Annotated in this window: 50 protein-coding genes and 6 tRNA genes (2 of these 56 cut by a window edge); 28 read left to right on the top strand and 28 right to left on the bottom strand. The window is 54.5% G+C overall.

All coding sequences use genetic code 11. The annotated features are described in order from the left end of the window. The 11 genes from JW885_16230 to JW885_16180 form a co-directional block, all read left to right on the top strand. Window positions 1–244, top strand: partial view of a hypothetical protein gene (locus JW885_16230; protein ID MBN1883711.1) — the 3' portion only. 158 nt of this gene lie to the left of the window's left edge; 244 of the gene's 402 nt are visible here — the last part of the coding sequence; its start codon lies off the left edge, out of view; its stop codon occupies window positions 242–244. A 294-nt stretch (window positions 245–538) separates the two neighbouring features. After that, window positions 539–1,075, top strand: a complete 537-nt coding sequence (locus tag JW885_16225; GenBank protein ID MBN1883710.1) for a hypothetical protein — start codon at window positions 539–541, stop codon at window positions 1,073–1,075. Window positions 1,076–1,130: 55 nt separating this feature from the next. After that, complete coding sequence (locus JW885_16220; GenBank protein ID MBN1883709.1) at window positions 1,131–2,309, top strand: SPFH domain-containing protein; 1,179 nt, start codon at window positions 1,131–1,133, stop codon at window positions 2,307–2,309. Between the two features lie 54 nt (window positions 2,310–2,363). After that, entirely contained in the window at window positions 2,364–3,110 is a 747-nt protein-coding gene (locus tag JW885_16215) for a hypothetical protein (GenBank protein MBN1883708.1), read from the top strand. A 63-nt stretch (window positions 3,111–3,173) separates the two neighbouring features. Further along, window positions 3,174–4,187 carry a hypothetical protein gene (locus tag JW885_16210; GenBank protein MBN1883707.1) on the top strand — a complete coding sequence of 338 codons (1,014 nt, stop codon included), beginning with the start codon at window positions 3,174–3,176 and terminating at the stop codon, window positions 4,185–4,187. Then, the gene (locus JW885_16205) at window positions 4,180–4,857 is read left to right on the top strand and encodes a hypothetical protein (protein MBN1883706.1); all 678 of its coding nucleotides are present in this window, start codon (window positions 4,180–4,182) and stop codon (window positions 4,855–4,857) included. The genes JW885_16210 and JW885_16205 overlap by 8 nt, the downstream gene beginning before the upstream one ends. Before the next feature lie 49 nt (window positions 4,858–4,906). Beyond that, window positions 4,907–5,764, top strand: a complete 858-nt coding sequence (gene lpxC, locus JW885_16200) for a UDP-3-O-[3-hydroxymyristoyl] N-acetylglucosamine deacetylase (GenBank protein MBN1883705.1) — start codon at window positions 4,907–4,909, stop codon at window positions 5,762–5,764. 56 nt (window positions 5,765–5,820) lie between these two features. Further along, window positions 5,821–6,333 carry a DUF4390 domain-containing protein gene (locus JW885_16195; protein ID MBN1883704.1) on the top strand — a complete coding sequence of 171 codons (513 nt, stop codon included), beginning with the start codon at window positions 5,821–5,823 and terminating at the stop codon, window positions 6,331–6,333. Between the two features lie 17 nt (window positions 6,334–6,350). After that, window positions 6,351–8,573, top strand: coding sequence for a HAMP domain-containing protein (locus tag JW885_16190; protein ID MBN1883703.1), 2,223 nt, complete (start codon window positions 6,351–6,353; stop codon window positions 8,571–8,573). After that, window positions 8,570–9,931 (top strand): sigma-54-dependent Fis family transcriptional regulator, encoded by a 1,362-nt coding sequence (locus JW885_16185; GenBank protein ID MBN1883702.1) that lies wholly within the window; start codon window positions 8,570–8,572, stop codon window positions 9,929–9,931. Before JW885_16190 ends, JW885_16185 begins: the two co-directional genes overlap by 4 nt. A 298-nt stretch (window positions 9,932–10,229) precedes the next feature. Next, on the top strand, window positions 10,230–10,586 hold the full coding sequence (locus JW885_16180) for a tetratricopeptide repeat protein (GenBank protein MBN1883701.1): 357 nt from the start codon (window positions 10,230–10,232) through the stop codon (window positions 10,584–10,586). 65 nt (window positions 10,587–10,651) lie between these two features. Here JW885_16180 and JW885_16175 read toward each other — a convergent pair whose 3' ends face one another. Continuing rightward, complete coding sequence (locus JW885_16175; protein ID MBN1883700.1) at window positions 10,652–11,950, bottom strand: DEAD/DEAH box helicase; 1,299 nt, start codon at window positions 11,948–11,950, stop codon at window positions 10,652–10,654. Window positions 11,951–12,402: 452 nt separating this feature from the next. Between JW885_16175 and JW885_16170 the strand changes: the two genes are divergently transcribed. The 6 genes from JW885_16170 (at window position 12,403) to JW885_16145 (ending at window position 17,574) form a co-directional block, all read left to right on the top strand. Then, a complete protein-coding gene (locus JW885_16170) occupies window positions 12,403–13,755 on the top strand; it encodes a replication-associated recombination protein A (GenBank protein MBN1883699.1) in 1,353 nt (450 codons plus the stop codon). A gap of 42 nt (window positions 13,756–13,797) precedes the next feature. Then, entirely contained in the window at window positions 13,798–14,412 is a 615-nt protein-coding gene (locus JW885_16165; protein ID MBN1883698.1) for a hypothetical protein, read from the top strand. Window positions 14,413–14,734: 322 nt separating this feature from the next. Beyond that, window positions 14,735–14,944 (top strand): hypothetical protein, encoded by a 210-nt coding sequence (locus JW885_16160; GenBank protein ID MBN1883697.1) that lies wholly within the window; start codon window positions 14,735–14,737, stop codon window positions 14,942–14,944. Window positions 14,945–15,013: 69 nt separating this feature from the next. After that, window positions 15,014–16,189: a hypothetical protein gene (locus JW885_16155; protein ID MBN1883696.1), complete on the top strand. Its 1,176-nt coding sequence runs from the start codon at window positions 15,014–15,016 to the stop codon at window positions 16,187–16,189. Between the two features lie 75 nt (window positions 16,190–16,264). Then, on the top strand, window positions 16,265–17,008 hold the full coding sequence (locus tag JW885_16150; GenBank protein MBN1883695.1) for a thermonuclease family protein: 744 nt from the start codon (window positions 16,265–16,267) through the stop codon (window positions 17,006–17,008). Between the two features lie 203 nt (window positions 17,009–17,211). Next, a complete protein-coding gene (locus tag JW885_16145) occupies window positions 17,212–17,574 on the top strand; it encodes a tRNA-binding protein (GenBank protein ID MBN1883694.1) in 363 nt (120 codons plus the stop codon). A 421-nt stretch (window positions 17,575–17,995) separates the two neighbouring features. Here JW885_16145 and JW885_16140 read toward each other — a convergent pair. The 10 genes from JW885_16140 to JW885_16095 all read right to left on the bottom strand — a co-directional run bounded on the left by JW885_16140 (window position 17,996) and on the right by JW885_16095 (window position 28,493). After that, a tRNA-Asp gene (locus tag JW885_16140) sits at window positions 17,996–18,073 on the bottom strand. 111 nt (window positions 18,074–18,184) lie between these two features. Further along, window positions 18,185–18,260: transfer RNA gene (locus tag JW885_16135), tRNA-Val, on the bottom strand. Between the two features lie 116 nt (window positions 18,261–18,376). Further along, the gene (locus tag JW885_16130; GenBank protein MBN1883693.1) at window positions 18,377–18,526 is read right to left on the bottom strand and encodes a hypothetical protein; all 150 of its coding nucleotides are present in this window, start codon (window positions 18,524–18,526) and stop codon (window positions 18,377–18,379) included. A 55-nt stretch (window positions 18,527–18,581) separates the two neighbouring features. Then, window positions 18,582–21,035 carry an endopeptidase La gene (gene lon, locus JW885_16125; protein ID MBN1883692.1) on the bottom strand — a complete coding sequence of 818 codons (2,454 nt, stop codon included), beginning with the start codon at window positions 21,033–21,035 and terminating at the stop codon, window positions 18,582–18,584. A 42-nt stretch (window positions 21,036–21,077) separates the two neighbouring features. Continuing rightward, the gene (gene clpX / locus JW885_16120; protein MBN1883691.1) at window positions 21,078–22,319 is read right to left on the bottom strand and encodes an ATP-dependent Clp protease ATP-binding subunit ClpX; all 1,242 of its coding nucleotides are present in this window, start codon (window positions 22,317–22,319) and stop codon (window positions 21,078–21,080) included. A 66-nt stretch (window positions 22,320–22,385) separates the two neighbouring features. After that, window positions 22,386–22,970 carry an ATP-dependent Clp endopeptidase proteolytic subunit ClpP gene (clpP, locus tag JW885_16115; GenBank protein MBN1883690.1) on the bottom strand — a complete coding sequence of 195 codons (585 nt, stop codon included), beginning with the start codon at window positions 22,968–22,970 and terminating at the stop codon, window positions 22,386–22,388. Between the two features lie 117 nt (window positions 22,971–23,087). Next, complete coding sequence (tig, locus tag JW885_16110; GenBank protein MBN1883689.1) at window positions 23,088–24,440, bottom strand: trigger factor; 1,353 nt, start codon at window positions 24,438–24,440, stop codon at window positions 23,088–23,090. Between the two features lie 134 nt (window positions 24,441–24,574). Further along, window positions 24,575–24,660, bottom strand: a tRNA-Leu gene (locus JW885_16105). Window positions 24,661–25,005: 345 nt separating this feature from the next. Continuing rightward, complete coding sequence (locus JW885_16100; protein MBN1883688.1) at window positions 25,006–26,562, bottom strand: response regulator; 1,557 nt, start codon at window positions 26,560–26,562, stop codon at window positions 25,006–25,008. A 266-nt stretch (window positions 26,563–26,828) separates the two neighbouring features. Continuing rightward, window positions 26,829–28,493: a bifunctional metallophosphatase/5'-nucleotidase gene (locus JW885_16095; protein MBN1883687.1), complete on the bottom strand. Its 1,665-nt coding sequence runs from the start codon at window positions 28,491–28,493 to the stop codon at window positions 26,829–26,831. A gap of 647 nt (window positions 28,494–29,140) precedes the next feature. On the opposite strand from JW885_16095, the gene JW885_16090 reads away from it, so the two are divergent. The 4 genes from JW885_16090 to JW885_16075 all read left to right on the top strand — a co-directional run bounded on the left by JW885_16090 (window position 29,141) and on the right by JW885_16075 (window position 34,875). Beyond that, entirely contained in the window at window positions 29,141–30,688 is a 1,548-nt protein-coding gene (locus JW885_16090) for a hypothetical protein (GenBank protein MBN1883686.1), read from the top strand. A 221-nt stretch (window positions 30,689–30,909) separates the two neighbouring features. Next, window positions 30,910–32,625 carry a hypothetical protein gene (locus JW885_16085; protein ID MBN1883685.1) on the top strand — a complete coding sequence of 572 codons (1,716 nt, stop codon included), beginning with the start codon at window positions 30,910–30,912 and terminating at the stop codon, window positions 32,623–32,625. Window positions 32,626–33,201: 576 nt separating this feature from the next. Then, a complete protein-coding gene (locus tag JW885_16080; GenBank protein ID MBN1883684.1) occupies window positions 33,202–33,894 on the top strand; it encodes a hypothetical protein in 693 nt (230 codons plus the stop codon). Between the two features lie 369 nt (window positions 33,895–34,263). Further along, complete coding sequence (locus JW885_16075; protein MBN1883683.1) at window positions 34,264–34,875, top strand: hypothetical protein; 612 nt, start codon at window positions 34,264–34,266, stop codon at window positions 34,873–34,875. A 213-nt stretch (window positions 34,876–35,088) separates the two neighbouring features. Here the strand turns inward: JW885_16075 and JW885_16070 are convergent. From JW885_16070 to JW885_16025, 10 genes are all read right to left on the bottom strand, one after another. Then, window positions 35,089–35,165: transfer RNA gene (locus JW885_16070), tRNA-Lys, on the bottom strand. A 127-nt stretch (window positions 35,166–35,292) separates the two neighbouring features. Beyond that, a tRNA-Glu gene (locus JW885_16065) sits at window positions 35,293–35,370 on the bottom strand. 44 nt (window positions 35,371–35,414) lie between these two features. Then, window positions 35,415–35,490, bottom strand: a tRNA-Lys gene (locus JW885_16060). A 122-nt stretch (window positions 35,491–35,612) separates the two neighbouring features. Continuing rightward, on the bottom strand, window positions 35,613–36,983 hold the full coding sequence (gene dnaB, locus JW885_16055; protein MBN1883682.1) for a replicative DNA helicase: 1,371 nt from the start codon (window positions 36,981–36,983) through the stop codon (window positions 35,613–35,615). Between the two features lie 108 nt (window positions 36,984–37,091). After that, window positions 37,092–37,544 carry a 50S ribosomal protein L9 gene (locus JW885_16050; GenBank protein MBN1883681.1) on the bottom strand — a complete coding sequence of 151 codons (453 nt, stop codon included), beginning with the start codon at window positions 37,542–37,544 and terminating at the stop codon, window positions 37,092–37,094. An 85-nt stretch (window positions 37,545–37,629) separates the two neighbouring features. Further along, window positions 37,630–37,875 carry a 30S ribosomal protein S18 gene (locus JW885_16045; GenBank protein MBN1883680.1) on the bottom strand — a complete coding sequence of 82 codons (246 nt, stop codon included), beginning with the start codon at window positions 37,873–37,875 and terminating at the stop codon, window positions 37,630–37,632. Window positions 37,876–37,979: 104 nt separating this feature from the next. After that, complete coding sequence (gene rpsF / locus JW885_16040) at window positions 37,980–38,477, bottom strand: 30S ribosomal protein S6 (GenBank protein MBN1883679.1); 498 nt, start codon at window positions 38,475–38,477, stop codon at window positions 37,980–37,982. A 444-nt stretch (window positions 38,478–38,921) separates the two neighbouring features. Next, the gene (gene ychF, locus JW885_16035; protein MBN1883678.1) at window positions 38,922–40,016 is read right to left on the bottom strand and encodes a redox-regulated ATPase YchF; all 1,095 of its coding nucleotides are present in this window, start codon (window positions 40,014–40,016) and stop codon (window positions 38,922–38,924) included. A 216-nt stretch (window positions 40,017–40,232) separates the two neighbouring features. Then, window positions 40,233–40,883: an HD-GYP domain-containing protein gene (locus JW885_16030; protein MBN1883677.1), complete on the bottom strand. Its 651-nt coding sequence runs from the start codon at window positions 40,881–40,883 to the stop codon at window positions 40,233–40,235. A 143-nt stretch (window positions 40,884–41,026) separates the two neighbouring features. Next, window positions 41,027–42,319 (bottom strand): DUF362 domain-containing protein, encoded by a 1,293-nt coding sequence (locus tag JW885_16025; GenBank protein ID MBN1883676.1) that lies wholly within the window; start codon window positions 42,317–42,319, stop codon window positions 41,027–41,029. A 230-nt stretch (window positions 42,320–42,549) separates the two neighbouring features. Between JW885_16025 and JW885_16020 the strand changes: the two genes are divergently transcribed. Further along, window positions 42,550–43,074, top strand: coding sequence for an O-acetyl-ADP-ribose deacetylase (locus tag JW885_16020; GenBank protein MBN1883675.1), 525 nt, complete (start codon window positions 42,550–42,552; stop codon window positions 43,072–43,074). Between the two features lie 52 nt (window positions 43,075–43,126). Further along, entirely contained in the window at window positions 43,127–44,422 is a 1,296-nt protein-coding gene (locus JW885_16015; GenBank protein ID MBN1883674.1) for a (Fe-S)-binding protein, read from the top strand. 18 nt (window positions 44,423–44,440) lie between these two features. On the opposite strand, the gene JW885_16010 is transcribed toward JW885_16015, so the two are convergent. The 5 genes from JW885_16010 to JW885_15990 all read right to left on the bottom strand — a co-directional run bounded on the left by JW885_16010 (window position 44,441) and on the right by JW885_15990 (window position 49,637). Further along, window positions 44,441–45,436 carry a hypothetical protein gene (locus JW885_16010; protein ID MBN1883673.1) on the bottom strand — a complete coding sequence of 332 codons (996 nt, stop codon included), beginning with the start codon at window positions 45,434–45,436 and terminating at the stop codon, window positions 44,441–44,443. Between the two features lie 66 nt (window positions 45,437–45,502). Beyond that, complete coding sequence (locus JW885_16005) at window positions 45,503–46,132, bottom strand: hypothetical protein (GenBank protein MBN1883672.1); 630 nt, start codon at window positions 46,130–46,132, stop codon at window positions 45,503–45,505. Window positions 46,133–46,243: 111 nt separating this feature from the next. Beyond that, window positions 46,244–47,755 (bottom strand): 1-acyl-sn-glycerol-3-phosphate acyltransferase, encoded by a 1,512-nt coding sequence (locus JW885_16000; GenBank protein MBN1883671.1) that lies wholly within the window; start codon window positions 47,753–47,755, stop codon window positions 46,244–46,246. A gap of 348 nt (window positions 47,756–48,103) precedes the next feature. Continuing rightward, window positions 48,104–48,301, bottom strand: a complete 198-nt coding sequence (locus tag JW885_15995) for a 30S ribosomal protein S21 (GenBank protein ID MBN1883670.1) — start codon at window positions 48,299–48,301, stop codon at window positions 48,104–48,106. A gap of 316 nt (window positions 48,302–48,617) precedes the next feature. Further along, on the bottom strand, window positions 48,618–49,637 hold the full coding sequence (locus JW885_15990; protein ID MBN1883669.1) for a tetratricopeptide repeat protein: 1,020 nt from the start codon (window positions 49,635–49,637) through the stop codon (window positions 48,618–48,620). 521 nt (window positions 49,638–50,158) lie between these two features. On the opposite strand from JW885_15990, the gene JW885_15985 reads away from it, so the two are divergent. Beyond that, window positions 50,159–50,593 carry a prepilin-type N-terminal cleavage/methylation domain-containing protein gene (locus JW885_15985; GenBank protein MBN1883668.1) on the top strand — a complete coding sequence of 145 codons (435 nt, stop codon included), beginning with the start codon at window positions 50,159–50,161 and terminating at the stop codon, window positions 50,591–50,593. A gap of 205 nt (window positions 50,594–50,798) precedes the next feature. On the opposite strand, the gene JW885_15980 is transcribed toward JW885_15985, so the two are convergent. Beyond that, the gene (locus JW885_15980; GenBank protein ID MBN1883667.1) at window positions 50,799–52,250 is read right to left on the bottom strand and encodes a hypothetical protein; all 1,452 of its coding nucleotides are present in this window, start codon (window positions 52,248–52,250) and stop codon (window positions 50,799–50,801) included. 222 nt (window positions 52,251–52,472) lie between these two features. Between JW885_15980 and JW885_15975 the strand changes: the two genes are divergently transcribed. Further along, window positions 52,473–53,783, top strand: coding sequence for a UDP-glucose/GDP-mannose dehydrogenase family protein (locus JW885_15975; protein ID MBN1883666.1), 1,311 nt, complete (start codon window positions 52,473–52,475; stop codon window positions 53,781–53,783). Window positions 53,784–53,788: 5 nt separating this feature from the next. After that, window positions 53,789–54,751, top strand: coding sequence for an SDR family oxidoreductase (locus JW885_15970; protein MBN1883665.1), 963 nt, complete (start codon window positions 53,789–53,791; stop codon window positions 54,749–54,751). 48 nt (window positions 54,752–54,799) lie between these two features. Here JW885_15970 and JW885_15965 read toward each other — a convergent pair whose 3' ends face one another. Then, window positions 54,800–56,212 (bottom strand): CoA-binding protein, encoded by a 1,413-nt coding sequence (locus tag JW885_15965; protein ID MBN1883664.1) that lies wholly within the window; start codon window positions 56,210–56,212, stop codon window positions 54,800–54,802. Between the two features lie 268 nt (window positions 56,213–56,480). On the opposite strand from JW885_15965, the gene JW885_15960 reads away from it, so the two are divergent. Together JW885_15960 and JW885_15955 are read left to right on the top strand one after the other, a co-directional pair. Beyond that, window positions 56,481–57,572: an endonuclease/exonuclease/phosphatase family protein gene (locus tag JW885_15960; GenBank protein MBN1883663.1), complete on the top strand. Its 1,092-nt coding sequence runs from the start codon at window positions 56,481–56,483 to the stop codon at window positions 57,570–57,572. Between the two features lie 34 nt (window positions 57,573–57,606). Further along, window positions 57,607–57,671, top strand: partial view of a DUF192 domain-containing protein gene (locus JW885_15955; protein MBN1883662.1) — the 5' portion only. The gene runs 376 nt beyond the window's last position; the window shows 65 of its 441 coding nt (coding positions 1–65); it begins with the start codon at window positions 57,607–57,609; its stop codon lies beyond the right edge, outside the window.

Genomic DNA, 57,671 nt, shown 5'->3' with positions numbered 1-57,671 from the left:
CCCGGTGGAGCTGAATATCGTCATCGATGAAATATACATGGGACGGCTCATGCCGGGTGAAAAGATGTTGGTGGCCCTCGAGCAGCGCAGGGTTCCCTATGAAGTGCGGGCATACGCTTTCGACTTTGACGGAAGCGTATTCTTTGCCGTAGTGCCGCTTCCCCTCTGGGATGAGGTGGATATCCCGGTGTATCATCGGGGGGAACATGCGGACTGGTGGGTCGCCTTCGAGGGGATTCGCTGACGGCTCTCCCGGTGGGGGGAAGGAAGGGAGGGGAAGATAACGGGGAAGGAGGGAGAGATGGGGGGGAATATGGGGGGCGACCCTCATTTATATATCAGTACTGGTTCAATGACACGATTTTCACGTATCGGGGAGGAGGCCGGTTCCCGACATACGCTTTCCTACTCGCGCCGTTTACCGGTATAATCGTGTCTTCGCGTACATTCAAACATATCACGGGCACACGCCGACGGAATGCGCCCGTGAGCCTGGGATAACATCTCTTTTTGATTCAAAACAATCGGGAGGCACGCCATGCCGGAAAAAGGCGTATTCTGGGAGGGGATCTCCGAGGGGCTGGCCAGGAAGATCGAGGAGATCGTCGAAATCGTCCCCGGCTTCGGAGACTACCTGAAGCGGGAAAACGCCCGGGAGCGGGACAAGATCATTCGGGAACATATCGCCGAGCGCTATGATCACATGAAGAAGGCGCTGATGGGTGTCATGGAAGAGCTGAGCGAATCGGGTCGCCTCAAGGGCCTGGACCGACTGGATCGCCTCAATAGACGTCTGGATCGGCTCCGGGACGAGATCACGTATGCCTCTCACGGCTATTCCGGATTCTTCGATCCGGTGAAGATCCTCGATGCCGAGTTGGAGGCGTTGTACACCTACGACCTCGATATGCTGGCGGAAGTGGAGGAGATGGACAAGCACCTGGAGGCGCTTTCCGATCACGTAAACGATCCCGACAGGCTGACCGAGGAGCTGGCGGCCGTCTCCACGTTCATCGACAACATGGAGCGAATATTCGAAAACAGGAAATATGTGGTCACCAAGGGACACGAATAGAGAGAGACAATCGATTTTCATATGTGAGCGGGTGATTCTCACGGAGGATTGATACATGGCGAAGATACTGGATGTCATAGAATACTTTTTTGAAGACGATACAGAGATGATTCATCGTATCCCCGAGACCGGCTCGGCGGAGACGAAGCTGGGGTCCCAGTTGATCATCCGGGAAAACCAGACGGCGGTCTTCTTTCGAGACGGCAAGGGGCTTGACGTGTTCGGCGTGGGAAGGCATACCCTGACCACCATGAACCTGCCGCTGTTGACGAAGCTCATCGCAATGCCGTTCGATTCGACGAGTCCCTTCCGGGTCGAGGTCCTCTTCGTCAACATGAAGATCTTCACCGACATGAAGTGGGGGACCAGGAACCCAGTGGCCTTTCGGGATTCCGAGTTCGGGCTGGTGCGCCTGCGGGCATACGGAAATTACACGCTACGTATCACCCAGCCGCTCCTTTTCATCAACACCCTGGTCGCCACCAAGGGGATGATGACCACCGAGGGGATATCCGGGTATCTCCGGGATGTGATTGTCAGCCGTCTGAACGATCTTCTGGGCGAACACATGAAGAGCATCCTGGATTTGCCCCAGAACTACGATGAGCTGGCGGTGGTGGCCAAGGTGCGCATCAAGGACGACTTCAACAAGTTCGGCATCGAGCTGATAGATTTCTTCATCAACGAGATTACCCCTCCCGACGAGGTCCAGAAGGTCATCGACGAGCGTACCGGCATGGGCGTCATCGGCGATATGAACGAATTCCTGAAATTCGAGGCCGCCCGGGCCCTGGGAAAGATCGGGTCCGAGGGCGTCGTTCCGGGGGCCGGAGGAGCCGCCGCCGCGGGCGGCGAGGGAGGGGTTGCCTCCAGTGCCGCCGCCGGGATGGGCGTGGGTGTGGGCGCGGGTCTCGGCATGATGGTGCCCGGCATGCTCTTTCGCACCCTTGCCGAGGGACCCTCCACCGTCGCGGACGTACAGAAACAGGGATACGCCAACTGTCCCAAGTGCCACGCCCAGGTGCCGGTCAACGCACGATTTTGCAACAACTGTGGCAGCCAGCTTGTGGTGGTGAACAAGTGCGCTCACTGCGGCAAGAACCTCTCGCCCGAGGACAAGTTTTGTCCTCTCTGCGGAAAGCCGGTGGGAGAGGAGCATGCCTGCCCAAAGTGCGGTGCAAAGCTGCCCGAGGGCGCCAAGTTCTGTACCGAATGCGGGGAGAAGGTTGAGTAAATTCTTTCGGCGGACCTGTGTGTCAGCCTTCGCATCCGGTTATCATCGATCATCATGATAGTAGCCTGTTCCCAGTGCGGCGCCAAGATCGACATCGAGGACGGCAGACGGTTCATCACCTGTCCGTTTTGTCGCTCCTCCCTGCTTGTCGAAAAGGACCGCACCTTTGAGTGTTTCTTCCTCGAACATAAAAGAAACGATATCTGGGCGAAAGTCTTTCTTTTGTCTCAACTGAAGGATGCGGGGATCGATGATGAGCCGAAGGACCTGGCGATAGAGTTCTCCTATTTTCCCATCTGGCACATCACCCATTCGGACGGCGTCTCGTTCACCCAGCCGGCCGCCCATACCACACACACGGAGATATCGTCCTTCCGTATCCCTGCGGGTGACCTGATATACTACGACCGGGAGAAGGACGACCTGGGGGAGACGGCGGAGCCCACGATTCCGCCGGAAGCCGCCACGCACTGGACCAAGGGCGATCGAGATTCGTTGAACGGCCTCGTCCGGTTGTGGTTGATATACCTGCCGATTTATTTCTTCTCGTTTACGATCGACGGCGTTCGGCACAAGGCGTCAATCATCGGTGACGCTGCCCGGGTCTATTCCGACGCCGTGAAGGAATTTTCAAGGGAGAAAAGAAATTATCGTCCCCTGGTTTTTTTTATAATCACGTTTTTGGTCTGCCTGATTCTCGGTTTTGTTTTCTCGGGATCCCTTCTGATGCAGATTTCGGTCATCGTCGGCGCCATGATCGTCTTTCTGCTCTCTTCGCCACTGGTGCTTAGAAACAATTGAACCGGATTTTTCAACCGACGGCGTTCAACCGACGGTGTCACGTAATCACAGGATAGGTATCGTTTGAATCCCACATCCACACCGTCATCGGGTAAATCCGCGGTCGACAGCTTCACCATCGCGGTGACCTGTCCCGGCTGCGGCTCCGGCATCGATTTCGTCGAGGGGGCCACCACCGTCGCGTGCGCCCACTGCGGGATGTCCCACATCATCTCAGGCACGGGCGGCATCAAGCGATTCTATATCCCCCGCAGGGCCTCACGATCCCAGGCGGTTGCGTCGGTAAAGAGGCTCGTCGAAAAATCCTTGGCCGACGAGGGACAGAGAATGGCCGTGCGCATGATAGACGCGAAACTCGTCTACGTCCCCTTCTTCCGGGTGAAGCTGCGGGGCGGCGGGTGGTACATCGCCCATGAAACCAAAACGGCTCCGAAGTCTGTGGGGGTGGATGAAAACGGACAGCCCATCTATGTCCATCCGATGAAAAAGAAGATCAACAATGTGTTCGTCAAGGAGGGAACCTATTTCAGCCCCGCCGTCGACATCAGCGACCTGGGGAGGTTCGGCATCTCCACCAAGTCCAGCATCCTGAAGCTCCATGTTCTGAGAGATGAGGACCAGAAGACCAGGGGGATGTTCTTCGATCCGGTGAAGGACCCCGAAACCGCCGTTCGGGAGGCATGGTCGATGCTGGTGAGCGCGGCGCGGCCGAGCGATGTGACGCTTGACTATTTTGAGGCGGAGAAGGTTTCGGAAGAGCTCTCCCAGATATACCACCCCCTGTGGGTCGTCAGGTTTTTAATGGGGGATCATGCCGTTCGCGTGGTGGTGGACGGCGTCAGCGGCGAGATCGTCAGGGCGCGTATACCGATTCGCAGCAGAGTGAACCTGCTGCCCGGGGTGCTCATTGCGGGAACGACGGCGTTTCTCATCGCCGTGCTCAAACAATTTTTCGTCCCGTTGTTGATAGTGGGTGCGTTTATCTTTTTTATGCTGCCGGACAGATCGGGGATAACCAGGTTCTTTTACAAGCATATCGTCAGGCCCTGGGATGACGGGGAGGTGGTCATTGAATAAGGTGACGAATCTCTCGCTCTTGCCGGTACGCTGTCCCCGGTGCGGGTGGCACCGGCTGGGCCTGACCGACAGCGACGCGGTGCTGTTGTGCCCCAACTGCCACGACCTGTGGGAGGAGGCCCACGGCACGTTCGTTCAGCGGGAGTACTTCTTCGCACAGACCGACATCGTCAATCCTTCCTATCTCCCCTTCTGGACCTATCGGCTCACAGCCCACACACCGACGGGCGACATCGAGGATTTTCACACCTATGCACGCCACATCGCCTTTGTGCAGACGATAGAACGAATTGTAAATCGGCCCCTGACGTTGTTTGTCGCGGCGTTCAGGCTTCGTGCGGAAACGCAGCGACTGAACATTTCCAAGAGATATACCTACAGACAACCCGTTTTCGAACCGGGAGGCCCAAGGAAGGGACACGCCTGGGGCCCGGTGCTCCCGGACAAGACGGCCAAAAACTACGGCAGGACTATTTTTATCTCGACTTTATCCGAAAACAAGAAGAATTCCACGGAGTTCGTATCAGCCCTCTCCGTTACGCTCCAGTCCCCCCTCCTGATATTTGTCCCCTTCAGTCTTGAGGGACAATATCTGAAGGATCCCGTCAGCGCCTATACGGTACAGCAGAGGCTCCTTGCCGACGAGCCCGCCCGTATCGGACCGATATGAGCGAAAAAGGGCTTGTAAGGCACCTCGGTGAGGAATATAATACTATCTCATGCAAACGACCATCGCACAGCCCGTCCGGATCGATGGGGTGGGAATCCATTCCGGTAACACCGTGACGGCGAACCTCATCCCGGCGGGGCCGGATGAGGGGATCGGTTTTGTCAGGAGAGATGGTGAAAAAGATATCCGTATCCCCGCGCATTTTTCCCGGGTGCACCATACCCTGCTTGCGACGTCGCTGAAGGAAAACGGTCATGAAGTACAGACGGTGGAGCACCTCATGGCCTGTTTCTCCGCTTTGGGGATTGATAATGTGACCGTGATCCTTGACGGTCCTGAAGTCCCGATCATGGACGGAAGCGCCCGTCCTATCGTGGCGCTTCTTGACGAGGCGGGAGTCACACTCCTTGACGCCCAAAGACGCATCGCTCGGGTTATGGAAACGGTAACGGTGTCGGAAGACGGGAAATCCGCGACCCTCAAGCCCCGGCAGGCGACGGGTGACGGGTTGGAGCTTGATTATACCATCGTCTATGACAATCCGCACATCGGGACCCAGCGGTTCGCCTGTTCGGTGAGCCCGGAGTGCTTTAAAAGGGAGATCGCCCCGGCCCGCACCTTCGCCCTAGAGGCGGATGTGTCCATGATTCTGGAGCAGGGCAGGGGGATGGGCGGCTCTTTCGAAACGGCCCTGATCATCGGCGATGAGGGCGTCCTCAATCCCGGCGGCCTTCGCTTTCCGGACGAGTGTGTCCGCCATAAGTGTCTTGACGCCGTGGGGGATATGGCCCTGTTCGACCTGCCCCTCTCGGGGCGGTACGTCGCCCGAAAATCGGGGCATCGCCTGAACCTCATGCTCCTCGAGGAACTCTCCCGGCGCGGCGCATATGAAATTGTGACGATATGATACATCGCTGTATAAAAATCTACCTTGCGCTTTGTATGGCAGCCTGTGGTGTTCTCATGGCCGGAACGGTCATGGCGGAAGATCCCTGCATCACAAACGTGATCATTACCAAATTTCAAAATGATACCTATGTCTACTTCAATATCGATGAATGCTTTACCGAGGACATGGAAGAGGCGATAAACAGCGGTATCTCAACCACATTCGTTTTTATCATAGAATTGAAAAAGAGCCAGTTTTTCTGGTTCGATCCGACGATAACGAAAAAAACCTTCACACACACCATCACCTACGACAGTCTTACCGACGAATACACCGTCTACCGGGAGGAGGGCCGTGCCTCCCCGCTGGTCTACGATACCTATGAGGAGGCGGTACTGGCGATGGGACAGGTGCGCTTTTACCCGCTGACGACCATGAACGTATTGGAAAAGGGAGAGCGATATCAGGTTCGGATACGATCACGGCTGGACAAGATGGAGGTGCCGGAATCGATTCGGTATGTACTGTTTTTCGCGAACTTGTGGGAATTCGATACCGGCTGGTATGTCGAGGAGTTTATCTATTGACGTTTGCCTGACGGGCCATGAAGATACGGTTTAGAAGCAAAAAGAAAAGAAAGCTCACTTCCCAGGAGGCCAGGTGGCGACGGGAACGGGCGATCATCATCATCTCGGTCATCGCTATCGGCCTGATCATATGGCTGGGTACGTACCTGACCCAGAAGGACCTGGATATCGGCGTCGGGGAAAATATCCTGCTCATCGCCCTGGTGGATATCAACCTGATACTTCTGGTGCTGGTCATCTTCCTGGTTCTCAGAAACCTCGTAAAGCTGATCTTCGAGCGGCGAAAGCTCGCCCAGATGGTGCGGCTCAGGACAAAACTGGTGCTCAGCTTTGCGGGGCTGACGCTTTTTCCCACACTGGTGATGTTTCTCGCCGCCATCTTTTTCTTCTCCGCCAGCATGGACAAATTTTTCAACGTTCAGGTGGAAAACTCCCTTGAAGGGTCCCTGGAGATCGCCCAGACATATTACTCCACCGCCACCGGCGAGGTGGCCGACGCCGCCCGGGAAGTGGGGGGTCTGACGACACTGCCTCTTGAGGAGGCGGCCCTGAAGCGTCTCGTCGATTCGTCCCGGGAGCGATTCGGCCTGGGGCTCGTCAAGGTGTTTTCTCCCGACATGCGCGAGCTCGCCTCTTCGGTGGGGAATGACATCCCGGAAGGGGCGTTGGAACACCTGAACATCGTACTCTTTGACGACGCCCTGGCAGGAAAGGCCGTGGCGACCATCCAGAACAGCGGGTACGGGGACGTGGTGTGGGCGCTGTTCCCGATAGCCAATGATTCGGGAGAGGTGGTCGGCGTGGTGATGACCGCGCGGTTCGTTCCCAAATCTCTCCTGGCGAAAATGACCGATATCAGCAGGTTCCTTGAGGAATACAAGACCAACAAGCTTTTGAAAAAGCCGATCGTCATCAGCTATCTGATTACTCTCTCGGGAATCGCGCTGTTGGTGGTGTTCACCGCCACGTGGCTCGGATTCTATCTCGCCAAAGGGATTACCGTGCCCCTGTCGCTTTTGGCCGAGGGGACCAGAAAGGTCGCTGAGGGGGACATGGACGTCTTTGTGGACGTCAATGCAAAGGACGAGGTCGGTATCCTGGTGGACTCATTCAACAAGATGACCCAGGATCTCAAGTCGCAGTCCCAAAGGCTGGAGAAGGCGTATAACGAGCTCTCCCGCTCGAATATAGAGCTGGATCGCCGTCGGGCGCACATGGAAATCATCCTGAAAAACGTCGCGGCGGGTGTCATCTCCATTGACAGGGATGGAATGATCACCACCATCAACAAGTCCGCGGAACGGATTCTTGCCATCAAGATGGCCAGGATCATCAATCGTCCCGTAGGGGAGGTGCTTTCCCAGGATCAGTATCGGGCGCTGAGGGAGTTTCTGGACGATTTGAGAGATTCCCCGGATCGATCCCTACAGCGCCAGCTCGATATCCCCCTGGAGGACCGAAATGTCACCATCCTTGCTACGGGCAATCATCTCCTTGATGAGGATGAAAAGTTCATGGGGGTGGTGACAGTTTTCGATGACATGACGGAAATCAACCGGGCGCAGAAAATGTACGCGTGGCGGGAGGTGGCCCGACGCATCGCCCATGAAATCAAGAATCCCCTCACCCCCATACAGCTCTCGGCCCAGCGTATACGAAAAAAATATTTCGATATGCTCGGGGACGACCGGGAAGTGTTGGAAGAATGCACGGATACCATCATCACCCAGGTCGAGGAGATGAAGAGCTTGGTCGACGAGTTTTCCCATTTCGCCCGCATGCCGTCCGCCCGTCCCCGTCCCAACGACCTGAATGAAATCGTGCGGGAGGCCCTGAACCTGTACAAAGACGCTTACAAGGATATCACCTATAATTACCAGGCCAACCAGGGACTTCCGATCATGCAGCTTGATCGTGAACAAATAAAACGGGCCCTTATCAACCTGTTGGATAACGCCGTCGAGGCCCTCAGCGGCACCGGCAGCATAGATATCAAGACCGAATACATGAAGGATCTCAACGTCGCTCGGCTGGTTATCGCCGATACAGGCCCCGGCATCAGCCGAGAGGGGAAAAACCGCCTGTTCGAGCCTTATTATTCCACGAAAAAGACCGGCACCGGCCTCGGTTTGACCATCGTCAACACGATCATATCAGACCATCGCGGGTATATCAGGGTCATAGACAATACACCCCACGGCACCAAGTTTATTATTGATTTACCTGTCTCGATACAATGAAACGAAGAATTCTCATAGTAGATGACGAAGAGAGCATCCGCCGGTCTCTCGCCGGCGCCCTGACCGATGAGGGCTATCAGGTATTAACCGCCGCCGACGGCGTTTCGGCCCTTGAGCTTCTGGAGACGGAGCGACCCCACCTACTCCTCCTGGATATTTGGATGCCCCAAATGGACGGAATGGAGGTGCTTCGCAGGATCAAGGCGGAACCGTACGACGTATCGGTGATCATGATATCCGGACACGGTAATATTGAAACCGCCGTGACCGCCACCAAGCTGGGCGCCTATGATTTTATTGAAAAGCCGCTGTCTCTGGAGAAGGTGATTCTCACGATCGATCACGCCCTCAAGGAGCGAAAGCTGGAAAAGCAGGTGTCGCTCTATCGTCAGCGTTTCGATACCGATATCACCATTGTCGGCAAGAGTGCGGTCATGAAGCAGCTGAAAGATGAAATTCAGCGGGCGGCGCCCACCGACAGCTATGTGCTCATCAACGGTGAGAACGGCACCGGCAAGGAGCTCGTGGCCCGGGCGGTGTATTCCATGAGCAATCGAAAGGACAGCCCGTTCGTCGATGTCAACTGCGCTGCAATCCCGGAAGAGCTGATAGAAAGCGAGCTGTTCGGATACGAAAAGGGTGCGTTTACCGGTGCGACCGGCAAGAAGGTCGGCAAATTCGACATGGCTGACGGCGGGACGATTCTCCTCGACGAAATCGGGGATATGAGCGTCATGACCCAGGCGAAGATTCTCCGCATTCTCCAGGAGCAGACGTTTTCCCGAGTCGGCGGCACCAAGACCATCAAGGTCGACGTCCGGGTGCTTGCCGCCACGAACCAGAATCTGAAGAAAAAGATTGAAAGCGGCACCTTCAGGGAGGACCTTTTCTATCGACTCAACGTCATACCGCTGTACGTGCCGCCCCTTCGGGACAGGCTCGAGGACATCCCGCTTTTAGCCGAGCATTTCATCGAAGAGTTCGCCGGAGAGGACAAGAGACGAAAAAAGAGCATCAACGACGCCGCCATGAAAATGCTCACCCGGTATCGATGGCCCGGCAACGTCCGGGAATTGAAGAACCTCATCGAGCGACTCATCATCATGTCTCCAGAGCAGGTCATCGGCGTCGGTGATCTGCCCGTATCGATTCGAAGCGGGGACGATCACGACATCACCGACGATCTGTTGCATCATAAAAGCCTCAAGGAGGCCAGGGAGCATTTTGAGGAGGTTTTTATTACGAAGAAGTTGTCGGAGAATGACTACAACATCACCCAGACCGCCAAGGCCCTGGGTCTTGAAAGAAGCCATTTGCATAAAAAAATAAAGGCATACAATATAGAGTTGGAGAAATAACAGAATCGGACAACGGCTCGTTTCCCATGTTCGAGACGAAACCTTTGGAGCATCCGCCGTTGTACCGATGATACCGCAAGGCCCGGGCATGCTTCGGGGTGTGACGAATGTGGGAGTCAAAAGCTTGGGGGACACTAGTTTTCTGCTTGTTAAGCGTCGGACGTTACGGCGTATCAATACACAAACGGGGGGGAGAGAGCCCAGACAACAAACGGGCGATGCACGTATTGTATGGGTGGATGTATCTATTTACCGGCATTTATAAACCGGTCGGTTTCGAGGATGTGACGATTATACGATGAAAACAGCTGAGGAGTTGACCATCCACGGCAGGGATTTTGTTAATATCGGGAAGCTCGCCAAGGCGAAGAAGCTGTTCGAAAAGGCCATCGAACTGTCTCCCGGATATGCAGAGGCTCACTTTCAACGCGGACTCATCTTTCTGATCACCAGAAACTATTCGACCGCCTTCGATAATTTCTCGACGGCGATTTCTCTCAGGCCTGATTTCGCCGAGGCTCTTTTCCGGAGGGGAACGGCTTATTATTTCGGCTCAAAGGACGGGGGCAAGGCGGTCGCCGACATCACCAAGGCATGCGAACTGGGGTGCGTACCCGCATGCGAGATGCTCAAGCGTATGAGGGGCAATACATAAAACGCATCCCGAAAGTTTTTCAATGCCGACATGCGTTTTTCGTATCTTTTTGGGTGATGAGGATATCAGGCGTTTTCGTGTGAGAGGTTCCGGGAGTATTTTCTCCGCCCCCCTTTTTTTGTATCGCTTTTCTTTCTATTTTTAATCGGAGACGCCGTTTCAACACCCAGATCATCGGCCGTTGCAATGCTGTAGGGGATTTTATCGCCGATAAATGATTCCACCGGCTCCAGATAGTAGGCGTCGTCTTCACCGACGATACTGACGGCGACGCCGGTTTTCCCCGCCCGGGCGGTGCGTCCAATCCGGTGGACGTAGTCCTCGGGATTCTGCGGGAGATCGTAGTTGATAACGCATCCCACATCATCGATGTGAAGGCCCCGGGATGCCACGTCCGTGGCGACCACCACGTTGATTTCACCCTTCATGAACCGCTCGACCACCTTCAGTCGCTTTCGTTGGGGAACGTCTCCCGAGAGGGCTTGGGCGGAGATGCCGCTTCTATTCAGGCGCTCCGCCACCATGTTTACCCCTCGTTTCGTGTTGGAAAATATCAGGAAGCGATCGGTGTTGATTCGCTCGATCAGGCCCAACAGCAGCCTGAATTTGTTTTTCTTTTCCACATGAAAAAGAGACTGGGTAACCTCATCGACGGTGATCTGCTCCGGTGTGACCGAAACCTCCACCGGTATCTTCATGGAGTGATAGGTCGCCTCGATGACCCGGAAATTGATGGTGGCCGAAAAGAGCATCGTCTGGCGGGTGTCATAGTTCGGCAGTCGCCTCATGATGAAGCGCAGATCCCGGATAAAGCCCATATCGAGCAGTCGATCCGCCTCATCGATGACGAGGATTTCCACACCGCTCGTGGCCAGGGCCGATTGTTTCATGTAATCGATGAGCCTTCCTGGGGTGCCCACCACGATGTCGATGCCGCTCCGAACCGTATCCGCCTGTTTTTTGTAGTCCACGCCGCCGTATACGGCGGTACAGGAGAGCCCCGTATGGGCGCCCAGCCTTTTTGCCTCATCCTCTATTTGTACCGCCAGCTCCCGGGTGGGTGCTATGATGAGCGCCCTGGGGGCCTTTTTCCCTTTCGGTTTTTCGGTCAGCAGTTTTTGAAAAATCGTAATGAGAAATGCGGCGGTTTTCCCCGTTCCGGTCTGGGCCTGACCGATCAGGTCGTAGCCTGCAAGGGTATAGGGAAGGGATTTCGCCTGGATGGGGGTGGGGTGTGTGAATGAACAGTCGCGTATGCCGGAAAGCACACGGGGATCGATGTCCAGTGTGTTAAAGTCTTCTACGGGACTGAATTCGATATCCGGCGGAAGATCGGGGGCCTGAATCGCTGAGAGTAGAGTCATATGTGGTAATATTTTCTATCCGCACGTTGTTTGCGGATGTTCCTTTTTCAAGAGCTTGTTCCAACCAAATTCCCAAGCTTTTCAAAATATTATATCAAAATTTTACATATTAATCAAGTAACTTATTACATGGCTCCTAATACATACTGATATGGGAATGATCTGCAATCATGCGGTGATCGGCAACACCTCGGTGTGCATCCGCCTATCAATTGATCCATCACAGGTCCGGGTGCACCTCCAGGTGCATGAGCGATGTTCTCGGTCTTCCCGGCCCGTGGACTCATCCTGTGTGAAATCTGTATTTAATCATATACCTCCCCTCTTTTTTGGTAAACGGTTCGGTGTTCGCGGTGAAAGAGGCTCAAGGATGTCTGTGTGTCGATTTTGTTCCGGCTTGCCACGGTATAAAAATAAGACTATAATAAAACATCCGACTCGAAAAAAAACGTATGGATATTTTTGACCACGCTCAGTCACGGAGAAAAAGCGCCTCCAGCCCCCTGGCGGACCGCATGCGCCCTCGGGACCTATCGGAATTCGTCGGTCAGGAGGAGATACTCGGCCCGGGAACGCTCCTAAGAACCTCCATCGAGGAGGACTCTCTCTCCTCTCTGATATTCTGGGGACCGCCGGGAAGCGGCAAGACCACCCTGGCCCGGATTATCGCCGAGCGCTCGGAGAGCCGATTCGTGGCGTTCTCCGCGGTTACATCGGGGATAAAGGATGTCAAGGAAATCATCGCCGAGGCGAAAGAGGACCTGAAGTACTCAGAGAGACGCACCATACTCTTCGTGGACGAAATCCACCGGTTCAACAAGGCACAGCAGGACGTGTTTCTCCCCTATGTGGAGGACGGCACCGTCACCCTTATCGGCGCCACCACGGAAAATCCATCCTTCGAGATCAACTCGGCCCTTCTCTCCCGCTGCAGGACATATGTGTTTGCCGCCCTGGAGACCGAGGACCTTCTGGAAATACTACGCCGGGCATTGAGGGACAGGGAGCGGGGCATGTCCCTCGACATTCCCGGCGACAGGACGATCCTGGTGGATGACGACGCCCTGGCCCACATCGCCGGACACGCCCATGGTGACGCCCGGGTGGCCCTTTCGGGTCTGGAAATAGCCGTGCGAAATACTCCCGCGGATGAAAACGGCGAAATCCATGTCGTCCGGGCGGTGGCCGAGGAGGCGATGCAGAAGCGGGCGCTCTTGTATGACAAGGGGGGCGAGGAGCATTACAACATCATCTCGGCGCTGCACAAGTCTGTGCGGGATTCCGACCCGGACGCCGCCCTCTACTGGGTGACCAGGATGATAGAGGGGGGCGAGGAGCCGCTCTACATCGCTCGGCGGCTTATCCGCATGGCGGTGGAGGATGTGGGCCTTGCCGATCCCCGGGCGCTGTCGGTGACGGTGGCGGCGAAGGATGCCTATCACTTTCTGGGGACCCCCGAGGGGGAGCTTGCCCTGGTGGAGGCGGCGGTGTATCTCGCCGTCACGCCGAAGAGCAATGCCATATATACGGGCTTCAAGCGGGCCCAGGCCGATGTGCGCGCCCACGGTGCGCTGCCGGTGCCGCTGGTCATCAGGAACGCCCCCACGTCTCTCATGAAGGACATCGGCTACGGCAAGGGATATAAGTATTCCCATGATTACGAGGATGCCTACGTGGAGCAGCAGCGCCTGCCGGATCGCCTGGCCGATCGAACCTATTATCATCCGACGGACCGGGGATATGAGGGAAGAATCAAGGAATGGCTGGAGGAGTTTCGGGCGAGAAGTGAACGGAAGAAAAAATAAACGTAATATAAAGGATATATTGTATACACAAAGGAGCAGAATATGATTCGCATGAAACGGATGGTGGTCGTCGGTGTCCTGCTGGTGTGCGTGCTGGCGGCGGCGGTGATCTCCACGGCCGCGCCGCTCACCCCCCAGGACAAGGAGCAGATTCGTTGGGTGTTGGGTTCCTTCGAAACGTATCTGGAGCAGGGAAATGTGCAGGGGATTTTGGGATTGTTGTCCCCGAATATGCCCCAGGCGGAGCGGGACGCCATCACCAACGATCTCTATTCGCGGTTCGCCTCCGGCGGCATCAATTTTGAGTATCAGGCGAATTTAACCGATGAGAAGATCACCGAGATCGAGCCGGGGGTGAAATACGAGGTGACCGGGCGCTTCAGTGTAGAGGCGCCGAACTGGAACCTCTCCGGGCTCAAGGCGACGTTTGTGTTCGAGCGGATCGGCCCCTATTTCTACATAGCCCACACTGACGTGTTCGAGAAGATGAACCCGGGAGAGGTGTTCAAGTTTGTGGGGATCATCTTCGTCATCATCGGAGTCCTGGGAATTCTCTTTTTGGGCGGTATCGTGGTGGTGATACTGCTGATCATCAAGAGCCAGAAAAAGAAGAAGGCGCTGGTTTCCGCCGGCTCCGACGGCCCATCGACGGTATAGAGATCACACGCGGGCGGCGGATGGTATCCGCCGCCTCAAACAACTTCTTCATCCTTTGAGTGTCTATATGCAAGGATTCTCGGAGAGTTTCTCTCTGTGAGATGGGAAACGTGACCTCATAAGTATCGATTTTATCTTCGGCACGGAGCCAGCAAACGGCTGTGCTGTGGCATACAGAGAGAAAAGGAGCCGTGATTTCCACAGAAATCGAACCCAGGCTTATTCACGAGATACCCGGTTTTTTCAGGAACGGGGTGGTGAAATGGAATCTCTCAGGATTCAGCCGATGTGTGTTTTTTAATTTCTCAGTCATGATTTTTCCATGTCCAGGACTCATTTTTTCTTAAAAATTTTTCTTGGCCTGATTGAGTTGTTCAAAGGATTGGTGCTCCTTATCCTACAGGCCTGGGGAATTTTCGGCCTGCTTATTATTATCGGCATCATTGTGGCGATTGTATATGTTGCCGTTATTTACCAGGGAAGGAAGAAGGAGAGGATCCCCACCGGTCCAAATGATCCGCCAACAGCGTAGACAATTGACATGCAGGCGGTGGATGATATCAACCCCCGATTATTTTTGAACGTGTAAGGAAGGTTATTCATGAAATTCCTGAAATCAGCTTTTCTGTCTTTAGTGCTTGTCGTCTGTCTTTTTCTCGTGACGATCATCGCCGCGGGGGTGGTGTGCGTGTACCGAACGGTCAACCTCCCTGAGCCTGAAGGCATAGAGCGTATCATCATCTTTACGGAAATCAACTGCAGCATCTTTCAGGTCGAAAAACGGGATACCGGCGGCATGGACGTTGAGGACCTCTTTTCCGACGAGGTCATCACTATCCTGGCCGATAGGGGATACGAAATATCCCTGGCCGTCGACGATTTCGATAATCTTGCGACCGTCCGAATCATCCGTCGGCTCAACGATGCGGGGGTCCCGGTGTGGATATGGCCCCTTCATCCGATGGAGGACGGGTACTGGCTGGCGACGGACAACGCCGAAAAGCTGCCGGGGCTCTATGGGAGATTCTCCCGGTGGGTGGAGGAAAACGACCTCATCATCACCGGCGTCATGTTCGACATGGAGCCGACATACGACGACGTCCAGCGGCTCAAGGAGGTAGTGAAAGAGGGCGGCATCTCCGGCGCGGTGGGGTACCTCGTGAAACGGCGAGACGGCGACCTTCATGAAAACGCCGTCCGCGTCTATGCCGAAATGGCCGATACAATTCACGACGACGGATATCTGGTGAGCACATTCAACTATCCCTATCTCATCGATGATCGGCGTGACGGGGACGACTCAATCGCCGAGATGTTTCATGTCGCCTTCGTCCCGTCTGACATCGATGCATACATGCTCTATCGAAGCTTTTTCAAGGACTCCGGGCTGGGGACCGGCTCCGGCAACGTGGCTTCCTACGCCGTGGAGCTTTCCGGGGCCTCGGCGTCTTGCGGAAGCTATATGAAGGAGTATTTGGACGAAACCCACCTGGAGGCGGATATCCGCATCGCCGCCCGAACCAGCCCCGTGGTGCACCTGTACAACCTGGAGGCGCTGGTCATGCACGGGTGGCTGGAGGGTTTGTCTGCAATCGATCAAACCGCGCCCGTGGATGTGTCCGTCGGCGGGGCGGCGATGATCTTCGGTTACCGGACATTCTTTTTTATCCTGGATCTTTTCGTGGGCGAAAGCGGTCGCTTTGCCTGGCCGCTTGTTTTCGTGATTTGGGGATTGTGCATGGGACTGGTTCTGAGGGGGGGAAAGAAGTCGTCCTGAACGCCGCACAGGTGATTCGCGGGGGTGCGGGGGGCGGTTTTTGTGCCGGGCATCATGAAAAAGGGGAAAAATGAGATGAAAACTCTCCGTTTTGTACTCTGTGGTGTGTTGTGTCTCCTCCTGGCGTGGGCGATGACCCCCGTGTGGGCGGAGGATACGGACGTCGGCGACGATTCCTCCGACGCCGTTGTCGAGGCGGAGGCCGGCGATGACGCCGTGGTGGATGACGCGGGAGAAAAGATCGGGGAGACGGAGGAGACGCCGCCCGATTCCGGGACCGTGACGGAGGTGAACGACGACGGCACCATCACACTCGATTCCGGGGAGACGGTGAGGCTGCTGGGCGTCGACATCGACGAGGCCGGCGAGGCGGCGATCCTGTTTCTCTCGGGGCTTCTGGTGGGTAACGCCATCGACCTCTATTACGACGAGGTAATCTACGATGACAGTGATGTGCTGATGGGGTATGTCTATCTGCCCGGCGGCACGTGCGTGAACGTAGAGGTGGTGACCGCCGGGTACGGCATGGCCTACGGGCAATATCCCTGTTCCGAGCTGGAGTACTATTGGGAATTGGAATGCCAGGCCAGAGAGCAAAAAATGGGGATGTGGTCGTCGGAGGAGCGAAGAACCCGACGCGAGACGGAGTTCGAGGGATTCGGCGGCGCGGGAACCTCGTCACCCGTCGGGACCGACCGAACTCTGGATTCCACTCCGACGACCAAAAAAAGAGACAGGGACATGACAGCGCCCACCGCAACCGATCGGACGAGGCCGGACATCGAGCCGAAGAAGAAAACCCCAAGCCGTCATCGCTGAGGGGAAGCGCCCGGTGTGGGGCGTATTGTGTGCGTTTAGTAAGTAATACGTATTTGTATTTTATATATTCGATAATATCCGCCGCCGAAACGCGACGCCTTTCAAGAAGGGCGTCTCGTCTATTATAAGCTTTGGGCATAAAGCGACTTGGGAGCGGCCGAGATTCGGGAAGGATTGATTTCGTATATGGAGGTGTGACGAACATGGAGGCGTTGACGCCGGGGAATATAAAACCCGTGGTGGATATCGATGTGCTGGAGAAGCTGGACATCCGGGTGGGGACCATAGAGGCGATTGATGATGTAGAGAATTCGAAGAAACTCCTGAAGTTGACGGTGAATTTCGGCGATCACAAAAGACAGATCCTCGCGGGCATAAAACAGGAGCGGGAGAACCCCGAGGAGATCGTGGGCCGCCAGGCGCTGTTCGTGGTGAACCTGGCGCCGAAGAAGATGGCGGGCGAGATCTCTCAGGGAATGCTCTTTGACATCGGATATTCCGACGGTATCACTCCCGTGCTGGCCGTGCCGGAGCGGCCGGTGCCCAATGGTGTCCGGGCGGAATAGGACCTTCGGGTGAAAGTTTTGTTTCCGGTTTTTTCGCACGGTATCGGTCGGCGGGACTGAGAGTGATCGTCATCGGGGCGGAAGGGCTGAGAATCCGGAAGGTATCGCTCCACAGGGAGCCGACCGGCGATAGAGCCAATTGTGGGATGTACAATAACGCCAAGGTGGACGCCGCGCCGGAACCCGGCGGGCCGTTCACGTCACAGGCGGGCTTATCAGCCGATCGCGGATGGATCGAAAGTTGATGTGCTTCTCGATTTCTCAGGGAACGGGGCGGACATATGCACGTAGAAAGAAGTCGTTTCAGAAGAAAGGCGGGTGGAGCCGTTTTCCGTTGGGAAGGCGAATCGCGCTTTTTCCGTTTTGAAACGAACCGGCGAAAAAAAAGGAGCCGACGATGGGCTCCTTTTCGATATGCAAATGGCGGGAGCGACGAGACTCGAACTCGCGACCTCCGGCGTGACAGGCCGGCGTTCTAACCAAACTGAACTACGCCCCCGGTTGTTGGCTGCTGAATGTAAAAAAATCGACCGTGACAAGAGGAATACCGTCGCATCCTTCCCTCCCCCTTTTTTCTGCCCTCCCTCCGCCCCTCACCCTTTTGGGAAAATGGTAGGCGGAACAGGGCTTGAACCTGTGACCCCCGGCTTGTAAGGCCGGTGCTCTCCCAACTGAGCTATCCGCCCCTTCTTCCTTCCCCCGTCTCGCAGTCGAACTCCCATTCTACGTGTAATAGGGAGTTTGTCAAGAAAAAATTATATAAATCACCGGGTTGGAGGAAAATTTCCACATCCCGTATGTCTCATGCGTTGCAGGCGGTGATCGTGCACAGCGAGTATATCACCTCGGCCGTTTCGCTCACGGTACCACCACGACACCCCCGTCTCTCTTCCTTCCCTTCCCCCTGTGATGTCGGCGTATCCTTCCTGGCGCTCACCCTGGAATATTCCACCCTCTCCCCTCCTCCTGCCCGCTGTGGTCTCAAGAGGGGTGCTCGGATTCGGCCCTCAGTGTGCGGGAACGCCCGATTCCTGTCTGGGCTTGGTCTCCTCCTCGATGAACTCCTTCTCCTTGGCTTCCCGATTTTTTCGGAAAAAATCGTCGGCGTCGTCCAGGATGAGGGCCTGCCGCAGCACCTGATCCATGTGATCGACCATGTGAATCTTGAGGGATTTCTTGATTTTGTCCGGTATTTCCTCGAGGTCCTTTTCGTTTTCCCTGGGGATAATCACCTGCTTGATGCCGCCGCGATTGGCCGCCAGGAGCTTTTCCTTGAGCCCGCCGATGGGAAGCACCCGTCCCCGGAGGGTGATCTCTCCGGTCATGGACAGATCCCGCTTGACCTGTACCCGCGCCAGGGCGGAGGCGATGGCGGTGCTGATGGTGATACCCGCCGAAGGACCGTCCTTGGGGATGGCCCCCTCGGGGATATGGATGTGGAGATCCACATTCTGATAAAAACCGCTGTCGAGTCCGAGCTCGTCCGCCCGGCTCCTGATGTAGCTCATTGCCGCGTGGGCGCTCTCCTGCATTACCTCTCCCAACTTTCCGGTGATGGTGAGCTTTCCCTTTCCCCTCAACACGCTGACCTCGATGGTCAACAGCTCTCCCCCCACCTCGGTCCATGCCATGCCGGTGGCGATGCCCACGTAATCCCTCTCCTCAAGCTTGCCGTATCGATACCGGGGCACACCGAGATATTTGCGAACCCGGGCGGGCGTGACCTTGACGCTGTGGCCGGTGCCCTTTTTGACCACCTCCTTGGCGACCTTGCGGCAAATCGATCCGATTTCCCGCTCGAGGTTTCGGACGCCGCTCTCCCTGGTGTAGTTCCTGATGACCGCAAGGATGGCCTTGTCGGTAAAGGCGGCGTTGTGTTCCTTCAGGCCGTTTTCATCCCGCTGTTTTTTGACCAGAAACTGCTGGGCGATGTGGAGCTTTTCGATTTCCGTGTAGCTGTCAAGCTGAATGATCTCCATCCTGTCCTGCAGGGGTCTGGGAATGTTGTGGAGGACGTTCGCCGTGGTAATGAACATCACCTTGGACAGGTCGTAATCGAGGTCCAGGTAATGGTCGTTGAAGGAGAAATTCTGTTCCGGGTCCAACACCTCCAGGAGCGCCGCCGACGGGTCGCCCCGAAAATCGGTGCTCATTTTGTCCACCTCGTCCATGAGGTAGACCGGGTTGGAGGATTTCGACTTCTTCAGGTACTGGATGATCTTCCCCGGCAGTGCGCCGATATACGTGCGGCGGTGTCCTCGGATCTCCGCCTCGTCCCGCACGCCGCCCAGAGACAATCGGACGAAATTCCTTCCGGTGGCTCGGGCTATGGAGCGCCCCAGGGAGGTCTTCCCGACGCCCGGAGGGCCGACGAAACAAAGAATCGGGCCCTTCATGTCGTTTTTGAGCTGCTTGACGGCCAGGTACTCAAGGATACGCTGTTTCGGTTTCTCCAGACCGTAGTGGTCTTCGTCCAGGATGCGCTCGGCCTCGTCGAGGTCGAGCTTGTCGTCGGTGTATTCGTTCCAGGGGAGGGCCAATATCCAGTCCAGGTAATTCCTGATGACCGTCGCCTCGGCGCTCATGGGGGACATCATCTTGAGTTTTTTCAGCTCCTTGTCCGCCCGTTCCCTGGCCTCTTCGGAGAGGTTCTTGCTCTTAATATTTTCTTCCAGTTCCTTAAGCTCCGCCTTGAACTCGTCCTTTTCCCCCAGTTCCTTCTGGATGGCCCGCATCTGTTCGTTGAGGTAATACTCCTTCTGGGTGCGTTCCATCTGCTTTTTGACCCGGTTTTTGATGCGCCGCTCGATCTGGAGAATTTCGATCTCGCTCTGCATGTGGGTATAGACCTTTTCCAGGCGCTCCTTCGGATCGATAATTTCGAGGATGTCCTGTTTCTCCTCCAGCTTCAGATTCAGGTGCGTGGCGATGGTATCGGCCAGGCGGGACGGGCTGGTGATGGAGGAGACGCTCATGATCATCTCCGGGGGAATCTTCTTGTTGAGCTTGGCGTAGTTTTCGAACGTGCTGTTGATGGAGCGCATGAGCGCTTCGATCTCGGGGGTGACTTCGTCGTTTTCTATGACGTATTCCACCTCGGTCAGGAAGTATTCGTCCTTGGGGATGTAGTTTTTGATAAGGGCCCGCTGCTTGCCCTCCATGAGAACCTTCACGGTGCCGTCGGGCAGACGCAAGAGTTGGATAATCACTCCCACTGTCCCAAGGCTGTATATTTGATCCGGTGTGGGATCGTCGGTCTTGGCGTTAAGCTGCGCGGAGAGAAGGATGCTCTTATCCGACGCCATGGCGGTCTCCAGAGCGTTAATGGATTTTTTTCTTCCGACGAAAAGCGGCACCACCATATGGGGAAAGAGAATGATATCCCGTAATGGCAGCAGAGGAAGGAGATTTTGGTGTTCCCCCTCGTACATTTCATCGTCTTTTTCGTTTTTAAAAAACATATGGGTGTATCTCCCGTTTTTGTTTTTTTAAGAGTGATTCAATTAGGCCGATTTGTCATAGACGATTATGGGATTCTCCTTGTTTTCCACCACTCCTTCATTGATGATGCATTCTTTAATATTTTTAAGGGACGGGAGTTCATACATGATATCCACCATGATGTTTTCCATGATCGAACGAAGCCCCCGCGCTCCGGACCCCCGCTCGATGGCCAGCCTGGAGATGGCTTTCAGAGAGTCTTCGCTGAAGATAAGCTTCACGTTTTCGAACTCGAAAAGTTTCTGATACTGCTTGACGAGGGCGTTTTTCGGCTCGGTAAGGATGCTCATCAGCGCGTCCTCTGAAAGTTCCGTGAGGGTGGCGTGTACCGGGAGGCGGCCGACGAACTCCGGAATAAGTCCGTACTTGATCATGTCCTCGGGCTGTACACTGGCCAGAAGCTCCCCTAAATCCTTTTCATGGCGCTTCTTGATGTCGGCGCCGAATCCCATGGCCTTGGAGTGAAGCCTGCGCTCAACGATTTTTTCAAGTCCCGTGAATGCGCCTCCGCATATGAAGAGGATATTGGTGGTGTCCACCGGGAGAAACTCCTGTTGCGGGTGCTTTCGGCCTCCCTTGGGGGGCACGTTGGCGACGGTTCCCTCGATGATTTTTAAAAGCGCCTGCTGCACTCCTTCCCCGGAAACGTCTCGGGTGATGGACGGATTGTCGCTTTTTTTGGAGATTTTATCCACCTCGTCGATATAAATGATGCCCCGTGACGCCTTCTCTAGATCATAATCGGCGGCCTGAAGGAGATTCAGGATGATGTTTTCCACATCCTCTCCCACATATCCGGCCTCTGTCAGGCTTGTGGCGTCCGCGATGGTAAAGGGAACGTTGAGATACTTAGCCAGGGTCTGGGCGAGAAGCGTTTTCCCTGATCCCGTGGGGCCCAAAAGGAGGATATTGCTCTTTTGCAGCTCGACGTCTCCAGCGCGATTGTCCGATTCGATACGCTTGTAGTGGTTGTGCACCGCCACGGAGAGGACTTTCTTGGCTCGATCCTGTCCCACGACGTATTCATCAAGGAACGTCTTGATTTCAACCGGCTTGGGAATGTCCGATCGGCTGCGTGAGAGTTCTTCTCGCTCATATTCTTCGGCGATGATGTCGTTGCAGAGCTGGACGCATTCGTCGCAGATGAAACTTGTGGGTCCTGCGATCAGTTTTTTGACATCCTTCTGGCTCTTGCCGCAGAAAGAGCAAAACATTCCCTTTTCCTTGTTTTTGGGATCGTCCATACCTTATCCTGTCTTCGCGCGTATTTCGAAAAAACTTTCGTATCGTTTGTGTGACAGTATCGAGCCTTACGTTCTCACGGATACAACGACGTCAACCACGCCGTACTCCTTTGCCTGGACACCGTTCATGAAGTAGTCCCGATCGGTATCCTCGGTGATCTTTGCGATGTCCTGTCCGGTATGTTTTACCAGGATGGTGTTGATCTCCTCTTTCATCCTGAGTATTTCCCGGGCCTGGATGTCTATGTCCGACGCCTGGCCCTGGAATCCGCCCATGGGTTGATGCAGCAGAATGCGGGAGTGGGGAAGGGCGGAGCGCTTTCCCCGGGTGCCCGCGGCGAGAAGAATCGCGGCCATGGACGCCGCCTGACCCACGCAGATGGTTGCGATGGCAGGCTTGACGTACTGCATCGTGTCGTATATCGCCAGCCCCGCCGTCACCACGCCGCCCGGAGAGTTGATATACAAAGAAATGTCTTTATCCGGGTCTTCGGCCTCCAGAAAAAGAATCTGGGCGATGATGAGATTCGCTATTTCATCATTTATGGAGCACCCCAAAAATACGATCCGATCCTTAAGCAGCCGGGAGTAGATATCGTAGGCGCGCTCTCCGCGTCCATCCTGTTCAACGACCATGGGAATCAACGGCATGGTATACGTCCTTTTTCAAAGAAACATCCAGGGTGCATGGCTATTCCGGGTGTCGGATTTGCCTTTCTTTTGCTGTTTCGACACCGATAAAACGAAATGAGGGTCGGTCTGCGCCCCTCATTCCGTGGGTTCTCCATCCGCTTCTTCCGTATCTGTCTCTTTCGGTTTTGGTTGTGTAATTTTCTTCACCTCTTTTATTTTAACAACGTTCGAAAGAAAATCAAGGGTTTTTTCCGTGCGTATTCGTGACCTCAAATTATCCCACGCGCCCTCCTGGGATTCGAAACGTTCCTCTAGTTCCTCAAAAGACGCTCCGGACATTTCGGCGTCGGTCTTCAGACGCTCCCGGGCTTCCTCAATGGTCGCATCGATGTTTTCCCGGGTGGCGATGGCGTCCACCAGGAGGTTTGATTTCACCTCGAAGTGAGCCCGGGGTCTGACCGAATTCATGAGGACCTCGGGCTCGAGCCCCATCGCCTCCAGGGAAGCACCCTGGCTCCTCATACGCATTTCCATCCCGCGGATGATATCGATGGCATGTTCGTCTACCAGGGCCCTGGGCGGGTCGAATTCATTGAGCTCCAGGAGTTTTCCCAGCATGCGCTGTTCGAATTCATTGGTGATGCGGGTTTCTTCCCTCTTGGTGATGTCTTCAGTGATGTTGTTTTTAAGGTCTTTGAGGTTTTCAAAATCTCCCAGGTCCTTGGCGAACTCGTCGTCGATCTTCGGAACCTCTTTGATTTTAATTTCCGCAAGATGTACCTGAAAGGTGATGCGCTTTCCGGCGAATATCTCGTTATCGTGATCCTCGGGGAAAACCACATCGAAGGTTTTGTCTTCCCCGGGCTTCATGCCGATGACGGCGCTGTCGAAATCCGCACTGAAGTGCTCCGCCCCTACATCGAGGGGATAGTTTTCGGCGCTGGCCCCTTCGATGGGTGTCTCTCCTTCGCTGGAGGAGAAGGTGATAACGGTGATATCGCCCTTTTTGACGGCGCGCTTCGATTCCACGGTAATGAGGGTGGCGTGTGAATCGGCAAGTCGATTGAGCACCGCATCGACCTGCTTTTTATCAACGCTCAGCTTTTCCTTTTCCACCTCCACGTCCCTGTAGGTCTCGATTTCCAGTTGCGGCATGATCTCTACTGTTGCGGTATAGGTAAAGTCCTTGCCGTCAACCACGCCCTCGGTATCGACCTGGGGGTAGGTGAGTGGATTCACCTTCGTCTCATCCAGGGCCTTGGGATAGGAATCGCCGAAGAGCTTTTCCGCAACATCGTTCTTAATCTCTTCGGAAAAGCGCTGCTTGATGAAATCCATCGGGGCCTTGCCCGGGCGAAAACCACGGATTTTCGCATTTTTCTTGAGCGCCACGAACGCTTTTTCCATTTCCTTTTCAACTTCATCCCAGGGGATGACGACTGTGAGTTTTTTTGTGACGCCGCTTATGTCTTCTAGGGATACTTTCATGACTGACTGTCCTTGAGCTGTGTGTGTCCTCCGAAATACGGGAGATCTGTTGTGTCTTTGGTTCTGTGTATCTGTTTTATTTGCATATTCATGTTTCTTCGTACGACGGGCGGGGTGTGATGCAGGATGGAAAGTGGTGCGAGAGGGGGGACTTGAACCCCCACGGAAATCATCCACTGGATCCTAAATCCAGCGCGTCTACCAATTTCGCCACTCTCGCATCATGGATAGTGAATGATCGTGGGAGAATTGGATGAATAATCGTGGTGTGTCCCTAAAAAAAATAACATATCCGTATAAATATAGTTGAAGACGGCATTTTTGTCAACAGAAAACGCGCTACGTCCGCTCCTCGTCTTTAATGTATATGGTGTGGAAGAATAATCCGAACCCGATTTGTTTCACCGATACACCCGATACCGGTGATGCGTTTACATATCGAGAGAAAAAACTCGGCCGATCGGTGCGGTTCGCAGGAAAGGGGGCGAGTTTGTAATCGGAATATACGAGTTTAATACCGATCCCTTCCCGGCTTGCAGGAAGAGGGGATGATGGTAACACATCGTTACAATGATCGGCGGAGCATAGTATTTTTTTCCAGGGCCTTAGATACCGAGGATGACAGCTCCCGAAAATCAAAGGGTTTTTCTATGAAGTCAAACGCCCCCAGCTTGACCGCCATGATGGCGGAGTTTTTATCCGCGTTTCCGGTAATGATGATTACCTGAGTCCTGGAGGAGATGGACCGTACATGACGCAGGACCTGGATGCCGGTTATTTCCGGCATGACAAGATCGAGAATAATCAGATCATGTTTTTTTTCCGTAAAAAGGTCCACGGCTTCTCTGCCGTTTGATGCCTCGTCTATATTTTTGTACCCATCCATCGTAAGATACTGCCTAATTGCCGAGCGAATTTCGTTTTCGTCGTCGGCGACCAGTATTTTCAATGGCGCGCGCGTTCCCTGCTTGTCGAGCATATCGTCGAAATCCTCGATGATGGTGTCTATCATCTCCTGTTCCAGCGACGACATATGCTCCCGTTCGATGAGTATCTCCCTGGTCTTGATGATATTCCAAATGACATACAACAGCTCCTCGGTAAACAGGGTGATCTCCTGTGGGGAGGGTGTTTCCAGTATCGGTTCGGATCCCTGTGTATGGATGAAGCCGCTGGCGCCCCAAAAGAGCGCCTTGAGGCGGATATTCGGGTCTATCATGCCGCCGGTGATGATGACGGGGATGTGGGGGTAATACTCCTTGACGTTTCTGAGTAGTTGAAAACCGTCACCCCCTTTGGAATCGGCGGGATTTTCGGGCGATCCGATATCGGTTACGAGTATAACCGGTATGTCTTCCGACTGTCTGCCGGTGATATGCTCGAAGGCGTCCGCCGGGGTTTTAAAATCCTCCACGAACAGGCCGAAATCCGCAAGATTCCCCGCAACACTATTTCGAAACTCGTCATTCGGTCCTACGAGAATCACCACATCCTTCGGCTTCAAATGCGACAGTCGCAGTGACACCTGCCGGGCGCTGGAGGAGAGGATATCCATCGGCGATTGATCATTCTGTGTAATATCGTAGAGTTCTCTGGAGATGATGTCGTTCAGGGTTATATCGACAATATCCGGCTCGGTCTTCCCCGATTCGGTGAGGGCTGTGCGGAGTCGCTTTTTATCGACCACTTTGTGTACGGGAGGGGCGTTAAAATCTTCTTCGTAGAAGCGATAAACCCCCTCCCATTTGTTTATAGATGTCAGCGTTGAGAGGTTGATCATGTCCACAGCCTGCTCGAGCTTTTTTTGGGACATGCCCGATTCGATCAGCACATCGGCTTCGTTGTCCGTGTACGGCCCCTTCCTGATGAGGGCGATAAAGGGTTCCACCAACCCTTCGGGGAGACGATCGGCCTTCACCATTTCGTGGGCATACCTCCGTGATGACTCGAAGGAAAAGGCGAAGATCACCTCTCCCCGGTGGATTGTGATGGTGCCGATACCCAGTTTCGAGCTGATGAGAAGCGTTCCGGATAGTCCGGAATCGGAAAACGCCTCCAAGAGATCGATCAGGGTGCCCGATATGAAACTACCGAAATTCGGTTTTTTAGGTGTCTCGTTCAATAGACTCTCTGCCTATTCTGTTTGAGAATGATATACGTTTATGCAAAATATGTTTCAGTATACATGATTGTTTGATTTGATGCAAATTTTTCCTATGCTGAAGAGTGTTCATTCACTGAATGGTGTATTTGTGGGATATGTCCCGAATGAGACTCCCTCGCGGTGTGTCGTGCGGTTGGAGAGATCGGAATGAAAAAGAACCCGGGAGGAACGATTTTCCATCCCGGGTTCGTGTGTCGTGATCATGTCGTGTACGGAGGACATCCTCAGGGTTCGGTTACCACGATCCTTCCCTCGATTTCGGGGCTGACCGGCCCACGTTTTTCGATATAGGTACACAGGGCGTCTACGATATCGACGGTGGTGTCGATCTTTTCAGCGGCGATGAACGGGGCGTAGCCGTCGCCGCCGGCGGCCGTCCACGAGGTGACCAGAACCGTGTACATCTTGTCAGGATTGATGGGAACCCACTCTCCCCCCTCTTTGACCAGGGCGGAGGTGATCCGATCGCCGGGATAGATGATCTTCACGAGCTCCCTGCCGTCGTATATGCCGCTGTAGGGCCGCCCCGATAGATCGATCTCGATTTTCAGACCGCTGACCTGGAGAAAACCGCCGTCGGGGACGCGCTCGTCCTCTGCGGCGCCGTCTCCCTCCACGTTTATGGCGGACGCGCTCATTTCAAGGACCTGCAGGAGGTCCTTCCCCGAGAGGGAAACCTCAAAGATCGAGTTGGAATAGGGGTGTATTTCCATCAGGTCTCCGTAGGTGACGGGACCCGCCTTGTAGTACCGGTCGCCTCGGAGGGTTCCGCCGTTGATGAGGGCGATGAGGTTCTCGGTGTCGGGCCGGGTGAACCAGTCCACCCAAGCGTCCGTGACGAGGTTGCCCAGGTTCGATTCCCGGGAGCGCACGTTGGCCGACAGGGCGTCGAGATCCACAAGGGTTTCGCCCACGGGACGCTCCATCTGCTTTTTCAGTTTTTTATCATACTCCGCAAGATACGCCGCGATCTCTTCGTCGCTGCCCACCGATTCGTCCATCAGGACCGTCTTCCACTCGGAGGCGATGATTTTCCCTCCGGCCACATCGAAGGTGAGCACTCCTACCTCCTTGGCGTTAACGCCGGCCTGGAGCACGATGGTCTCCCACCCTCTGGGACCCTTGACGGTCTCGCAGAACGTATCGTGGCTGTGGCCGCCGACGATAATATCAATGCCGGCGACATTATTCGCCACCAGCTCGTCAAACTCCTTGCCGATATGGGTCAGAGCGATGATGATATCCACCCCTTCAATTCTGAGGGCGTTGACCATTTCCGTGGCGACGGAGATCAGGTCGTTATCGACCACCACGTCGGATCCCGCCGACGACACCCGATGAAGGTCCGGGGTCATCAGGCCGAAGAATCCGATTGTCACCCCGGCGGTCTCCTTGATCACGTACGGTTTTACCAGTGAGGCGAGTCCCGGCTCGGTGACGGTGAGGTTGGAAGACACGATGTCGAATTCGGCGTTTTTCATGGCCTTTCCGCACGCCTCGGTCCCCAGGTCGAATTCATGGTTGCCCAGACATGTGATGTCGTATCCAGCCATGTTCATGGATTCGATCTCCGGCACGCCGTCAAAGGTCTTGTAAAAAAAGCCCATCAGGTTGTCTCCACCGGAAACCAGAAGCGACCCGTCGGCCAGTCCCTCCTGAGTTTCCGCAAGGGCGGCGATGCGATCCATCCCGCCGACGACAACCTCAACCTTTTCTCCATCCTTTTCAACCTTGGTTTCATAGGGGAGGATGTTGCTGTGGATGTCGGATACGGTCACCATAGAAAGACTGGTCGCTTCCGGTGCCGGCGTCACACCGGCGCACCCCGCCACCATCAGGGCGATAAACAGCATCGCCGATATTAGGGAGCAGACTCTCCGTGTTTTCATTGTAAACCTCTCGTTCGGTTATGGTGTTTAAAAGCCGCATGTTATCATTATATGTCGCTATTTTTGAACCCACCAGAAATCAGACGGTGGGTTTTGTAAGTGCGTCGGATGTCGTGTCCGGTAAAACCAAGGATTCAGCGTTCTTTCAAAGGGAGGGGAGAATCGTTCTCATGTTAGGCGACGGTGCTTTTTCGACAGGTTTATCGATAGCCTCAAATGTCGTGTCTGTCAAGGTAAAAATTACAAACTTTGTAGTTTTTTATCTGCCGCCCTCCGATTGAAACGAAAATTCCTGTGCGTGTGGGGCGCCCCGCCTTGAAATATACTGTTTCCGGCAACATCGTTCTCAGCACGGCGGTCGGCTTTGTATATTTGTCACTGATTCGTGTGAGCGATATTGTACGGAAAAAAATCGGTTCCGGCAATGGATTTTCCCGAAAGGTGGGATTGCGGCGGTGCCGTTGGAAAAGGGTGATTTCGTTTTGCGCCGGTGGGGGAGGGTTTTGATGGATAGATGGTATTCAAAGAGAGAAAGCAGATCATTAAAAAAAATTAATTTTTCCTTGACATGGGGATTGTTAAAACTATATATTTAAACTTAAGTATTATGAATACTCTTATCTTGTATATTGTTTAGGGGGAGGTCAATGAAAAAGCTATTACTTTTTATACTCACCGGTTTCCTGGTTGTGGGGTTCGTGTCAACGGTTTTCGCCGCCGAAACGACATTCGAAGGGGCCTATCGGGTCAGGTCCATCACCGAGTGGAACTTCGACAAGGAATACGATGATCTCGGTAACGTTCCGAGCCACGAGGATGGCCTGTACACCGGCTTTTTCGATCAGCGTTTTCGCCTGACGATCACCCACACCAGAAGCGAGTACCTGAGAGCGGTAATCCGCCTGGATATCGCCGAGGATACCTGGGGCCGGGGAAGTGCGTTGCGCATCAACGCAAATAACGCCAACTATATTGATCGGGCGTTTATCGAGTTTACCGTTCCCCCGGTGGGGACCTTCACCGTGGGCCGGTTCTTCGAGGGGTACGGCAACCTCTTTACGTTTGACACCGCCGGAGACGGCGCCCGCTGGTCCAACACCTGGGGTCCCGTGACCGTATCGCTCTCCTACTTCAAGATTTCGGACCGGGTGACGGCCGGCCCCGACGCCTGGGAGTATAACTGGGACGCCGACCTCGTGGGTTTGGATATCCTGGTGACGCCCATCGAGGGTCACGTGTTGGAGGTCTACAGCGGCGTGCTGTGGGATGAGGACGCAACCGGCAGCAGCGGCGTGGGCGGCGTACTGAACAACTCCAGAACGATCATCAGTCCCCTCGCGGACTACGGCGCCTGGGTCGGTTTTGTGGGTGTGGGGTACACCGGCACCTTCTTCGACATGATCGACGTCAACGTGGAGGCGTCCTGGCTCTTCGGCGATGCGAATGGTCACTACACCGAGGGGATGACAACTGATCCCTATTACGGGTTTACTGGATTGCTTTATTCCCAGAACGCACGAAAAGATCTCGATATTTCCGGGTGGAACGTCTACGCCGACGTCTCCTACTACAACGACCTCTTCCGGGTCGGTGCGGCATTTATAATGGGGAGCGGCCAGAAACACTTATGGTTGAATCCGGCTCTTCCGATGAACGTTATCTCCGTCGATCATGTGAACATGAACTTCGTGACGAACGACGGCGATTTTTCGTTCGCCCATATCATCACCGGCGGCCACAACGACGGACTGAGCTCCGTGTGGGGCACCGGGGGGCTCTTTGGGGCGAACACCATGGAGAACATCACCGCCATCAAGGGCTACTTCGAGGTCTGCCCGATGGACAAGCTGACCATCAGCGGCGCCGTGATCTGGGCCAAGTGGACCGAGGAGATCGGTATAAATACGATGGGCACCCGGTCGGGGCTTTTTGCCGCGAAGAGTCCCGCCTATCTGCACCCGATGATATACTATGCCGGGGTAAATTACCCCTACCAGTCCTGGGAGGTGTCAGACGACCTGGGCTGGGAGATCGACCTGGCGCTGTCTTATGAGATCATGGAGGGCCTGACGTATACCTTCGAAGGGGCGGTGCTCTTTACCGGAGACTCCTTTGATTATGAGAAGGCCGACGGCACCCGGGGCGACTGGGGCGAGATCTGGTCCGTCTTCAACACGTTGCAGTACGAATTCTAAAAAATCACGACATATCAACCACTGAAGCGGGGGAGCGATCCCCCGCTTTTTTAATGTATGTATTGATACGCATCTCTGAGCAGTATATGTTTGTTCCCGGCCGGAGGATTCTCGAAAAAGATGCATATTCAAAGATGTCCATTAAAATTTTTCTAAATAGCTTGACATAAAATGTTTTTTTGAGAAAATGAAATAATGTCTATTTTATTTATGAGGTCCCCATGAGAAGAAGAACATTTTTCAGTCTTGTTGTGCTTGCGGCGACGGTGCTGCTGGTGGCGCCGGTTATCGCAACGGCCCAGGACTACCTGTACGTCGAAGAGGCGAATTTCTACAGCGTGCCCAAGGCCCTGCCCTATCATGACGGGTCCTTCGGCGGAAAGGATTTTCTCGCCAACCCGGCCCTGATGGCGGTCGAGAACGACGTGCTGTTTTTTCTGAGCTCCTATTACCTGGGGAGCACCACCGACGTGGACGTTGACGGGTTCTATACGGTCAGGAATATCATCTTACCTCCTATACCGGGGAGTGTGGCGATCTCCGGCGACGAAAAATACCAGGTCAACAACTGGGTAACCGACGCAGGATTCACCCTGGGGCTCTCGGACGCGGCGCGCTTCGGGTTCTTCCTGCGGTATCGCTACGGCGACGTGGGCATGGAGGGAGATACCACGTTCACCCAGACTCTGACAATTAACAATGTCTCTCATTTCTCCGATTACAGCAGCGATTCTGATGTAAATGATATTTCTCTGGCGCTCTTGCTCGACCTGGATCTCGCCGAGGCCTTTTCGATGGGCGTCGGCTTCAAGTACGACTACGTCATTGACCGCAGCGACTTCGATCTCTCATCGGCCGGGACGGCCGCGATCTTCAATCCCAACGAAATCTCTACGATGAGCCGGTCCTTCGACATGGACTACCACCGCTTCGCCCCGGTGCTGGGATTCTCGGTCGCGCCGACGGACGCCCTGAGCCTGGATATGTCCGTGGAGATGGGATTCATCGTCGGCGGGGTTGAGGAGGGAGCGAGGTTTTACAGCAACCATCCCATTATCCCGGCCGTATTGGGACTCCAAACCCACACCCACGCATTCGATTCCCGGGACCTGGACGGATGGGACATCGGCACCGGACTGGACGTGGCATACGCGCTGAACGACACGATATCGATGCCGTTCTTCGCCGATTTCGCATACGCGACGATGGACTGGAGCCTGGACGGCACCGGGACTGGATTATTCTTTCCGACGTACCTGACGGCCCTGCCGACGGCGGACGGGCTCACCGCCCACGAGAACGACTATGCCGAATGGAGCCTCTCCGGGGGCGCGGGGGTGGACCTGGCCCTTGACCCCATGGATCTCGGTTTCGCCCTTTCCTACACCCACTGGGAGTACGCCAACGACTACTGGTACCGGACCGTCATGGCGAGCACCCTCTTCGGCCCGTTTGTCCCCGGCAACGCGGCCGTATTCGATGAATCGGTCTCGGAAAAGCGGAATGTCTTTTCCCTGGACGTGACGATGGAGAAGGATTTCTCGGATTCCCTTTCCGCCGCCTTCGGCATGCGCTATGACCTCGGCTGGGGGGTGATGGACCTCGATCGTTCCTACAGATCAGCCTTTTTGTATGTACCACCGGTGCCGACCCTCACGACGTCCTATGACGACAGGGACTTCTTCCACAACCTGACCCTCGCCGCGGACGTGTCCTTCATGCCGGTCGACCGGCTGACCCTCTCCCTGGGCGGCATGGTGCGGATACCCCTGGACGGGCTCGATTACGAGCTGGACGGAAGCGGTGGGGGCACGTACAACGGGATTCCGGCTCTCGGCGTTTCCGGTCGTTTCGACTATAACGGCCCCGCGAGCTTCGGGTACGACACCACCACCTGGGAGTACGGCGGACGGCTGGAGCTGAAGTACGAGTTCTAAAACTAAATAGCACCACACAAACCGAAAAGGCGGGGGAGGGATCCCCCGCCTTTTTTTGAGGTCTCACGCTCATTAAAATAATGAGATACCCGGATGCCGAACAACGGAGGGAATAGCCGACTACAAACCGGATACAGGTGAAGTTTTCGCCGAAGTACCAATAACGGCTCTACCAATGTTATGTACAGGAGTAATCGCATATCCGGTGGCGCAGTGCGGCAACGGAAAAGCATTTGACAGATACCTGAAAAAGCAATATTATATTAGTTAAATAGTTTCAATTTGGTCGTGTGAGTGTGAGTCTCTTTCACATACATTAATTAAGAGTTGAACAACAGCAATACCATCATAACTTGGATGAAGCTTCATAATGAGAACGTTTTTAGTGGAAAACATGTTATTTTCGTTATACACAAAACGTACATGTATGTTTCAATACACCATCAAGCCATACCTGCTGATAAACTGTCCCGAACCACCTGATGATGGGTGTCGAATCGAATTATTTTCTTCATATGATAATGTTTCTGTAACCGTGGAATAATATCCGCGGTTTTTTTATGAGAGGAGGAAGTCATGGCAAAGATTGGAGATGAAAAATCATCGGAGTTCCTTCGAAATCTGAAAATGGTATCTGACATAGTCAAGGGCAGTTCCACTCTGGAAGATGCGTCACAAAAGTATACTGAATTGCTGTATAAAACGTTCAGGGAATCCATCATCCAGACCCGTATATTTGTGACAGTTCCATTTGCCCAGTTGCCGGACAAAAACAAAGATTTTGTAACGGGGCTGGCGAAAAAGACCAACATAACGGAACTTATCAAGGATCAAACCCCCGTTCTTTCACTCCTGGGAACCAACGGTGTGGAGGTTTCCTGGAATGATCGAAGAAAATCACAGGGCCATGTGGGCATTCCCCTGGCTTCCGCCGATTTCATCGAGGCGATCCCGATGATGTCGCGACTGCTCAAGTCCCTGGGCGCGGATCTGGATTGGATCGACAGCAGGGATTCTGATATCGTCACCAAGACCCTTGGATCGATGAGCGGTGTGTTTTATGTGGAGGACGCACAGACCGAAACGGACAGCAAGGGAAGAAAAATTATCGCCGCTCAGGATTTTGTGAGAAAGTATGATGTAAAGACGGTGTTCGGGATCGGCGGGGGTATTTCACGCACTCCGTATTTTGTTGTAAACGTCAATTTTCTGCGGGATACGATTTTACGATTTCCGAGCCATATGCCGAGCGATTCATCCCGACACTGAATCAGTTTAAAATTGAAATGAATGAGATCGTGTGGAAACGAAGGATTTTCTCATAGCATTCAAATCGATTCTTCCCGTCTCCGGGGTGTTTCTCCAGGCGGCTTGGTTTTGGCTTCACTGAAAATGATTAATCGAGTTTTAAGAATAGGAAATATTCTCTACCGGAGGACAATATCATACAGCGGGGGTCACTCCCCCGCTTTTTTCATGAAAAAAGCGCATTTATTTCCTAAAAAGTGTAATTAAAATCACGAATATTGAAATTTTATCATTTGAGTCTGACCTCCGTTACAGTCCCTTCTCCCTTTTTTGATATCCTGAAACCGTATCATACACATATTCATAAAACCTTTTTATGAGGAGGCCGAAATGAAAAAGGGAATGTTTCTTATGGTTTTCGCACTTATCGTAGTTATTTCTCTTCCCGTGTTTGTCGGGACCGTCGTTGACGACCTGAGGATCGTCAATACCAGCGCTCTGGATCCCTTCGAGTACCGGAAGTATCTTGGCGATGACGATCTGAGGAGACTGGCGGCGCTCTCCGTGTCGGAGAATCCGACGCTGTTTCCCGCCATCGAGAGCTTCGAGGCGACTCAGGATAAATCAGAGTTGGAGTTTCACGGCAGCATCGACCCAGAGAAAGAGGAACTGGAGTTCATCTCCATGCCCTACTACAACGAGGTCGGTAAGTATGACGTGGCGGTGGTCAAGGCCGACGGTAGCATCGAGCGGTATGACAAGGAAGTAGTCATCGACTACAAGGAGCGCACCATCAAGACGTATGATCCCATCTTCGTAGAGGAGGGGGACGTGGTACTGCTTTTCGACAAGGAGTACGTGGAGACCGCGTTTGAGGGGGTGGATGTAGGCATGGGTAATACACCGAGCAATACGAGTACTCCCAGCACCGGCCGTACGGGTACTACCGCCGGACGGCAGCCCGGTAATGTGGGAGTCGGACCGGCGAGCCACCGACCGTAGTAATGACAGATGCGGCGACTCATCATTCGCCGATGGAAGGCCCGGATATACTCCGGGCCTTTTTTTGTATTGGGTGAGAAATACTATACAGGGCGTTCACTATGGGCCGTTCATGGAAACATACGGAGAAAAGTGATTAATGCTTTCAGGTTGTCTCCGGGCCGAAGGACAACGAAAAACGGAACTCCGAAGAGTCCCGTTTTTATATAAAGTTGGTGGGCCATCTAGGACTCGAACCTAGAACCTGCTGATTAAGAGTCAGTTGCTCTACCAAATTGAGCTAATGGCCCGGTTTTGCCGTGGAGTTAAAAATGTAGCAGACACCGCCCGTCTTGTCAAGAGATTATGGGGATATCCACAGAGCCCACGCATGAAAGGCGGCCGCATCGAAACGATGCGGCCCCTTCAAAAATTCTGTGGCGTCCCCAAGGGGATTTGAACCCCTGTCGCCGGCGTGAAAGGCCGGTGTCCTAGGCCTGGCTAGACGATGGGGACGTTGCGTCCGTGTAAAAGAGACAAACCGTTTAATGTATAAATGCTGGTGGGCCGTGCTGGGCTCGAACCAGCGACTCTCTGCTTAAAAGGCAGATACTCTACCGACTGAGTTAACGGCCCGCCGTGCTTCCTCGATACAAATCCAAGCTTATATAATATTATTATTGTGATGTCAAGTTTTTTTCAAGGAAAAAACGTGATCGGTGGTAATTTTGTGTTGCCGATGGTAAAAGGTTGGTTTCTCAGTGAAAATCATCCCGCCGGGCCAGGTTTTCAAACCGTGTATACTCCCGGAGAAACGAGAGTTTGATCGTTCCCGTGGGACCGTTTCGCTGTTTTCCGATGATCACCTCGGCGATGCCCTTATCCTCGGTATCCGGATTATAGAATTCCCGGCGGAAGATGAACGCCACCACGTCGGCGTCCTGTTCGATGGCCCCGGATTCCCTCAGGTCCGCCAGGATCGGGCGCTTGTCCTCCCGGCTTTCCACCGCCCGGCTGAGCTGGGAGAGCGCCACCACCGGGATGTTCAGCTCCTTGGCCATGGCTTTCAGGGATCGGGAGATCTCCGATATCTCCAAATCCCTCCGCTCCGCCCGTCCCTTGCCGGTCATCAGCTGGAGATAATCCACCACCACCATGCCGATATTCCTGTCCGCCTTCAGGCGTCTCGCCTTTGCCCGCATCTCCAGGGGGTTGAGGCTCGCGGTATCGTCGATGAGTATGGGCGCCTCCGACAGCACCCCCGCCGCGTGTATGAGGGAGGGCCACTCCTCCTTACGGATGTGGCCGTTTCTGATGCGGTTAAAATCGATGCGGGCCTCGGTGGAGAGAAGCCGCATGGCGAGCTGTTCCTTGCTCATCTCCAGCGAGAAGACGGCCACCGGGACTTCCCGGTTGACCGCCGCATTTCGGGCGATGTTCAGGGCCAGGGAGGTTTTTCCCATGGCGGGGCGTCCCGCGATGATGATCAGGTCCGACGGCTGAAAGCCCGCGGTCATGTCGTCCAGGTCCTTGTATCCGGTGGAGACGCCGGTGATCCGCTCCTGCTTCTCGTAAAGGGTCTCGATGATTTTGAAGGTATCCTTGACGATGTCCTTCATGAGGATGAAGGCGGGCTTTATCTTTTCCTCGGATATCTGGAAGATGCGGCTTTCGGCCAAATCCAACAGCTCATCGACGTTGCGTTGATCTTCGTAGCTGTCCGCGATGATCTCTCCCGATATGGAGATGAGGCTCCTCAGGATGGCCTTTTCCTTGACGATGCGGGCGTAATAGGCGATGTTCGCCGCGGTGGGGACGTTGTCCACCAGCGACGAGATATACGCCGTGCCGCCGCATCCCTCCAGGGTGCCGGCCTTCTTCATTGCGTCGGTCAGGGTGATGAGGTCCACCGGCTCGTTCTTATCGAACAGCGCCGTCATGGCGGAGTAGATTTTTCTGTGGGATTCGCGGTAGTAATCCTGGGGGGTGAGGATGTCCATGACCTCGGAGATGGCCCGCTCTTCCAGAAGAATACCCCCGAGAACGGACTGCTCCGCCTCGATGTTCTGTGGGGGCACCCGCAGGAGTTCTTCGTCCTTTTTGTTTTCCCGCTGGGGCCCCACGGTCATGACCATCTCCGTCGCGCCTTTTTATTCGACGGGCATTATATCACACCCGCACACCCGGGTCTATGAGAAAAGAGAGGATGCGTCCGGGCGGACAAAGGGAGGGTGGGATTACTCCTTTTCCTCCCGTACAACTTCGAGCTTCAGCTCGGCGGTCACCTCGGTCATCAGCTTGATCGATACGGTGTAATCGCCCAGCCGCTTGATGTTTTCACTCAGGACGATTTTTCTGCGATCGACCTCGACACCCTGTTCTTCGAGGGCTTGGGCGATGTCCGAGGATGTGACGGAGCCGAACAGCTTGTCTTCCTCTCCGGCGGCCTTGGCGATTGTGATGCTCAGGGCCTCGATGTGCTCCTTGATGGCCTCGGCGGCGTGCGTGTCCCGCTCCTTCGCCTTCTTTCTCGTGTTTTTCATGTCCTCCCACTGCCGGATGTTTCCGGCGGTGGCGGGGAGGGCCAGTTTCTTCGGAATCAGGTAGTTCCTGGCGTACCCAGGGGCGACGCTCGCCGTGTCTCCGGCATCGCCCAGGGAGGGAACGTCCTGTATCAGTATGACTTCCATGAAATCATTTCCTTTCCATATTCTCCGGCGCGCTCATTCACAGCCCTGTTCGAAAAAAAACACAGGGCGCGGAAGGCCCCTCGTATTAATAGTGATACGAACTGGAGGTGAACGGAAGCAGCGCGATGATCCGCGCCCGCTTGACGGCGAGGGTGATTTCCCTCTGGTGCTTGGCGCAGTTGCCGGATATCCTGCGGGGTACGATTTTGCCCCGTTCCGTCACGTAATACCGGAGGTTTTTCGGGTCTTTATAATCGATCTTTATTTGGGGATTGGCGCAGAACTTACATACTTTTCGGCGAAATCCTCTTTTTCTTACGAAAGCTGCCACGATTTGTTTCCTTTCATCTGATCGGCATGGAGAGGAAGCCCTCACGGGTCAGGACCGGGGGTATGGATGCATGCATCGAGATGCTCCCGGATCGTGTGGAATCCTTAATCGTCGTCCCCCACGTCTTCCTTCTCGTCGTCGTCCCCCACGTCTTCCTTCTCGTCTTTGTCGTCGTTATCTTCGTCGTTTTTGTCTTTGTCTTCATCGTTGTCGTCACGATCTCTCTTCAAAGGACCGCGTCTTGGAGTCGACCGCTTCTCTTCGTCTTTGGACTCCTCTTCATCGCTCGTCACGAGGGAGGCGATATCCATTTCTTTGTCCGCGAGCTTGACGGTGATGAACTTGTAGACCTCCTCGGTAATACGAAGGATGCGTTCGAGGGGGGCGATCAGGCTGCCTTCGGCGTAATAGACGAGGCGAAAGTAATTTCCCTTTGTTTTTTTTCTGACTCGATAGGCCAGCTTGCGCTTGCCCCAGCGTTCCGTCAGGGCAATGGTGCCGTTCTGGCTGGTGATGATGTCCTGAATTTTCGCCAGGGACTTTTCGGTATCTTCATCGGACAGGTCCGGGTCCAGGATGAAGATGGTTTCGTAGGTACGCACGGGGTACACCTCCTTCTGGGTTTCAAGCCCGGTATGAGCGGGGAGCCGACAATTCACGCGATGTGTCGTCGTATCTGCCCCCTTCCGAGCAAGGAGAAAATGAGTTTCCGTTTCGAGAAAACCAAAATAATCACATAATTTTATATGTTTTTATTTTAAAGTCAAGCACTTTCTTTTCCCCGTCGAAGAACGGGCACGGAGAGCATCATGTTCCGTGATCGACCCGGATTCCCGGGACGAAGGGTGACGTTCGGGGTCTTGAGATGATGAGATGATAAAGAGGGCTGTGAATGTAGGAGCGCGTCCCACGAAGTTATAAAGCATCGAACTGCCGGACGGCGACACAGGACGAACCCGGGGAACAGCAAACAATCGCGATGGGAAAAACATTTCGGGGCCGGTTGCGCGCGCCGTCTTTTTTCACGTGGGCTGTGCGCCCCCCCATCAGACATTGAATCGGATGCGGACGATATCCCCGTCCTCGATCACATACTCCTTCCCCTCGATCCTCACCTTACCGGATTCCTTCGCCTCGTGCTCCCCCCCGGCGGCGAACAGGTCCTCTGCGCTCAATACCTCCGCCCGGATGAAGCCCCGCTCCATGTCGGTATGTATCTTTCCCGCTGCCGCGGGGGCGGTGGTCCCCTCAGTGATGGACCAGGCCCTCAGCTCCGGTCCCACCGTGGTATAAAAGGTCACCAGGCGAAGCAGCCTGTACCCGGCCCTGATGACCTGGGCGAGTCCGGTTTCGGAGAGGCCCAGCTCGCCGAGATATTCCGCCCGCTCGTCTTCCTCCAGGTCCAAAAGCTCCGCCTCGATTTTTCCGGAGATGGTCACAAAACCCGACCCCCGGCTCTCGGCCGCGGCCCTGACCCGGTCCGAGTGCTCGTTTCCTGTAATTACCGCGTCTTCGTCCAGGTTTGCGATAAAGAGGACCGGCTTCGCCGAGAGAAGCTGCATCTCGTCAAACACCGCCCGCTCCTCGGCGACGATGGAAAGAGTGGATGCCGGCTTCCCGGCGTCGAGGACGTCGATGGTTTTTTCATACACCGCCAGCGCCCGCTTTGCATCCGCATCTCCGGTCTGGGCGGTCTTTTTCACCTTGTCGATGCGGCGCTGGATCGTGGCGATATCCGCGAGAATCAGCTCGGTCTCGATGATCTCGATATCCCTGAGCGGATTTACGTCTCCCTCAGGATGGGCGACGTTTTCATCCTCGAAGCAGCGCACCACATGGGCCATGGCGGGAAGGTTTCTGATGGTGCCCAAAAACTGGTTTCCCAGGCCCTCTCCTTTGTGTGCGCCCCGAACCAGCCCCGCCACGTCAACGAACTCCATGGTTGCCGGGGTGAGCTTTTTCGGGTCGATGAGGGCGGCTATCTTTTGCAGCCGCTCGTCCGGTAGGGTAACCGTTCCGGTATTCGGGTCAATGGTGGTGAAGGGGTAGCCCGCCACCGCGGCCGTCGATCCGGTCAGTGCGTTAAATATAGTGGACTTTCCCGCGTTGGGAAGCCCGATGATGCCGCAGTCGAATCCCATTGTCGTTATTCCGATGTTCCATGTGGGTGATGAGGCCGAAGCGGCGGCCTCGCAGAATGATGCTCGTTTGCGTATTCATTTTTCTCTCGCCGTGTCGCCGTATCCATACACGCACCGCTCATTGTGAAACTCTCCGAGGCGAGTATAGCAGATTCGGAGTGTACAACGCAACATGTTCCGGCGATGCCGGCGGGATCGATGGGGGCGTGATGGAGATTACGGCGATACCGCCGGACGGTATTTCCTGTGTATTTCCTGGATGACCGAGGAGGGGATTTCCAGGAAGGCGTCCACCACGGCGGGATCGAACATACGGCCCGAGGACCTCTTGATCTCCTCCCTGGCCTCTTCAATGGTGACCGCCGATCTAAAGGGTTTTGGGATTACCAGAGAATCCAGCGAATCGGCCACGGCGAGAATGCGCGCCCCCTGGTCGATATCCTCTCCCGAGATGCCCAGGGGATAGCCCATCCCGATCCAGCGTTCGTGGTGATGAAGGACCATGTTGACGAGGGGTTCAAGCCCTCTGACCTTTTTTATAATCTCGCTGCCGACGCCGGGATGGCGCTGGACCTCTGCGAATTCCTGTATCGTGAGTTTATCCGGCTTGATGAACAGGTTTGCATTGACGGCGAGCTTTCCGATATCGTGGAGATATCCGGCGATGTGAACCAGGGAGACATACTCGTCCGGGTATCCCATCGCCAGTGCAATCAACTCGGCCGTGTCCGCAACTCGGTAGCTGTGACCGGCGGTGTACGGATCCCTGGCGTCCAGGGCCATGGAAAGGGCTTCGATAAAATCGTAAAACGAAACGTCGGGAAGGTTTCTGTCCGCCCGGATTGAGAAGGGAGAAGTACCGCTCATAACATGATCCGTGTATCTATATAAGTAAGGAAAGATCAGTGTATATGGGACTGGAGGATCCGTCGTACGTGCAATGATGCGGCGGACATGCGAGACGCAATACATCCGTTCTCGTTATATGTTTTCCCTCTCTCCTGTCATATTCAGGCGAATCGGGCGCCCAGGCGTTTCCCCGCCTTGATGATCGAATGATAGATGAAGAGTGTCGCATCCCGGGGGTCGAAGAGGGGGCTGGGCATGTCGAACAGCCTGGGGATGACCATGAACAGCTCCTTGGCTCCCATGGGACATCCGCCCACCCGTACGACCCTTTTCGCCTCGAGCTTCCCGGTCACTTTCGCGCATTTCCCTATCATCAGGACGGTGTCGTTCGGATGAATGACATCTCCGTCATAGACTCCGGTAACCAGGGCGCCGGGTTTGCAGTTCTTGAGCGAGCCGGGACGCCGGGTGTCGATTGTTCCCAGGCATCCCTTTATGGCGGCCAGGCACCCGCCATAGCAGAACCGCCCCCGATCCCGATCCACGCCGGGATAGAATTTCAGCGGCGTATCCACGCGATGGATGTCCTGGAATTCGCTTTCAATGTGTGCCGTTTTCTCGGAGAGCTCGTCGATGGTTACATCTCCGGACACCTCGATATCGTCAAGGGAGATGGAGCCGTAGCCGCGCTCGGCCGCCAGCGTCAGGTGAATGACGTCCGTCGGCTCGAACCCGAGTATCTTCGCCGCCACCGCATCCGCGGCCAGGGGACTGTCCGCAAAGAGAAGCAGCCCCAGGTCGAAGGCCTTCGGGGCGGATTCGAAGCCGTGACCGATGCGTATCGCATCGCTGATAACCACGTCCGGGTAGCCCATCTCCAGAAGGTCCACGATCTTTTCGTTGAGACGGTCGTCATGATAGAGCATCCGCTCTTTGTGGGTGAGGATGCCAATATTCAGCTTCACGGAGTTGGTGACGGTGCAGCAGATGTGATATTTCAGCTTGGGCATCCAGATCTTACACTCCGCCTCAGCGAGGCTTCTGGCAGCCAGCATGGAGGTGTGCCACACACCCTTTTTCAGGGGCACCGTCACCGTTGGCTCTTCGTTGAAATCGACCAGCCGAACGTGTTTCTCTTTGGCCATGTCGAAGTATCCGGCCTCGCTCATGAAGAGCCGGGACGGGATTCCGTATCCGCCGGACTCACCGATGGTCACGTCCCGCGCCCCCATGTCCCGTACCACGTCGACGGCGCTTCCCACAACCACAGGATTGGTGTAGGAATCGAAGATGTAGGCCTTGTTTGCGCTGACGACGTTGGGCTTGATAAGGGTTTTTCCGTGGGGCTTGAATCCGAGGTCGGTGAGGGATTCCGAGATGATACCGGATATCAGCCTGGGTTCATATGCGTTGCAGCGTCTGAGGATAACACGACTTTTCTTTGCGGTGTTCATGGGTGATCTCCGTAGTGTGATATCTATATATAAAATCATAGCAGAATTTTGCTTCCCGTGTCAATAACGCAATGTGATCGGTGTGTAACGGTGACAATCGTCATGAAAGGGAAGAAAAATTTTTGGGTAAATTGTCTTGCCATTTTATCGATGTTTTCCTATAATTCTCCAATCACTCAGGGGAAATGGAGTTTTTTTGGGAGAATTGATTCATTATGTCCGATACACGCATGAATATCGGCTCCAGCGTTCTGGAGCTGGCAAAGGGAGATATCACCACGGAAACCACAGACGCCATTGTGAACGCAGCTAATTCCGGCCTTCGGGGCGGGGGGGGAGTCGATGGTGCCATCCACAGCGTGGGTGGTCCCGAGATCATGGCGGAATGCAGAAAGATCGGCGGATGCCCCACGGGCGGCGCAGTGTTGACCACGGGAGGCAAACTGAAGGCGAAATACGTAATCCATGCCGTGGGACCGGTCTATCGTGGTGGGACAAAGGGTGAGGAGACGCTTCTGGCCGGTGCCTATCGCACCAGTCTTGAAATCGCTTCGAAAGAGGGCATCACATCCATCGCCTTCCCATCCATCAGCACCGGCGCATATGGATACCCGATCCGCGATGCGTCACGAGTTGCGCTGAGGACCGTCATTGATTACATCAACGATCATCCAGAGATCAAGCTGGTTCGATTTGTGTTGTTCAGTGAAGGGGATCTGAATATCTATCGGGAAAGCCTTGATAAAATGATGTAATAGGACGACCGTGCGATTTGTTGAACAGCGCTGTAATGGATGCGGCCTGTGCATGGCACGCTGTCCGGAACTCGACCTTTCGGACGAGGACGCCAGGACCGCTGTTACCGAGTTGATCGCCGGCACCGATGGTCCGTTGGCCCGGCGGGTGCTCGCACGCTGCGCGTCGTGTTTTTCATGCAATACCTATTGCCCCACCGACGCCGGTCCCTACTACCTGGTATTGAGCCGTTTCAACGATCTCTACCGGCGCCGGGGCGCCTCGCCCATCTATCGGTATGTCTGCCCCAATATGAAACAAAACGCCTGGACGACCCTGAATATCCTGGCGTCGCCGAAAGAAAGGGGGGCTTTTTCCCGATGGCATCGCGATCTGGACACGCCCGGAAAACGCCCCCTGATCATCGGGAACTACGCCCATCTGTTTCCGCATATCTTCGAATCCCCCTTGTTTGATTCCTTTACATTGCTTGATCCCATCGAACACTGGGAAAGCGGCGCGTACCTGGCTCAGGCGGGATACATCGAGGTCGTGCAGGACATCGGAAAAGCGGTGCGGCCCTTTTATGACGAACTGGCATCCGGCGAGACGACGCCGTATCTCCTCACTGACGCGGTGATACAGCTCATGACCCGGGTGTTCCCCGAAAACTACCAGCTCGAAGACACCCCCCTCTCCTTTACCCACTGGCTTTCCGATGAGCTCTGGTCCGGACGGATCGAGCTTCAGAAGAAGATTTCACTGCGACTCGCCGTGCACGACAGTTGCTACGCGAAGGCGGCGGGGGAGAGCCTCTTTGACGCCGTGCGGGAGATTCTGGCCGATACCGGCGCCGAGGTGGTGGAGCTGGCCCATAATCGGTTCGATTCTCTGTGCTGCGGATTCGGCAGGGGGGCGGCGGATATCCCGAAGGCGTCGGTTCCCTTCAAGATCATGAAGGGAGCCATGAGAAAGCTGGCCGAGGCGGAAGCCGCGGGGGTAGACGGACTGGTCACCTACTGCACCGGCTGCATGTACCTGCTCTGGTCGGCCCGGGAGCTGACCGGGAGCCGTCTCGGAATTTATCACCTGGTGGAGCCGGTGACGATGGCGATGGGGGCATACCGATACGACGACCTTTCCCGGCAGCGGGAGCGGGCCTGGGACATCATCGCACAGATCACGTATTTTTATATCAAAAGCCTGTTTCAATCGCGGTTTTTTATCGGGGACGTCACGAAAATCGAATACCGCCCTGATCACGTGCCGTCTCTGCCCCTGTTATCACTCATCCGCAAAGCCCTCTCAACCACCCCCGCCAGACGGATATTCGCCCTCGGCTTTCGCTGGCTGACGAAGCTCTTCTAACACTTCTTTTTCTCAATGTTATTGCAGCGGCGCCCGGGAGCGTTCCCTCTGGAGAAACGCCTCGATCTCTTCCCGTCGGGGAAGGGCGGGAATGGCGCCGGTGGCGGTGGTGGTCAGGGCGCCGGCGGCGTTGGCGAATTGAAATATCCGAATCAACTCCAGGTCTCCCAAAAGACCGGGGTTTGTGAGGACATCGTCCCCCATCTCCGTCAGGTTCACCAGCATCGCCGCCGTAAAGGCGTCTCCCGCGCCGGTGGTGTCCGCAACCTTCATCTTGTGTCCCATCACCTCCACACCGTACCGGGCGGTCACGGCGACACACCCCTTTTCCGCCAGGGTCACCGCCACCAGTCCCGGTCCCATCATCTCGATAATGCGCCCCGCCCGCTTCGGGTTCGGATCCCGGGCGATCAACTCCGCCTCCTCCCCGGAGAGCTTGGTCACGTGGGAAAGCTTGATCGCCATCATGATTGTCTCCCGGGCGGTGTCTTCATCGGGCCAGAGGGACATCCGTATGTTCGGATCGAAGCTGATGAGAGCTCCCGCATTCCGGGCCTTCTCGACGAGGGTGAGCGTGGTGCTTCGGGACGGCTCTCCAATGAGGCTGATGGAGCCGAAATGGAAGATACGGATACCATCTAGATATCCGTCCGGGACGTCTTCCGGCACAATCAACATGTCCGCCGAGGGGTGACGATAGAAGACGAAGTCCCGGTCTCCTTCTTCGGTAAGACTGACAAAGGCGAGCATGGTCCTGGCGTACTCTGCAAAACTCACCGCACTCGTGTCCACCCCGTATGATTCCAGGACCCGGACAAGCTTTTTTCCGAACGGGTCGTCCCCCACCTTACCAATAAATCCGACGGATCCTCCCAGGAGCGCCGCCCCCACCGCCACGTTCGCCGGCGCGCCGCCGGGTGTCGGGATGAATCCGGGTGCGTCGCCGACGCCGTATCCCTTTTCGGCGGCGACGAAGTCGATGAGCATCTCTCCTGTGCAGATGATATCGGGCATCTATTTCCTCCCGTCGGTACGACGAGTCGCATCAAGCCTGTGTGAAAATTGCAGCGGCGTCTCTTTTTATACGGGGACCCTGTGCAGCACCTGGATGATGAGTCTCGTCAGGGCGATCCATGCCAGGTGTAACGGGACCATGACAATCGTGGACAGCGCACCAGAGGCGACCTTTACCCACGTTTTCCAGGGACGCCGGTGTATCAGATACAGTATTGTAAGCATGATCGCGGCGAGGCCCGCGTATCCGAAGATCACTATGATCGGCGTGTCTCCCCAGACGGTAATATCCGGGTGGAACTTCCACAGTATCATTGGAAACGACGACGCCATCGCCTCGTTGAAGCAGGCATATATCCCCATGCACACCATGGAGAGACCGATGACCGGAACCACCCGCCTGCCGTTCGGGAGGTCGCCGGACACCATCCGCTCGGACAGGGACATGGAAATATAGACGGTAAACGACCAGAAGACCATGAGGATGATCGGGGCATGTCCGATCCAGAGGGTGAACATTGCAGGATTGTACTGATAGAGATTGGAAAGGATCGCAACGGCATTTTCCCGCAGGACGCCCAGAATCCCGCCTGTGATGAAGAACAGCAGGGTAAAGGAGACGCCGCGAACCCTGACGCTATGAAATATCAATAGGCCCGTAAGGACGAAGCTCGCAATTTCAAGGAAGATGATCATGCTCCATGTGTCTCCGTGTTGTTCGAAAGGTTACCGTGCCGGGGAAAGGGGATCTGTGCCGTGTGATCGGATCGGTATTACATGCCGCCGGATCTCCTCGTCAACCGGACCTCACTCGTCGAAAAGGTGAATGATGGAGTTGCTGTAATAGGTGAGCACCTCCTTCCGATTCGGATTTATGACGATGTCGTCCTTTTTCTTCCAGGCGATATTCCGAAGCGACAGCACCTCCAGCGCCAGGGAGAGGGTTCTGTCCATCTCCTCGGTTTCGATGAGGCTGTGTTCAAAATCCAGGAGTTCCCGGGTTCTGTCCTGCGCCACGGCCCTCAGGCGCGCCTTTTCCGTTTCGATGTCCAGAAATTCGTCCCCGCGGACGATGCGGGCGTCCTTTTGGACAAGGTGGCTGAGGGCCTTTCTCATGCCGTGGAGCAGCTCCGTTCTGGGTATCACAACTCGTCCGTCCTTGAGTATCGTCAGGGATACCAGCGGCACCGGTGTAACGGGGATGACCTCACCCACACGCTTCATGACGGTATTCACAAAGAGCTTTATCTCGTTTTTTCTCTCCTTGTCCTCCAGGGAGAAGATGTCCCTGCCCCTCACCTCAAGGTAATGTCTCAGGGAGATCGGTCGTCCCAGGGCCACCGATGTATACCCGTATTTACGAATCCCCTTGAATATGTAGTAAAAACCGTTTCTGATGATGACCCGGGGTATTTGGACGATAATGGACGCGCCGGAGAGAAGCTTTTTGACTCCCTTTTTTTCCGGGGGTGCGCCGTGTATCTCGCGCACTAGGTTGAGGTCTTCCAGGACCCGGTCGTAGTTGATCGCCGTCGGCACGAAGATCACATCCTGGGTGAAATCATCATCCTGAAGGATCTTGACGATATAATCCATCAGGCCCACCTTCGCGTCCCTGAGCCGCCCGTCCCGGCTCAACCCCCCTTCCACGAAGATGCCCTGGGTGATACCGTTTTTACTGATGAGCTGAACATACTTTTCCAGCACCTTATGGTACAGTGGTTCACGAAATTTTCGGCGAATGAAATAGGAACCAAAGCTCTTGAAGATGTACTCGAGGGGCCAGATGCGCGCCCATTCCCCCACGGCATAGGAGAGGGCGATGTGCTCGGCGAGCATGTAGGCCACGAGGAGGTAGTCGGCATTGCTCCGGTGGTTCATGATGTAAATGACCACGCTGTTTTTCGGCACCCGTTTCAACATACTGAGATTTTTTTCGTCAATGACAACGTTGTAAATGAGATTCAGAAGGAAGTGGGCCGTTGCGTATCCGAATTTGTAGTAGGATAAGATATTGAAGAAAGGGACGATCTCGTCGATGTACTCCTCGACCCGATCCATCGCCTCCTCGGTGGTAATCTGGTTTCTTCTGGCGTATCGATCCATCTCCTCCCAGATCTCCCGTTCCTTGAGGATCTGAAACTTGATGTATTTCTTCCGCGTCAGCTTGAACCGCTCGATTCGAATACGAAACCGACGAATCGTCTTGAGACTCTGGCGACGGATGCGTTTCCGGGCGAGTTTTTTTACGGTTCCCTTGAGAATACGGTAGATAAGGAGAAGGGCTAAAAGCGCGATCAGCGCTGTTTCCAGCCGCATACATCCCTCCGGAGAAAAGGGTGGATTTGGAATTCAGTTGGTGGCGGCGCTTGTTTCATTCGAACGCGTAATGGAGAAAGGTGTATCATATTCAATAAAAAAAAGCAAGGGCCAGAGGGCCGTGCGCGTCTCCCGATACAGAAAATAAAGGGGGGCGAGGATGATGAAAAGGAAACGGGGAGACATGTGTCATATCTCCCCGCTTGAAATTGTTATATCGATGTTTGATTCGGCCGGCGTGATTGGGACGCCGGGTACAAGATGTGTTGGTTCAGTGTATCTTTCTACTATATGCGATGCCAATGGCTTTTACATGACGGTAGACAAATTGAGGGTCCCTCAATTTGTCTAATAGTCCTGCTTCCTGCGGCGCATGGCCTTGAGGGCGCGTTTTTTCGCTTCCGCCCGTTTTCTTTTTTTCTTGATACTCGGTTTTTCGTAATAGCGCCGCTCCTTCATCTCCTTGAAGAAACCGCTTTTTGCAAGCTTATTCTTGAGGACTTTTATAGCCTTCTCGACATCATTGTCGTGAACCTTAACCTCCAATTATTTTCACCTCCCCTCCTTTCGTCTGTACCATCGGGTACTTCAGAACCCATGAAAGATAGTAAATATACCACATAAATCAAAATTGAATCAAGTTTTTTGTATTATCACTGTCTTCCGTGTTCCATTTTCTCGGGAGAAGTTGAACCGCGACGTTTTACTCCGCGTTCATCAACGCAGTACATGCAGTGATTGTTCGGTGTTTACACACAGGATGAAATTGAAAACGGCGTCCGAGGTCGATGCCGTTTATTATATATTTGTATATAGACTATAGACCGATAAAACGGTATGGAATTCTCTATCGTCGCACGTCCTACAGCTTGTCCGCTTCGGTACATCCGAGTTTAAGCTGTAGTTCACAGGCCTTGGTAAAATCCCTTTTAGCCGATGTCGTATCATTCATTTTGCTGAAATTAACCCCTCGATTCAGATAGGCGGGGGCGAAGTCCGGTTTCAGGCTGATGACTCTGTCGAAATCCTTTCGTGCGGCTTCAAAGTTTTCCATCTGAAAGTTCAGTACTCCCCGATTATTCAGTACGATGTAGTCGTTTGGATTGAGTGAGAGGATCGTCTTGTAATCATTCATCGCCTCATCATAGCGTTCCAGCTTCCAATACACGACGCCACGATTATTGAGGGCCTTCAGGTTGTTGGGGTCTGTCGTCAGCACCTTGTTGTAGTCTGCCAGGGCCTCGTCATAGCGTCCCAGATTGCTGAAGCTCAGACCTCTGAAGAGATACGCATCGGTCTGGTTTGGATCCAAGGTGAGGGCGGCGTTTAAGGCGACGACGGCATCCGAATAGTTTTCGGCTTTAATATAATCGCCGGCGGCGGTAACCCAATCTGTAGCGGAGTGTCCCGTTTCGTCGGTCACCGTGCTGCCACCGGATCCGCCGCTTTTCTTGGCCAGTTCGTAATTACAGGCCTTCGCGTATTCGTACATACAGGATATGTTGAGATCATTTTGCGCCTCGTCCAACCTCCCCAGTTTCTCGTATACCAGGGCGCGCTTGAAGTACACTTCGTGGCTCGACTTGTTTTTATTGAGAAACTCGGTATAATCATTGAGGGCCGCTTCGTAGTTTTTGATTTTTTCATTGGCGTCTCCCCGCATGAGATACGCCTGTGATTCCGGGTTTGTCTGGATGTAATTATCCAGGCACGTGACACATCCGGTAAAGTCCCCGGTGTCAAACAGGTTCTTGCACTCCTCATAGGATTTCGCCTTTTCGGAAGGTTTGAAACTGATGTAGAGGAAGGTGCTGATAGAAATAACCGCAATCATCGTGAGAATGGCTAATTGTCTCTTTTTCTTTTTCGTATCGGCAGCCATGACCGTGATTCCCTCACAAAATATGGAGATAAAAGATAATATTTAAAAGACCGGAAACGGCACACGCCGTCGCGCCGACGTCTTTCATATCACGAGAAACAGCGAATGGGGATATATACATGATATTTCTTTGTACGACGTAAAATTATAGAGTATTGAGTGACCATAGTCAATACAATTGACGTGGATTGTTTTTTTTGATATATATAGTAACATATGTGAGGGGACATGGCGGAAATATGAGGGTGCATATCGGTTTTGCACAATAACAAAGGAAGTTGCATAATCGCAAGAATAGTGTTTTCCCCCATATGCATAGAAAGAAAAGACCGGGTGATGTTTCAAAAGATATAGTAATATCTATTATTTATCAATTGAAATCAAGTGTCGGGTACTCATCGATTGGAACAATTCTTGCAATAAACTCTTATCATATATAGCTACAATGTCCCCGCACAGTGCATGTTTTTCCGTTCAATAACCGTCAAGCGAGATCCACAATGAAGATGTTGAGAAAACGCGTGAATATACAGGATGATAAAGGATTTACCATCATCGAGTTGATGGTTGTGGTTATGATCCTTTTCATTATCACGTCATTCGCCATACCGGTGTTTCTCAAGTATCGTTCCCAGTCGATGCAGAGCGAGGCCCGGGTGCTGCTCAGCGGTACGTATACCAGCGAAATCGCCTATTACGGCGAATTCAGTGAATTCTCCACCGAACCGGAGGTGCTGAACTTCGACCCGATCATGGACCCGAAGTACTACAACGACTGGTATGTCAATGAATACGTTAATCCTATGGACGGCTCGCATCATTTTATTGTGACCTGTTCGGCGAACATCGACCCCGATGTCTTTCGGGATCGATGGATCATTATGGATTACAACAGGGAGCCCTGGAACAATTGGGACGACGTCAACGATCTGGAAGACCCGTATCCATTTCCCTGAGTCCCCGGCGATGTTGTATTTCGGATAGCATGAGCCGTCACGCCTGTGAGTGCTTTCGCTCACATGCACAAAAACCCCCTTTTCAGGGGGTTTTTTGTTTTCATGGTTTTAAGGGAATTGTTCTCAATGTGACGCAATGCCCGCACCCATACCCGGGCGGAATGCCCGTATCAACGCTCAACCGGCTTTCGTCGGATGCGGTTTCTTATGATTCGTTTTCCGGCCACAACTTGAGCCAGGGCCGCTTGAAACGGAGCAGCCCGGTCACCCGATATACAATCAGGAGAATAACGTACATCAGGCCGATCGCCACAAGCGTCTGCCAGTAAAAAGAGGGATCGGCGGTGACCCAGGTATCACCCGTCACCTCAACCCCATTCACCGGCCAGTTTACAAACAAGAGGAGCGGAAAGCACAGCGGCAGGGAGATGGCGCTGGTAAAGACCAGGTCCTGGGCCACCGGGGTCTTGTACTCGGGATCGACCATCCGAAGGAGGATCAGCCCGGTGTTGATGGTCCCGGTCAGCATGCCGTAGATGGCGATGGCCCGCTCGAAATGATAGGTGGCAAACGAGCGTTTTGCGTACCAGAAGGAGAAGAGTAGGGTAATCAACCCCACAGCCACACTGGTGATCAGTATCGGAACGATAAACTTCATCACCACGCCCAGGGATATGGCGGCGATGGCGGCGACCACCAGGAAGTCCACCGAGAAGCCGGCGATCCTGCTCATAATGCCGTCGTCGATAACATGGCCGAATCCGGCCTTATCCATAATTTTTCTCACCAGAAGCGTCAGCAGTGTGGCGAAGATGAAGTAGAATCCCTCCAGAGTGCTGGCGAATCCCCCCGCGTTGACCTTTAACAGCAGAGCGACCACCCCCTGCATCAGAATATAGGTTATCAGGAACATCATCCCGATGAGGGCGCCGTGGAAGGCGAACGACTCCACGGCCTCCGAGGTGGTGGTGAGGCGTCCCGCCTCGGGGCGCTCGGAGTCCTTGCTGAAGAAGCCCATATACACATCTTTACTCAGATGTGACTTGTCCTTCACCAAGGCGCACCATCCTTTTCGTATACCGATGTTGACGATCGGCACCCCCAGGAAACAGGCCCAGAAATATCCGAGGGCGGCCATGGTCAGACCCAGGTTCCCCGCATGTGCAAAATTGGAGTTCACCTCCCAGTTGTGGGCAATGGAGTAGGTCAGGCCGGGTCCCTGTCCGAAGCCCAGGGGCGCCAGGGCGCCGAACGTGGGAAAGAGATCGGGGGAGATCGTGTACATCAGGGCAAATCCCAGGCCGATGCCGACGAGACCCTGGAGTGCGTACAGCGTTGATGAGCCGATGCCCATGGCGACGGCGTCTCTTCCCTTGGCCCCCCCACGGCCGCGAAAGGCCATGGCGATAAAGGTGATCGATAGGAGATGATACACATAAATCCCCAGGCGGTTTTCATCGAAGGGGATATATATCCCGCACAGCTTGCCGAGGAAGCTTTCATTGGCAAGCATGGCCATGAATCCCCCGATGAGGGCCACCGGCACCAGGAAGTTCTGAAAAAACTTTACGCGGGCCCGCAGGTAGGAGCCCAAAAGGAGGAATGCGCACAAGATGGAAAGCTCTACGACAATGTCCCATCCCAAATTGGTACTCATAATGTAATCCTTTAGAATACATTGATACAATATTGAAAAACTACTGTATGACGGGCAGGATGTTTCCCCTGTATAGTCCATCTTTCGAAGGGTGTCAAGGAGGAAAATTGGAGATTGTAAAAAACCTCTTTTTCGTGTTTCCATATTGCTTTTCAGTCGCTATCCGTTTACAATCACCGATATTGATACGTTTCGGATCGAACTCAGCGAGAGGAAGAGAACATGAAAATCTGTATTATCGGCACCGGATATGTGGGACTGGTTACCGGAAGCTGTTTTGCCGATATGGGGAATGATGTCATCTGCGTGGATAAAGATGAGCATAAGATTGAACAACTCAACGCGGGAGAGGTTACCATCTTTGAGCCGGGGTTGACCGATCTTGTCCGGCGAAACCACAGAAAGGGAAGGCTTCTCTTTTCCACCGATTTGACAGGTTCCGTGAAAGAATCTTTGATCCTTTTTATTGCCGTCGGTACCCCCCCGGATGAAGATGGAAGCGCCGATCTCTCCCATGTGCTGGAGGTCGCCCGGGATATCGGACGCGCAATGGATGGATACAGGATCATCGTCGATAAGAGCACCGTTCCGGTGGGTACGGCGGATAGAGTGAGAGAGATCATCGGGAGGGAGACGACCCATCAGTTCGATGTTGTCTCCAACCCGGAGTTTTTGAAGGAGGGAGCGGCTGTTGAGGATTTCATGCGGCCGGAGCGGGTGATAATCGGCACCGGAGATGTGCGGGTTGCGGAAATCATGAAGGAGCTGTACGGCCCGTTCACCCGTACCGGTAATCCGATTCTCATCATGGACGTCCGATCCGCCGAACTGACGAAATATGCCGCCAACGCCTTTCTGGCCACGAAGATATCATTCATGAACGAGATGGCGAATCTCTGTGATCGACTCGGCGCCAACATCGAATGGGTCAGGAAGGGCATCGGATCGGATTCCCGCATCGGGCCGAAGTTTCTGTTTCCGGGGGTGGGTTTCGGCGGGTCATGTTTCCCGAAGGACCTGGCGGCGATCGCGGAAACCGCCAGAGAAAACGGGTATTCGCTGAGTATCCTCGACGCCGTATTGGATGTGAATAGACGCCAGAAATCGGTGCTGGTTGGGAAGGTGCTGGATCATTTCAACGGCGATATAACAGGAAAAGCGTTCGCCGTATGGGGACTCTCCTTCAAGCCGAATACCGACGACATACGAGAGGCGCCCTCCATCGAGGTTGTGACGGCCCTGCTTGAGGCCGGAGCCCGGGTTTTGGTATTCGATCCGGTGGCGATGGAGAATTTCAAAACGATCTTTTCCGATCGGGTTCAATATGTCGACGACGCCTATGACGCCGTCACCGGCGCCGACGGCCTGCTCCTGGTGACGGAGTGGAATGAATTCCGCAATCCCGATTTCGAGCGCATGAAGGAGCTGATGAAGACGCCGGTGATTTTCGACGGGAGAAATCAATACAGCCGAAAAGAGATGAAACTTATGGGTTTTTCGTATTACTGTATCGGCAGGCCCCGGGAGGTGTGAGGAAGATGAAAAGGGTACTGGTTACCGGCGGCGCCGGCTTCCTTGGATCGCATCTCTGTGGCGCGCTTCTCGATCAGGGACATGATGTCCTGTGTCTGGACAACTTCTTTACCGGCAGGAAGGAAAACATCGTCTCGTTTATGGGAGACGCGAGATTCGAGATGATCAGACACGACGTGGTGGAGCCGATACTGCTGGAGGTGGATCAGATCTATCATCTCGCCTGTCCCGCATCACCGATACACTACCAATTCAATCCGGTCAAGACCATCAAGACGAACGTCATCGGCACGCTCAACATGCTGGGTTTGGCAAAGCGGGTCGGGGCGCGGATCCTGTTGAGTTCCACGTCCGAGGTGTACGGCGATCCCGAGGTACACCCGCAACCGGAAGAGTACTGGGGGCATGTCAATCCCATCGGACCCCGAAGTTGTTACGACGAGGGCAAGCGAGTGGCCGAATCCCTGATGGTCTCCTATCATGAGCAGAATAACGTGGATATCCGCATCGCCCGGATATTCAACACGTTCGGACCCAATATGCACTGGAATGACGGTCGAGTCGTCAGCAATTTCATTTGGGCCGCGCTGTCGGACCGGTCAATCACCGTCTTCGGAGACGGCTCCCAGACTCGATCGTTCTGTTATGTGTCCGATATGATTCGGGGGCTGGTTTCGCTCATGGATCACCCGACGTATCCGGGACCGGTGAATATCGGGAATCCCACAGAACACACCATTCTGGATATTGCACAAATCATACAGGAAATGACGGGGGGGAAATCCTCCATCGTCTTTGACGCGCTTCCCTCCGACGACCCGACTCGCAGAAAGCCGGATATCTCCCGGGCCATGCAGCTCTTCGGCTGGGAGCCGATGGTGAGTTTCGAGGAGGGGTTGGAGGTGACCATCGACTATTTTCGGGAGCTGAAAAAAGGCTTCGATCGAGACGGCCTGCCCGAGAGGTGATCGGGTCGTCGCCGCGGCGGCGGCCCACGCCGATGACGATATCATCGGTTATGCGGACTCCCGGCGCTCTCTTTGTATATATCGCCCATATCTCACCGCCCCGCCCAGGGCGATCATGGCCCGCTCCGGTGAAGGGTATACCGGGATGCCTGCGTTGAGAAAGTCGGTGTCCGTATCGTCGTCCTGTACGGCCCGGGCGAACTCCGGCAGGTTGACGGCTATCAGTATCTTGTTCGTATCATTTCGGGCCGCAATCAACTCCCGCCTGTACGCTTGATTCATCTCCCGGACGAATGTCCCGCCGATGACCACCACCACGTCCACGCCGTCGTCCTCCATCAGGTACCTGGCCGGCTTCGTGTACTGCTCGACGATCCCCGACGCGCCCAGGCCCACGTCGACCGGGTTTTGGATGCTGATCCCCGCCGGGGGCAGGACGGCCGCGATCTTCTTCTGTGTCTCGTCGGACAGGGTCGCAAGCCTCAGACCAACCCGCGCCGCGGCGTCGGCGGCGGATACGGCCAGCCCTCCCGGCCCCGAGAGGATCGCCACCCGATCTCCCACAGGCCGTGGGGAAAACGAGAAGATCATGGCGGTATCGATCAATTCGTCCATTCCCGAAACCGGCACGGCTCCCGCCTGGATCAGGGCCGAGTGCCATATTCGCTCGTCGCCGGCCAAGGCGCCGGTATGGGACTGAGCGGCCCGGGCGCCGAAGTCGGACAGGCCCGCCTTCCAGACCACCACCGGCTTCAGTGCGCTGACGCGCATCACCGTTTCAAAAAAACGTCGTCCTTCCGGGATGCCCTCGATGTAGGAGATAATGACCTTTGTCTCCGGGTCGTCTCCGAAGTGGGAGAAAAAATCAGAAGCCGTCAGATCGGCGGCGTTGCCGAAGCTGATAACCTTGTTGAAATACATCCCCCGGGAGGCTCCCCGGCCCACGGAGAGGGAGGCCAATGAACCGCTCCCGGAGACGAAGGAGACGTTTCCCACCGTCGTCGGCATGGCGGGAAAGAACGACAGGCCGGATCGGGGGGCGTACACCCCCTGACAATTCGGTCCGATGAGCCGGATGCCGTGTTCTCGCGCCCGATCGACGAGCTGCTCTTGCTGTTTCATCCCGTCCGATCCAAGCTCGCCCAACCCGGCGGTGAAGATGACCGCCGCCTTTGTTCCGACCTCTCCCAGTTCATCGATGATATCCAAAAGTTTCTCCCGGGGAACAAGCACGATCGCAAGATCCAGCGGGCCGGGAATATCACGTGTCTGTTTGAGGACCTTCATCCCGTCGAGTTCATCCAGCTTCGGATTGACGAGAAAGAGTGCGCCCCGGTATCCGGAGGACAACAGTCCCATGAGAAACAGCCGCCCCATCTTCATCCCCGCGGGGACACCCACGATCGCCACGCTCTTCGGGGCAAAAATCGCCTCCATGACATCTCGATCCGCCAGCGTCATTATACAGTACTCCTCAATCAATTTTCCCAAAGCTATCACGGTCGGGATGGTTTGTAAAGAGATACACGTCGTAAAACCATACTGCGATGCTCCCTGTAATTGCATGTGTCAGGAGAGTAACCGATTCACCGTTTTTCTTTTGACATATCGTGCGGCGGTCATTACAATAAGAGGAAAATCTTACTTGGGAGCCGATGCCGTTTCCTATCCCCACAGATAACGAACAAAAACCTTGAAGAAAACGACCAAGATTGATATGGAGGTCGGTATGAAGCGTTTTTCGTCAGTTCTGTCGATCGTATGTATCGCGGCGGTATGTATCGTTCTTTTTGGGGCCATTAACACGGCCGCAGAGGAACTTCGCGTGGTGACCATAAATATCTGGTCGGGGCTCGACTACATCGGCACCCTGAAGATGGGAGAGTACGAGACGAAACAGGTGCGGGAAGGGCGATATACCCTTCTGGTCGAGGAGCTGACCGCCCTGGATCCCGACGTCATCGCCCTGAACGAGGCGAATCCGCTCCCCGGATACGCCCGGAAACTGGCCAGAGACCTGAATATGGATTACGTCTCTGCCGTCGGCATGGGGGGCATCCATATTGGCTGTGTGGGCATCCCGGCCAACTTCAGGGAGGGGGACGCAATTCTGGCCAAAAAGGAGCTGAATCTTCGCTCCCTGGGCAAGGAGCGGCTCTCGGGGGGCGGCGTCATTACGAATTTTTTCACGTTTCATTTTTCCGAGGCCAACCAGGTGGTGGGGGGGGTGATTGAGATCGCCGGGGAGACGGTGTATCTGTTGAATACGCACATTCATGCGGGTCCCCCCCATGAGCAATGGTTCTTCGATATCGTGGCCGAGGCCGTGAACGACGGGCGCCTCTCGCCCGAGGGGATGGACGAGATACTGGCCAAGATCGAAACCGATCAGGTCTGGCGGCAGGAGGAAGTGGATCTGATGCTCGACTGGATTACAGAGACCGTCCCGGAGAATGCTCCCGTGGTACTGATGGGCGATTTCAACGCCCAGATCCATGCTCCGGAAATACAGGACATCGTCAATGCGGGATTCATCGACACCTTTGGTGAAATCAACCCGGATCGGCCCGGGTACACCTGGAATCCGGACGAAAACCTGAACATTATCACCCTGTACGAACGGGAAACCGAGGGGCTGACTCCGGTGGAGGCGGTGGACGTGATGGACAACTTCGTATGCCGCAGGATCGATTTCATATTCGCGGGGGGATCGTTCGAGGCGTCCGATATCGCATCGAGCGAGGTGGTGCTGAACAGGAGTAAAAACAACCAGCACCCGTCGGATCACTTCGGTCTCATGAGCATATTGCATGTGAAGTGACACAAATCCCAAGATGGGTATCATGACCAGTCGTATGTTTTATATAATCAACAGAACAATCATCGCCGTCGTCCTTCTGGGTATTGTCGCCTCTTTTCC

This window comes from Candidatus Zymogenaceae bacterium, from assembly GCA_016931225.1.
GTDB lineage: Bacteria > Desulfobacterota > Zymogenia > Zymogenales > Zymogenaceae > JAFGFE01.
The sequence above is the reverse complement of the archived record's forward strand: the minus strand, read 5'-3'. Positions and strand labels throughout refer to the sequence as shown.

Bases quoted from the DNA above. Each gene is read 5' to 3' on its own strand.
- JW885_16225 (MBN1883710.1), top strand. From the start codon at position 539: ATGCCGGAAAAAGGCGTATTCTGGGAGGGGATCTCCGAGGGGCTGGCC.
- JW885_16220 (MBN1883709.1), top strand. From the start codon at position 1,131: ATGGCGAAGATACTGGATGTCATAGAATACTTTTTTGAAGACGATACA.
- JW885_16215 (MBN1883708.1), top strand. From the start codon at position 2,364: ATGATAGTAGCCTGTTCCCAGTGCGGCGCCAAGATCGACATCGAGGAC.
- lpxC (MBN1883705.1), top strand. From the start codon at position 4,907: ATGCAAACGACCATCGCACAGCCCGTCCGGATCGATGGGGTGGGAATC.
- JW885_16195 (MBN1883704.1), top strand. From the start codon at position 5,821: ATGGCCGGAACGGTCATGGCGGAAGATCCCTGCATCACAAACGTGATC.
- JW885_16190 (MBN1883703.1), top strand. From the start codon at position 6,351: ATGAAGATACGGTTTAGAAGCAAAAAGAAAAGAAAGCTCACTTCCCAG.
- JW885_16185 (MBN1883702.1), top strand. From the start codon at position 8,570: ATGAAACGAAGAATTCTCATAGTAGATGACGAAGAGAGCATCCGCCGG.
- JW885_16180 (MBN1883701.1), top strand. From the start codon at position 10,230: ATGAAAACAGCTGAGGAGTTGACCATCCACGGCAGGGATTTTGTTAAT.
- JW885_16175 (MBN1883700.1), bottom strand. From the start codon at position 11,950: ATGACTCTACTCTCAGCGATTCAGGCCCCCGATCTTCCGCCGGATATC.
- JW885_16170 (MBN1883699.1), top strand. From the start codon at position 12,403: ATGGATATTTTTGACCACGCTCAGTCACGGAGAAAAAGCGCCTCCAGC.
- JW885_16165 (MBN1883698.1), top strand. From the start codon at position 13,798: ATGATTCGCATGAAACGGATGGTGGTCGTCGGTGTCCTGCTGGTGTGC.
- JW885_16160 (MBN1883697.1), top strand. From the start codon at position 14,735: ATGTCCAGGACTCATTTTTTCTTAAAAATTTTTCTTGGCCTGATTGAG.
- JW885_16155 (MBN1883696.1), top strand. From the start codon at position 15,014: ATGAAATTCCTGAAATCAGCTTTTCTGTCTTTAGTGCTTGTCGTCTGT.
- JW885_16150 (MBN1883695.1), top strand. From the start codon at position 16,265: ATGAAAACTCTCCGTTTTGTACTCTGTGGTGTGTTGTGTCTCCTCCTG.
- JW885_16145 (MBN1883694.1), top strand. From the start codon at position 17,212: ATGGAGGCGTTGACGCCGGGGAATATAAAACCCGTGGTGGATATCGAT.
- lon (MBN1883692.1), bottom strand. From the start codon at position 21,035: ATGTTTTTTAAAAACGAAAAAGACGATGAAATGTACGAGGGGGAACAC.
- clpX (MBN1883691.1), bottom strand. From the start codon at position 22,319: ATGGACGATCCCAAAAACAAGGAAAAGGGAATGTTTTGCTCTTTCTGC.
- clpP (MBN1883690.1), bottom strand. From the start codon at position 22,970: ATGCCGTTGATTCCCATGGTCGTTGAACAGGATGGACGCGGAGAGCGC.
- tig (MBN1883689.1), bottom strand. From the start codon at position 24,440: ATGAAAGTATCCCTAGAAGACATAAGCGGCGTCACAAAAAAACTCACA.
- JW885_16095 (MBN1883687.1), bottom strand. From the start codon at position 28,493: ATGAAAACACGGAGAGTCTGCTCCCTAATATCGGCGATGCTGTTTATC.
- JW885_16090 (MBN1883686.1), top strand. From the start codon at position 29,141: ATGAAAAAGCTATTACTTTTTATACTCACCGGTTTCCTGGTTGTGGGG.
- JW885_16085 (MBN1883685.1), top strand. From the start codon at position 30,910: ATGAGAAGAAGAACATTTTTCAGTCTTGTTGTGCTTGCGGCGACGGTG.
- JW885_16080 (MBN1883684.1), top strand. From the start codon at position 33,202: ATGGCAAAGATTGGAGATGAAAAATCATCGGAGTTCCTTCGAAATCTG.
- JW885_16075 (MBN1883683.1), top strand. From the start codon at position 34,264: ATGAAAAAGGGAATGTTTCTTATGGTTTTCGCACTTATCGTAGTTATT.
- dnaB (MBN1883682.1), bottom strand. From the start codon at position 36,983: ATGACCGTGGGGCCCCAGCGGGAAAACAAAAAGGACGAAGAACTCCTG.
- JW885_16050 (MBN1883681.1), bottom strand. From the start codon at position 37,544: ATGGAAGTCATACTGATACAGGACGTTCCCTCCCTGGGCGATGCCGGA.
- ychF (MBN1883678.1), bottom strand. From the start codon at position 40,016: ATGGGATTCGACTGCGGCATCATCGGGCTTCCCAACGCGGGAAAGTCC.
- JW885_16030 (MBN1883677.1), bottom strand. From the start codon at position 40,883: ATGAGCGGTACTTCTCCCTTCTCAATCCGGGCGGACAGAAACCTTCCC.
- JW885_16025 (MBN1883676.1), bottom strand. From the start codon at position 42,319: ATGAACACCGCAAAGAAAAGTCGTGTTATCCTCAGACGCTGCAACGCA.
- JW885_16020 (MBN1883675.1), top strand. From the start codon at position 42,550: ATGAATATCGGCTCCAGCGTTCTGGAGCTGGCAAAGGGAGATATCACC.
- JW885_16015 (MBN1883674.1), top strand. From the start codon at position 43,127: ATGGCACGCTGTCCGGAACTCGACCTTTCGGACGAGGACGCCAGGACC.
- JW885_16010 (MBN1883673.1), bottom strand. From the start codon at position 45,436: ATGCCCGATATCATCTGCACAGGAGAGATGCTCATCGACTTCGTCGCC.
- JW885_16005 (MBN1883672.1), bottom strand. From the start codon at position 46,132: ATGATCATCTTCCTTGAAATTGCGAGCTTCGTCCTTACGGGCCTATTG.
- JW885_16000 (MBN1883671.1), bottom strand. From the start codon at position 47,755: ATGCGGCTGGAAACAGCGCTGATCGCGCTTTTAGCCCTTCTCCTTATC.
- JW885_15990 (MBN1883669.1), bottom strand. From the start codon at position 49,637: ATGGCTGCCGATACGAAAAAGAAAAAGAGACAATTAGCCATTCTCACG.
- JW885_15980 (MBN1883667.1), bottom strand. From the start codon at position 52,250: ATGAGTACCAATTTGGGATGGGACATTGTCGTAGAGCTTTCCATCTTG.
- JW885_15975 (MBN1883666.1), top strand. From the start codon at position 52,473: ATGAAAATCTGTATTATCGGCACCGGATATGTGGGACTGGTTACCGGA.
- JW885_15970 (MBN1883665.1), top strand. From the start codon at position 53,789: ATGAAAAGGGTACTGGTTACCGGCGGCGCCGGCTTCCTTGGATCGCAT.
- JW885_15965 (MBN1883664.1), bottom strand. From the start codon at position 56,212: ATGACGCTGGCGGATCGAGATGTCATGGAGGCGATTTTTGCCCCGAAG.
- JW885_15960 (MBN1883663.1), top strand. From the start codon at position 56,481: ATGAAGCGTTTTTCGTCAGTTCTGTCGATCGTATGTATCGCGGCGGTA.